Source organism: uncultured Fibrobacter sp., assembly GCF_947305105.1.
Classification (GTDB): domain Bacteria; phylum Fibrobacterota; class Fibrobacteria; order Fibrobacterales; family Fibrobacteraceae; genus Fibrobacter.
Window position 1 is genome coordinate 1 of the sequence record NZ_CAMZCS010000022.1, and the last position, 54,677, is coordinate 54,677.

General features: G+C 48.1%; 41 protein-coding genes and 1 pseudogene. 37 read left to right on the forward strand and 5 right to left on the reverse strand.

What is annotated here, in order from left to right:
* The first annotated feature begins 247 nt into the window (after nt 1-247).
* Nucleotides 248-1,090: an ABC transporter ATP-binding protein gene (locus Q0Y46_RS10290; RefSeq protein ID WP_297947168.1), complete on the forward strand. Its 843-nt coding sequence runs from the start codon at nt 248-250 to the stop codon at nt 1,088-1,090.
* Nucleotides 1,091-1,119: 29 nt separating this feature from the next.
* A complete protein-coding gene (locus tag Q0Y46_RS10295; RefSeq protein ID WP_297947170.1) occupies nt 1,120-1,818 on the forward strand; it encodes a hypothetical protein in 699 nt (232 codons plus the stop codon).
* Here the strand turns inward: Q0Y46_RS10295 and Q0Y46_RS10300 are convergent.
* Together Q0Y46_RS10300 and Q0Y46_RS10305 are read right to left on the reverse strand one after the other, a co-directional pair.
* A complete protein-coding gene (locus Q0Y46_RS10300) occupies nt 1,815-3,713 on the reverse strand; it encodes a BamA/TamA family outer membrane protein (protein ID WP_297947172.1) in 1,899 nt (632 codons plus the stop codon). The two genes, Q0Y46_RS10295 and Q0Y46_RS10300, sit on opposite strands and share 4 nt — an antisense overlap.
* Nucleotides 3,710-7,591 (reverse strand): hypothetical protein, encoded by a 3,882-nt coding sequence (locus Q0Y46_RS10305; RefSeq protein WP_297947174.1) that lies wholly within the window; start codon nt 7,589-7,591, stop codon nt 3,710-3,712. The genes Q0Y46_RS10300 and Q0Y46_RS10305 overlap by 4 nt, the downstream gene beginning before the upstream one ends.
* A gap of 200 nt (nt 7,592-7,791) precedes the next feature.
* On the opposite strand from Q0Y46_RS10305, the gene Q0Y46_RS10310 reads away from it, so the two are divergent.
* The 16 genes from Q0Y46_RS10310 (at nt 7,792) to Q0Y46_RS10385 (ending at nt 28,116) form a co-directional block, all read left to right on the forward strand.
* On the forward strand, nt 7,792-9,864 hold the full coding sequence (locus tag Q0Y46_RS10310; RefSeq protein WP_297947176.1) for a peptidyl-prolyl cis-trans isomerase: 2,073 nt from the start codon (nt 7,792-7,794) through the stop codon (nt 9,862-9,864).
* A 166-nt stretch (nt 9,865-10,030) separates the two neighbouring features.
* A complete protein-coding gene (ndk, locus tag Q0Y46_RS10315; protein WP_290958266.1) occupies nt 10,031-10,483 on the forward strand; it encodes a nucleoside-diphosphate kinase in 453 nt (150 codons plus the stop codon).
* A gap of 37 nt (nt 10,484-10,520) precedes the next feature.
* The gene (locus tag Q0Y46_RS10320; RefSeq protein WP_297947177.1) at nt 10,521-11,360 is read left to right on the forward strand and encodes a succinate dehydrogenase cytochrome b subunit; all 840 of its coding nucleotides are present in this window, start codon (nt 10,521-10,523) and stop codon (nt 11,358-11,360) included.
* A gap of 11 nt (nt 11,361-11,371) precedes the next feature.
* Complete coding sequence (locus tag Q0Y46_RS10325; RefSeq protein WP_295678095.1) at nt 11,372-13,285, forward strand: fumarate reductase/succinate dehydrogenase flavoprotein subunit; 1,914 nt, start codon at nt 11,372-11,374, stop codon at nt 13,283-13,285.
* A complete protein-coding gene (locus tag Q0Y46_RS10330) occupies nt 13,285-14,061 on the forward strand; it encodes a succinate dehydrogenase/fumarate reductase iron-sulfur subunit (RefSeq protein WP_297947179.1) in 777 nt (258 codons plus the stop codon). Before Q0Y46_RS10325 ends, Q0Y46_RS10330 begins: the two co-directional genes overlap by 1 nt.
* A 380-nt stretch (nt 14,062-14,441) precedes the next feature.
* Nucleotides 14,442-15,452 carry a DUF4332 domain-containing protein gene (locus tag Q0Y46_RS10335; protein WP_297947181.1) on the forward strand — a complete coding sequence of 337 codons (1,011 nt, stop codon included), beginning with the start codon at nt 14,442-14,444 and terminating at the stop codon, nt 15,450-15,452.
* Nucleotides 15,453-15,466: 14 nt separating this feature from the next.
* Nucleotides 15,467-16,078, forward strand: a complete 612-nt coding sequence (locus Q0Y46_RS10340) for a hypothetical protein (RefSeq protein WP_297947183.1) — start codon at nt 15,467-15,469, stop codon at nt 16,076-16,078.
* 191 nt (nt 16,079-16,269) lie between these two features.
* A complete protein-coding gene (locus Q0Y46_RS10345; RefSeq protein ID WP_297947185.1) occupies nt 16,270-16,872 on the forward strand; it encodes a hypothetical protein in 603 nt (200 codons plus the stop codon).
* A 72-nt stretch (nt 16,873-16,944) separates the two neighbouring features.
* Entirely contained in the window at nt 16,945-17,592 is a 648-nt protein-coding gene (locus Q0Y46_RS10350) for a hypothetical protein (RefSeq protein WP_297947187.1), read from the forward strand.
* A 117-nt stretch (nt 17,593-17,709) separates the two neighbouring features.
* Nucleotides 17,710-19,566, forward strand: coding sequence for a hypothetical protein (locus Q0Y46_RS10355; RefSeq protein WP_297947189.1), 1,857 nt, complete (start codon nt 17,710-17,712; stop codon nt 19,564-19,566).
* The gene (locus Q0Y46_RS10360) at nt 19,566-20,228 is read left to right on the forward strand and encodes a hypothetical protein (RefSeq protein WP_297947191.1); all 663 of its coding nucleotides are present in this window, start codon (nt 19,566-19,568) and stop codon (nt 20,226-20,228) included. The genes Q0Y46_RS10355 and Q0Y46_RS10360 overlap by 1 nt, the downstream gene beginning before the upstream one ends.
* Nucleotides 20,218-20,820 carry a hypothetical protein gene (locus Q0Y46_RS10365; RefSeq protein WP_297947193.1) on the forward strand — a complete coding sequence of 201 codons (603 nt, stop codon included), beginning with the start codon at nt 20,218-20,220 and terminating at the stop codon, nt 20,818-20,820. The genes Q0Y46_RS10360 and Q0Y46_RS10365 overlap by 11 nt, the downstream gene beginning before the upstream one ends.
* 20 nt (nt 20,821-20,840) lie before the next feature.
* The gene (locus Q0Y46_RS10370) at nt 20,841-22,736 is read left to right on the forward strand and encodes a DUF6765 family protein (protein ID WP_297947196.1); all 1,896 of its coding nucleotides are present in this window, start codon (nt 20,841-20,843) and stop codon (nt 22,734-22,736) included.
* 55 nt (nt 22,737-22,791) lie between these two features.
* A complete protein-coding gene (locus Q0Y46_RS10375; protein WP_297947198.1) occupies nt 22,792-25,530 on the forward strand; it encodes a hypothetical protein in 2,739 nt (912 codons plus the stop codon).
* A gap of 46 nt (nt 25,531-25,576) precedes the next feature.
* Nucleotides 25,577-27,388, forward strand: coding sequence for a hypothetical protein (locus Q0Y46_RS10380; protein ID WP_297947200.1), 1,812 nt, complete (start codon nt 25,577-25,579; stop codon nt 27,386-27,388).
* Nucleotides 27,389-27,399: 11 nt separating this feature from the next.
* Entirely contained in the window at nt 27,400-28,116 is a 717-nt protein-coding gene (locus Q0Y46_RS10385) for a BspA family leucine-rich repeat surface protein (protein ID WP_297947202.1), read from the forward strand.
* 65 nt (nt 28,117-28,181) lie between these two features.
* Here the strand turns inward: Q0Y46_RS10385 and Q0Y46_RS10390 are convergent, their stop codons facing one another.
* Nucleotides 28,182-29,306: a family 16 glycosylhydrolase gene (locus Q0Y46_RS10390; protein ID WP_366522521.1), complete on the reverse strand. Its 1,125-nt coding sequence runs from the start codon at nt 29,304-29,306 to the stop codon at nt 28,182-28,184.
* A 209-nt stretch (nt 29,307-29,515) separates the two neighbouring features.
* Here Q0Y46_RS10390 and Q0Y46_RS10395 point away from each other — a divergent pair, with 209 nt between their 5' ends.
* The 11 genes and pseudogenes from Q0Y46_RS10395 to Q0Y46_RS10445 all read left to right on the forward strand — a co-directional run bounded on the left by Q0Y46_RS10395 (nt 29,516) and on the right by Q0Y46_RS10445 (nt 40,962).
* Nucleotides 29,516-30,931, forward strand: a complete 1,416-nt coding sequence (locus Q0Y46_RS10395; protein ID WP_295678113.1) for an FISUMP domain-containing protein — start codon at nt 29,516-29,518, stop codon at nt 30,929-30,931.
* A 78-nt stretch (nt 30,932-31,009) separates the two neighbouring features.
* The gene (locus Q0Y46_RS10400; RefSeq protein WP_297947205.1) at nt 31,010-32,698 is read left to right on the forward strand and encodes a glycoside hydrolase family 9 protein; all 1,689 of its coding nucleotides are present in this window, start codon (nt 31,010-31,012) and stop codon (nt 32,696-32,698) included.
* A 53-nt stretch (nt 32,699-32,751) separates the two neighbouring features.
* Nucleotides 32,752-33,273, forward strand: a complete 522-nt coding sequence (locus Q0Y46_RS10405) for a nitroreductase family protein (protein WP_297947207.1) — start codon at nt 32,752-32,754, stop codon at nt 33,271-33,273.
* Between the two features lie 886 nt (nt 33,274-34,159).
* Nucleotides 34,160-35,131 carry a DNA (cytosine-5-)-methyltransferase gene (gene dcm / locus Q0Y46_RS10410; RefSeq protein ID WP_295678118.1) on the forward strand — a complete coding sequence of 324 codons (972 nt, stop codon included), beginning with the start codon at nt 34,160-34,162 and terminating at the stop codon, nt 35,129-35,131.
* Between the two features lies 1 nt (nt 35,132).
* Nucleotides 35,133-36,302: a type II restriction endonuclease gene (locus tag Q0Y46_RS10415; protein WP_297947210.1), complete on the forward strand. Its 1,170-nt coding sequence runs from the start codon at nt 35,133-35,135 to the stop codon at nt 36,300-36,302.
* Between the two features lie 325 nt (nt 36,303-36,627).
* Entirely contained in the window at nt 36,628-36,846 is a 219-nt protein-coding gene (locus Q0Y46_RS10420; protein ID WP_295678121.1) for a hypothetical protein, read from the forward strand.
* Nucleotides 36,847-36,961: 115 nt separating this feature from the next.
* Nucleotides 36,962-37,243, forward strand: coding sequence for a GIY-YIG nuclease family protein (locus Q0Y46_RS10425; RefSeq protein WP_366522522.1), 282 nt, complete (start codon nt 36,962-36,964; stop codon nt 37,241-37,243).
* Nucleotides 37,244-37,308: 65 nt separating this feature from the next.
* A pseudogene (locus Q0Y46_RS10430) lies at nt 37,309-37,440 on the forward strand (GNAT family N-acetyltransferase); the annotation flags it as partial.
* Between the two features lie 99 nt (nt 37,441-37,539).
* Nucleotides 37,540-38,982, forward strand: coding sequence for an adenylosuccinate lyase (gene purB / locus Q0Y46_RS10435; protein ID WP_297947216.1), 1,443 nt, complete (start codon nt 37,540-37,542; stop codon nt 38,980-38,982).
* Nucleotides 38,983-39,136: 154 nt separating this feature from the next.
* Nucleotides 39,137-39,817, forward strand: a complete 681-nt coding sequence (locus Q0Y46_RS10440; RefSeq protein WP_297947218.1) for a hypothetical protein — start codon at nt 39,137-39,139, stop codon at nt 39,815-39,817.
* Complete coding sequence (locus tag Q0Y46_RS10445; protein ID WP_297947220.1) at nt 39,817-40,962, forward strand: radical SAM protein; 1,146 nt, start codon at nt 39,817-39,819, stop codon at nt 40,960-40,962. The genes Q0Y46_RS10440 and Q0Y46_RS10445 overlap by 1 nt, the downstream gene beginning before the upstream one ends.
* Before the next feature lie 204 nt (nt 40,963-41,166).
* On the opposite strand, the gene Q0Y46_RS10450 is transcribed toward Q0Y46_RS10445, so the two are convergent.
* The gene (locus Q0Y46_RS10450; RefSeq protein WP_297947222.1) at nt 41,167-42,423 is read right to left on the reverse strand and encodes a glutamate-cysteine ligase family protein; all 1,257 of its coding nucleotides are present in this window, start codon (nt 42,421-42,423) and stop codon (nt 41,167-41,169) included.
* Between the two features lie 75 nt (nt 42,424-42,498).
* Nucleotides 42,499-43,989, reverse strand: a complete 1,491-nt coding sequence (locus tag Q0Y46_RS10455) for a RimK family protein (RefSeq protein ID WP_297947224.1) — start codon at nt 43,987-43,989, stop codon at nt 42,499-42,501.
* A 303-nt stretch (nt 43,990-44,292) separates the two neighbouring features.
* Between Q0Y46_RS10455 and lysS the strand changes: the two genes are divergently transcribed.
* The 8 genes from lysS (at nt 44,293) to hisD (ending at nt 54,588) form a co-directional block, all read left to right on the forward strand.
* A complete protein-coding gene (lysS, locus tag Q0Y46_RS10460; RefSeq protein WP_295678134.1) occupies nt 44,293-45,801 on the forward strand; it encodes a lysine--tRNA ligase in 1,509 nt (502 codons plus the stop codon).
* A 60-nt stretch (nt 45,802-45,861) separates the two neighbouring features.
* Entirely contained in the window at nt 45,862-46,233 is a 372-nt protein-coding gene (locus Q0Y46_RS10465; RefSeq protein ID WP_295678136.1) for a four helix bundle protein, read from the forward strand.
* Between the two features lie 36 nt (nt 46,234-46,269).
* The gene (locus tag Q0Y46_RS10470) at nt 46,270-47,514 is read left to right on the forward strand and encodes an FtsX-like permease family protein (protein WP_297947227.1); all 1,245 of its coding nucleotides are present in this window, start codon (nt 46,270-46,272) and stop codon (nt 47,512-47,514) included.
* Nucleotides 47,507-48,184: an ABC transporter ATP-binding protein gene (locus Q0Y46_RS10475; protein ID WP_297947229.1), complete on the forward strand. Its 678-nt coding sequence runs from the start codon at nt 47,507-47,509 to the stop codon at nt 48,182-48,184. Before Q0Y46_RS10470 ends, Q0Y46_RS10475 begins: the two co-directional genes overlap by 8 nt.
* Nucleotide 48,185: 1 nt before the next feature.
* Nucleotides 48,186-50,699 carry an ATP-dependent Clp protease ATP-binding subunit gene (locus Q0Y46_RS10480; RefSeq protein WP_297947231.1) on the forward strand — a complete coding sequence of 838 codons (2,514 nt, stop codon included), beginning with the start codon at nt 48,186-48,188 and terminating at the stop codon, nt 50,697-50,699.
* A gap of 54 nt (nt 50,700-50,753) precedes the next feature.
* Nucleotides 50,754-51,407: a nucleoside monophosphate kinase gene (locus Q0Y46_RS10485; RefSeq protein ID WP_297947233.1), complete on the forward strand. Its 654-nt coding sequence runs from the start codon at nt 50,754-50,756 to the stop codon at nt 51,405-51,407.
* Between the two features lie 149 nt (nt 51,408-51,556).
* Nucleotides 51,557-53,251 carry a citramalate synthase gene (cimA, locus tag Q0Y46_RS10490; RefSeq protein WP_297947235.1) on the forward strand — a complete coding sequence of 565 codons (1,695 nt, stop codon included), beginning with the start codon at nt 51,557-51,559 and terminating at the stop codon, nt 53,249-53,251.
* A gap of 47 nt (nt 53,252-53,298) precedes the next feature.
* Nucleotides 53,299-54,588: a histidinol dehydrogenase gene (gene hisD, locus Q0Y46_RS10495; RefSeq protein ID WP_297947237.1), complete on the forward strand. Its 1,290-nt coding sequence runs from the start codon at nt 53,299-53,301 to the stop codon at nt 54,586-54,588.
* Nucleotides 54,589-54,677 lie beyond the last annotated feature (89 nt).

Sequence of the window (54,677 nt, forward strand, 5' to 3'; positions counted from 1 at the left end):
CGGCCATGTTCAAGCAAGCTTGACCGCGGCGCTCGCCTTACGCATTTGTCCTACTGTCTACTTCCTACTTCCTACTGTCTACTTCCTACTTCCTACTGTCTACTTCCTACTACCTCATACCTCAAAGCGACCGAAGGTCGCGACCTCATACCTCACTCCTCAAAGGCGCGTCGCGCCGACCTCATACCTCATCGCTCAAAGCGACCGAAGGTCGCGACCTCATTGCTCACTTACTATATTTCCCCTCATGGCCGCAATCCTTTTGCAAGATGTTTCCTTCCGTTATCCGGGTGCCGGCGCGCAAGCGTTGTCTTCGGTGAATCTCGAGATTCCGGAGGGCTCCTTCTTTGCGCTCCTTGGCCCGAACGGGGCGGGGAAGACGACGTTGCTTCGACTTTTGTGCGGGCGTTTCGCGAATTTCGATGGCACTGTGGATGTGGCTGAACCATTGCGCTCCGACCGCGGTGTCCTCGACATGATGCGCTGTGGCGTGTTGCTCGAGAACCCGGGGATTTATCCGAAACTCTCCGTCGAGGAATACCTGAGCTACTTTGCCGGGTTCTACGGGATGGTCGAGGGGGCTTGCCTTCCGGGGGGCTCGTCGCGTGAACGTGCTGAAATGCTCGCTTCGCGGCTGGGCCTTGCAAACCTGAATTCCCGCATGGGGATGCTTTCGCTCGGGAACCGCCAGAAGGTGCAGGTGCTGCGTGCGCTCCTGCCGAACCCGAAACTACTGATTCTGGACGAACCGGTGGCGAACCTCGACCCGGTCTCGCGTGAATGTGTCTGGAAAATGATAGAGGACTGGCGCAACGAAGAGGGCGGCACGGCGATTGTCTGTTCGCATATTCTCGCCGAGATGGAAGAGTACGCCACGCATTATGCGATTATCGATGGCGGGCGCATCCTGAAAGCCGGGAAAGCCTTGCCGGACGATTCTTGCAATACCGATTTTACCGTGAGGTTGACCGCACCTGTCGATGTTTCCGCCGTGAACCGCGCCTTGGAGGCTGCGGGAATTTCTGTGAGCGATGTGTCGGCGCAAAAGGGCTCGCTTGCGTCGATCTACCGCGAAACCGTCCACAAATGATTATTTTTATCGTGAAATTTTGAGGATTTATGCAATCTTGGACCGAAATTAAGAAAATCGAGAACCCTACCGAAGAACAGCAGCTTGAAGCTGTCAAATTGAACTGGTATGCAATTAGTTTAATCCAGAATCCCACCGAAAATGTGCAGAAGGCTGCTTTTGAGCAGAATGTGCAGGCGATTCTTTATGTGAACGGCGGCCCCTGTGCGGTACTCGTTGAATCTTTCAATTCCATGGACGATGAATCGTTCGGCAAGGCGATTGCCGCCGAACCCAACTTGCTCAAGTTCGTGAACCGCCCGGAATTGCTCCGTGCCGCTATCCGTGCCGACTGGAAAATCATCCGCAAGATAGACAATGCGAGTGATGAACTTTGGGCCGAGGCGGTGCGCCAGAACATGGATGCTTTTAAGCTCGTCCGCCATCCCGGCGAGGCGACTTTGGTCGCGGCAATCGAGCACGACTGGCAGATTATCCAGGATGTGGAACGTCCGTCGGTCAAGATGCTTGTGGCTGCTGTCAAGCAGGACTACCACGCCTACGAATGCCTGAGTATCAAGTGCCGTACCGAAGAAATGCAGCTTGCCGCCGTCCGTGCCGACTGGCGCTGCATCGAACTGGTTTCTCGGCCGTCCGAGAACGTGCAGATGGAAGCCGTGAAGCAGAACAAGGTTGCTCTCCGCTTCATCAAGAACCCGGCCGAATCGGTCGTGGCTTACTGCAACTAGAACGTGTGTGAAAGGTCAAACGCGAAGCGGCCCCAGGCGAAGGGCTCGCTTAGGCTCATGTCCTGGAACTGTTTCTTGAACGCGTAGTCAAGCCTGAACGTGAGGAACTGCCACCTGTAGCGGAGGCCGAAACCGAAGCTCGCGTCTTCTTCTTCTTCGTACAGCCCGTCGTCGGCGTCGGTGACCTTGGCCCAGTCGAAGAACTGCACGATTTGCCATTTGCGCCAGCTCCTGACGGGGATTGTCCAGCGGATTTCCTGGTTGAGCCTGAGGTATTGCGGAGTCAGGCCCGTGTTGATGACCTCTTTTTCCTTGCCGTTCTTGTCGGTTTCGGTGCTGGTATAGCTTGCGTAGATACTGCGGAAACGGTAGCCACGCACAGACCTGGAACCACCTTGGTAGAACACGCGGGCGTCGTCTTCGATGGCCTCGTTGAAGAATCGGCCGCAGCTTCCGCTCAAGGCTCCGTAGAATGTCCAGAAGAGCGGGAAATAAAGGTTCGTGGTCGCTTCTGCGTAAGTATAGGGGTTGCCAATCATGTGCGGGGAATCGAGGCCTCCCTTCAAGTTGGTGCCAACGCCTGTTGTCGGGGCGAAGCGAATACCCTTGGTCGGGTTGAAGTAGTCGTCGGTGTAGTCAAAGGTGAGTGCCACTTCGGTCTTGAGCTTGAAGAGGCGTTCGTCGTTCTTGTCCACGTAACGGGTGTCGAACGTTCCGCGGAAACGGATGTGTTGCGTAATGCCGAAGGTGAGGTCTCCACGGTTGATGACTTCGTAACGCTCTTCGATGCTGTCCGGGTAGGCCGGGGGGTTGATTTTTTCGTGGTTGAACGTCAGTCGGTCTTCAAAGCGGATTGCCGTGGGAATCATCGTGAACGAGGTCCCGAACAGGAGCGGGTTTGCATAGCCTGCCGAAATTTCTTGCTTGTGCTGGGCTATCTGGAAGTTTGTCGAGAATTCGTTGAACCGCCCGAAGAAGTTCTTGTGTCGTGCGTAAGCCTGTGCGCCGAACCCGTAGATTTCTTCGAAGAAGAACCCGTAGCGGGCGTCTCCGGGGACGCGCTCCGTGACATTGAGGTGAACGTCGGAAAGTCCGTCTGTGCGCAGGGAGTCTTCGAGGCGGATTTGTGTAAACAGTTGGGTCGAGAAAAGTTTGTTCTTGAAGGAGTTGTACTGCTTACCGTCGATGGTCTCTCCCTTGGGGATTCTCCAGAGTGACGAGAGCCAGGCTGTGTCGGAGAGCCCTTCTTCGCTCTTTTCCCCTCTGTTGCCACGGTCTTGCACGCGAGCGGTTGTACTCCTGATGTTACCCATGATGACTTTGGCGCCCGGCCTTACGCTGATTTCCACGTAGATTTTCTTGTTGACCGTGTCGAGCATTTCCACCGACGAAACTTGCGTGTGCAGGAATCCTTCTTGCCTGTAAACGTCCATGATGGTTTGCATGTCTTTGGAAATGTCGTCTTGGGAATAATAGTTGTCTTTCGAGGTCTCTAGCGAGGTGGTCTTTATTTCGATGGCGTTCGTGTCGGGGGCGATGACCTTTGTCCCGCCAAAACGGTAACGCTCGCCTTCGTTGATGAAGATGATGTAGCCGCGCTGCACGCTGTCTTGCGAGATGTGTTCCCTGCGGATGTCCAGGCTCATTTCGAGGCTGAAATATCCGCGTGAGTAGTACAGCGCCTTGAGGTTCTCGATGGATAGGCGCATCAGAAAGTCTTGCTTGGTCGTGTCCAGCTGGCCGAACTCGTCGGGAATGTCGATTTGTTCTTCTATCTGGAAGTTGGAGAACACGTTGTTCCCACGGAATTCCATGTACCACGGATGCTTTATGCCTTCTTCGGCGAGGCATATCCCAATGAGGCAGGCGAGGAGGATGAGAATCTTATTCGTCATCTTTTCTCCTCCTGTTTGTAATCCGGTTCGATAGTTTCACAGTACCCCAGGTGCAACAGACATGGATTCCAGTAACGGTAAACATAGCCGAAACCGATGTTCTTTTCAATGCGGTTCTCGTTACCTTCGGTACCTGTGTTCGTCAAGTATTGCTTGGAAATCAGCATGCCGCTGAGGGAAAGGCTCGGATTGAGGTGGTTCTTGTGCGAATAATCCTTGTCCCTGAATACGGGCAAGGTGTAGTTGATGCCGAATTCCAGAGCCTGGTCGTAAGTCGGGGTTTCGCTCTGGTCTTGTGTGTAACCAAAGATGAGGCTCAGGTCTTTGACCCAGCGGTCCAGCGAGACAGGAATCTTGAAGTAGCTGGAATCTTTTTCGTTGGAGGCGTTGCTGTTGAACAGCATGACCTTCATGTCGATATCTCCGATGTAGTCGCCACCCAGCGTGCGGTTTGCGGTAGTGGTCAGGACTTTGCCGATAGCCTTGCCTGCAAGCTTGTTCCAGTCCGTCGCTTCGCCGTTGTCGTCTGCGATACACCCGAGGAAGATGTTGTAGTAAATGGCTGCCGAGGTGGCTTCGTTACCGCAGTTCGAACTGGGAATTGGTTGCGGGTTTGTGATGGTCCCTTGAATGTTCAAGCTGACAGGGCAGGTGTCCTCGTTGTCGTTATCGTCTGTTGCAGAGCAGTAGGGGAGTTCTTGCTGGCTTGAAACATCGACAACACCATGTTGCCACGGGACGTTGTTCCAGCTGATGTTGAAGGAATTCAGGTCGAACTGGTAGATGTCCTTGACTCCGATGAATCCGTTGTTCGAGTTGCCGACGTCGCCGCGCAACAGGGGCCTGTTTGTCGTGCCGAGGACCCAGATGTCGAACGTGAATGGGAATTGGGCGAACGGAGTGATGATTTCTACGGAATCTTTCTGGGTTTCTGTAACGTGGACGGCGAGGTTGATGGGGCTTGCCGTGGAAATCTTTGTTTCTTGGGCGTCTTTCTTGCGCAACTTGATAATGGCGTTGTTGAACATCGTGATGAACTTGTCTATCGAATTCGGGGTGATTTCGATGTCCAGTTCTTTGGTGTAGACAAGTTTGTCTACCAGCAGTTCCCCGTTCAGGGTCTTGTTCTGGATAATGCCGTCTTTGTTGTGGGGGATGTAGAGGTTGAATTTCCCGCTACCCATTGCGGTGGCATCGCCAAGGGTCTCGTCGTGGAACTGGTATTGGATTAAAGGGACTGTTGCCTTGATTGTCACGGAGTCATCCGAGTTTTCCAGAGAACCGTTGATGTCGTCTGCGACAAACACGTGACGGGCTGTTTGGAATGTGTACCGGTCGGAATGGAAACTGAATTCCTTGAGTCTCAGACTGTCCATGTCGAACTGGAGCTTGCCCGAAACGGTTTCGCCGCTGTCGTTGCGCGTCTCCATTTCGTAGATGTCCAGTAAGGCGTTTTCCATGTGCCCGCGAACCTTGATGGGGAACTGGTAGCTGAACTTGGGGGGCTGGTACAGCGTGGAGTCCATGCGGATGTCTGCCGTGATACCCTTGATGCCTTCGCGCAAGTTGGCCTTCGCTTCGATCTGCAAGTCGGTCCGACTGATTTCGCTGATGGAACCCGGAATGAACCAGGAACCGTTGGCGTTCAATTTTCCTGTAAACACCAGATTCGTGTCGATGAAACCTTCGGCCCAGAGGTTGCCGCCGTTGTCGCTGTTGTGCGTGAGGCTCACGTGCCTTTCGGGCTTGAATACGTTGTCCACGATGACTTGCGTGTTTCCTGTCCATCCGCCGCCGCCGATTCCGAGGTAGGCGCTCAGTTCAATTTTGCTTGCTTCGGCGAAAAGATTCATCTTGTGAATGCAGAAAAGCTGCGTGGGAATGTTGCTGAATTCGAGATCCCTGAAATCGATGTTGCCTACGAGCCCCTGCCCTTCGTTGTATGCGATGTCGCCAGTGATGAGGCCCGAGGAGAATGTCGTGTCGTTGAGGGGTTCAAGCAGGAGCGGAATGCCGAATTCGTGGGCCGACGCCCATGCGTGGATAACTTGCACCGGGAGTGTTCCCGTGGGTTCAAAGTCCGGGTTCGAATCGTTCGGCAAGATGAACGAAGCCTCGGCCTCGACCTTGTTGTGGTTGTGGATGGCTTCGAACTTGTCAATGAATATGGAATCCCCGTTTTGCCTGGCCCGAGTGTTCATCTGCAACTTGAACGGCTTGTATTCTCCGTCGACAGCGACATCGAGGCTTGCAATGTTTGTGTCGAAGTTCTTGTTGAAAAATCCCGTGACGTTGCCGCTCAGGTTCTCGTTGAACTTGAAACGGGCGAAGGGAATCGTCTCGAAGGCCACGTTGTCAGCCTTGCTCTGAATGGCTGTGGAGTCGATGATGTAGATGTATGCCTGGCCGACGCCCCCGTGGCGCTGGGTGATTTTCCATGATGTGTGCGGATCCTTGTTGGCCCAGACAACATCGCCCACGAAGTCGAAGGTCTCCTTGGGCGTGTAGATGATGCCGTCGGAGAATACGATGCTGTCTTTGTACAGGTCGAGCGTGGTCTCCATGGAATCGGCCGTCATGTGGTAGGCGAAGGGGATGGTGTCGAACTTGACCAGGGCGTGCATGTGGGAGTCTTTGAACGAACCGTACACCTTGGTCGTCTTGCCCAGTACGAGGTTTCCTTTGCTCCAGTCAATGGCCCATGGTTCGTATGGGGAAATGTCGCCGACGTAGGTGATGTTGAAATCTTTTTCGAAGTTTATGTTTGCGTCGATGTTGGAACCCTGTCTCGTTTCCACGATGGCATGGATTTTCTTGCCACGGAGCTCGGCTGAGTGGATGGTGAGGTCGAGGGGCATTGTCTGCGGCCCGAACTGGGCATTCATGTTTTTGACGTTGCCGTAAAGGTCTATGTTGCCGTTTCTCCAGATATCGGCATCCAGCTCGATGGAGCCTCCTTCTCTGTTCTTGAGTTTCGCGTTGATGTGGATGTCCTTGTCGTTTCCATCGAACTCGATGGCAGCGTCTAGGGCGAGAAGCGGGTAGATTTCGCTTGCGTGGGCTTTTGCCGTTCCCTCGTAGGAAATTTCTCCTGAACTGATATTTGTCTTGACGTTCGCCTTGACATGGATGCCGGTTATTTGCGGTGCCTTTTGGGGCCAATCGAAGGGGAGCCACTCCTCCAGGTTGTCGACATCGGTTTCTACGCTGGAGGCGATGTCCAGCATGTTGTCTTTTGGAGCCATCACGACGAGGTCAAGGGAGTCGCCCTGCGAGTAGAGTTTGCCGTGGACTTTTAGATTGCTCGAACTGAAGTCTACGTTGATTTTTGTCCCTGCCGGGTGCGGGATTTGCGAGCCCTGGACGTTGCTTACTGCAAGGGCGGCTGATTGTTTCCCTTTGCTGTTGAGGGAGAATTTCTCGAAACTCCAGCTGTTGCCGTTGGATAGGGCGACGTTTCCCTTTCCGATATTCAGCTTGACCGGGATGTAGAATTTTGCCTTTTCAGGAAATTCCGGGGATTCCAGGGTGGTTTCTTTTGTGCTGTCTTCGGGAGGGACTTCGATTTTTGCATCCAGTTCGCCGAGGTTGAGGGCTACGCCGCGGGATTGCGGATTCAGGAGGGTCAAGTCCAGGGACACGTTCCTGAGTATGACCGTCGTCGATCCGTTTACAACTTTGACGGAGTCCCAAGACGGATTGAGGAGTGAACCCTCGTGGTAGCCGTAGGGGATAATCGTCGTGTCCCCGAAGGTATGCTCGTTCGACAAATAGTATGGGACTATATAATCAACAAACCAGGCGCATGCGGATATAGCGCCCACAACGATCATCGGGAAAAGGATGATCCTGAGGAATGTCGTAGCTACTTTTTTCAAGTGCGTCAAGAATATAGAAAAAAAAGAGCCTGTTTTTTCGTAACTTGTTGTTTTATAATCACTTATGGAGGCCTTTCTTGGGGGGCTTCTGGTATGTCGCCTATCTGTACGCTTGGCGTAACCATTTCGCAACGAACTTTTTTTATATTGGGCTTATCGGAACATTTTCCAGCCGTTTGGCTCATATGATGAGGACAGCAATGAAAAAGAAGTTTTTGGCGCTCCTCGCGCTAGGTGCGTTATTGTTTACGGGGTGCAATTCCATTGGCGATAAAGACACCATAATTGGCCGCGTGAACGGCGAGTCAATCTATCAGGAAGACATCGATTTGATGGTTCGCCTGCATGGAGAAAGCAGCAAGTCGGAACACGTGAAGTCATCAATTGCATCGCTGTTCAGCCGTAATGCCATCTATTCCGACGCCTTGACTCGTTTCCCCGAACTTAAGGACTCCTTGAAAAATCGCAGCCGGACGGTAGACAACTATCTTTTGACTTTTGCTTTCCAGCGCTTTTATGCGATGGACCGTCTGATGTTCAGTGATAGCGAACTCAAGGCTTATTTCGATGCCCATCGTTCCCTCTTTGGCGATACGACTGAGTACATGGTTGTCCGTGACCAGGTCGCAGAAAAGCTCTTCCTCGAGCGAAATGCGGATTCTTTGGCGGCATTCATCAAGAAAAAAGTAGCCGAAGGCGGAAATGTCGACACGTCCAGCGAGCAGTTGAGCGCCCAGTTCATACGCGACTTTCGTGAAAGATTGGTCAATACGATGGGGGATTCCTTGGAAAAGGTCTACAACTTGGTTTTGGTGCCAATCGTTCCGCCGACCCCCGAGGAATATTACCAGAAACACAAGGACTGGTTCATGACAGAACCGGGATTTGAAGTTTACCACGTCGAAATGGCGGATTCTGTGGCTCTTGCTGCGTTGTTCTATACCGACAGCATGGATATCGAGGAATTCAAGAAGATTGCTCGCGATAATAGCATCAACAAGGAAACGGCGGCAAATGACGGTTATGTGGGGAAGGTCCTCGAAAAGCATGTGCTGCCTTATGGTATTGGCGACATGTCGCCGATGTTCGGACAGTTCAAAGATAAGCCGATAGGTACTGTTTCCAAGCCGATTCGCACGTTCATGGGCGAAACGTTCCATGTGTTCTATCTTGCTGCGGTGGTCCCGTCCCGCCAGAAGACTCTTGAACAGGTGCGTGTTGCCATCGATAACGAAATCAAGAACGGCATCAGTTACGACCTGGATTCTACGTATGTGCTGGTTACCTTGAATGGGGAACCTGTAGTCCGCGAAAGCGATGTCAATGACGTGTATGCCGCAAATATTAGCATACCGAAAAATCGCAGGACCCATGACAACATTGTCAATTCGTTGATGCAGAATATTGCTTTTGCTCACGAGGCTCGCAAGCGCAAGGTGGACCATTCTTGGGAATACAGGGCTCTGGTCCGCAATAGCGCTCTGGAGTTTGTGTGTAATTTGTTTGAATACAGAATTAGGCACGCTGTGGATTATCCTGAGGATACGCTCAAGGCTGTGTTCGATAAAATCGGAAATCCGGCGCACCCGAACTTGGGTTATGATGCTTCCCGTGAGGATATCTCTATTTGGCTCGAAATGCCGCGTTCCCTCATGAAGCGTACCTATTACTACCGCTTGGAAGATTTCCTGCCGGACGATTACGAAACATCCGTGAATCGTTTGTTCTCCGAGACGATTGTTCCGTACCGCAATGCCAAGTGGGAGCGTGTCACGACAGATGCTTGGAGCAAAGCCAAGGTCTCCCTCTATGTGGATTCTATCAACCTTTTGCCGCAAGAACGTTCGCTTGATTCTGCCGTTTTGGCCTTGGATTCGCTCTATCATGCGCAGCAACTGGAAAAAGTCATTGTCGGTTGGGAAGGGCTGCGCAACCGTTATCCCGAGAACGACACGCTCGTGAAGAAAGCGACTTATGAGATTGCTCATGTGAAGAGCGAAACGAATGATTTTGATCGTTCTCAGCGCGAGTACCGGTCGTACTACATGCTTTGGCCCGATGATCCTAATGCCGAGAAGGCCATGTTCAGCCGTGGGTTCATCCTCACCGAGAACATGCACAAGGATTCGCTTGCTCTCGAAGTCCTCGAAGAATTCAAGACGAAGTATCCCAAGAGCGAGCTGACCGAGTCGGCCGACTGGCTCATCGAGAACATCCGGTCCGGCGGAAAACTCGCCGACGATCTGATGAAGAAAATCGAAGCGGAAGAGTAGGGGTTAGGATCTAGGATTTAGAGGCTAGGGAATATAGTCGCGGCTACGCCGCCCAATGGGACGTACGAAGTACGTGATTATTTCCACTAGATTCTAGTCTCTAGTCTCTAGTCTCTCGTCTAAAATCTTATATTTGACTCACTCACAATAAAAGGTGGTATACCCAATGGAAATGACATTCGCCATGATTAAGCCCAACGCCGTCAAGTCCGGCTTGGTGGGCCGTATTATTGACCGTTACATCAGTGCAGGCCTCTCTGTCTGCGCCGTGAAGATGCACCAGATGACTTCTGAAGATGCTCGCGGCTTCTATGCCGAGCACGTCGAGAAGCCCTTCTTCCCGGAACTCGAAGCCTACATGACCAAGGGCCCGTCCGTGATGCTCGCCCTCGGTGGCGAAAACGCCATTGCCAAGGTCCGCGCCATCAACGGTGCTACCAATCCGGCCAAGGCGGAACCCGGTACGCTCCGCTACGATTTTGCCCCGTCCATGACCGAAAACGTCGTTCACAGCTCCGACAGCCCCGAGTCTGCTGCCCGCGAGCTCGACTTCTGGTTCAAGGCCGACGAACGCTACGCCTACGAGATGCCTTCTCTCAAGGCTTGCTGCGTCCTCTAAGTTTCAAAAATAACCCCTCTCAAGGAGACACAACTCAATGCAATGGATCGTCAAGTATCTTACCTCGTCCATCGGTAAGAAGCAGATCATGGGATGCACGGGAGCTCTGCTCGCTGCGTTCGTTTTTGGACACATGGTTGGAAATATCCAGCTGCTTAATCCGGACCCGGCTGCGGCTCAGGCTTCGTACAACTCGTACTGCCAGTTGCTGACGGGCTACAAGCCGTTCATCTATGGCGTCGAACTCGTCATGATTTGCGCTGCTGCCCTGCACATTTTCCTCGCTGTGACCCTGAAAATCGAAAACAAGGTCGCTCGCGGTTCTGTCGGTTATGATGTCAACGCCCGCAAGGGTACGAAGTCCTTTGCTTCGTTCACCATGATTTGGACGGGTATCATCGTTGCCGCGTTCCTCGTTTGGCACTTGATGACCCTCAAGTTCGGCGAATACTACCTGTACTCCAACCCGGACGTGTGGGATGGCAAGATTGTCCGTGACATGTGGCTCACGACCATCATGGCTTTCTCCAAGCCGTGGCTCTCCGCCCTCTACGTGGTCGCCATGTTCGCTCTCGGCATGCACCTCTTCCACGCTATTGCCTCTGCGTTCCAGACGCTCGGCATTGCTCACCAGAAGTGGACTCCGCTTATCGAAAAGTTCGGCCTCGTCTATAGCGTCGTTGTCGCTCTCGGTTTCGCCGTTCTCGCTGCCGGTGCTTTCTACCTGTCTGGCAAGCCCGAAACGCAGGCCCTCATCGAAAAGTCCCGCGCCCTCCAGCCGCAGTATGAACAGCAGAAGGCCAACGAAGCCCAGAAGGCTAGCTTCGTGATTCCTTCTGTCGGTGAAGTTCAAGTTTCTCTCAACGCTGAATTTTAAGGAGACCACTAATGATTCTTGATTCTAAAATCCCCGGTGGTTCCATCGAAGAAAAGTGGACCAAGCATAAGTTCGAACTCAAGCTCGTGAACCCTGCCAACAAGCGTAAGTTCACGGTGATCGTGGTGGGTACTGGCCTTGCCGGTTCTTCTGCCGCTGCTTCTCTTGCCGAACTCGGATACAACGTCAAGTCTTTCTGCATCCAGGATAGCCCCCGTCGTGCGCACTCCATTGCTGCCCAGGGTGGTATCAACGCAGCCAAGAACTACAAGAACGACGGCGACTCCGTTTACCGTCTGTTCTACGATACCGTGAAGGGCGGTGACTTCCGCGCTCGCGAAGCCAACGTGCACCGTCTGGCCGAAAACTCCAACCTCATCATCGACCAGTGCGTCGCTCAGGGCGTTCCGTTCGGTCGTGAATACGGTGGCCTCCTCGACAACCGTTCCTTCGGTGGTACGCAGGTTTCCCGTACGTTCTACGCTCGTGGCCAGACGGGTCAGCAGCTCCTCCTCGGTGCCTACCAGGCCCTCATGCGCCAGGTTGCTGCCGGTAAGGTCAAGATGTTCCCGCGTCGCGAAATGATGGACCTCGTCGTTATCGACGGCAAGGCTCGCGGTATCATCGTCCGTAACCTCATCACTGGCGAACTCGAAAGCCACGTGGGTGACGCTGTGTGCCTTTGCACCGGTGGTTACGGTAACGTCTACTACCTTTCTACCAACGCCCAGGGTTCCAACGTGACGGCTGCCTTCCGTGCCTACAAGCGCGGCGCTCTGTTCGCTAACCCCTGCTACACGCAGATTCACCCGACTTGCATTCCTCGCCACGGCGACCTGCAGTCCAAGCTCACCTTGATGAGCGAATCTCTCCGTAACGACGGTCGTATCTGGGTCCCGCGCAAGGCGGGCGATACCCGTAGCCCGGACCAGATTCCTGAAGAAGACCGTTACTACTACCTCGAAGAGAAGTACCCGAGCTTCGGTAACCTCGTCCCGCGTGACGTGGCTTCCCGTAACGCCAAGCAGGTTTGCGACGCCGGTCTCGGCGTGGGCAACACCAAGCAGGCCGTTTACCTCGACTTCGCCGACGCTATCCAGCGCATGGGCGTTGCCGGTGTGTCTGCCAAGTACGGCAACCTCTTCCAGATGTACGAGAAGATCACCGACGAAGACCCGTACAAGGTCCCGATGCGCATCTTCCCGGCTATCCACTACACCATGGGTGGTCTCTGGGTCGACTATGATTTGATGTCCACCATCCCGGGCTGCTTCGTTCTCGGTGAAGCCAACTTCTCCGACCACGGTGCAAACCGCCTCGGTGCTTCTGCTCTTATGCAGGGCCTCTCCGACGGTTACTTCGTGATTCCGTTCACCATCGGCGGTTACTTTGCCGGCACCAAGCTCGAAAAGGTTTCCGAATCCGATGCCGCGTTCGAAGACTGCAAGAAGCAGACCGAAGAACGCATCCACAAGCTCCTTTCCATCAAGGGTCACCGCACGGTCAACGATATCCATCGTGAACTCGGTAACATCATGTGGGAATATGTGGGCATGGCCCGTAACAAGAAGGGCTTGGAAACTGCTCTCGAAAAGATTCCGGCTCTCCGCGAAGAATTCTGGCAGAACGTCAACGTGCTCGGTTCCGAAGGTTCCTTCAACCAGAACCTCGAACGTGCCGGCCGTGTGGCTGACTTCCTCGAATTCGCCGAAGTGCTTACGCTCGACGCTCTGCACCGCGAAGAATCTTGCGGCGGTCACTTCCGTGAAGAAAGCCAGACCGAAGAAGGCGAAGCCAAGCGCGACGACGAACACTTCTGCTACGTGGGCGCCTGGGAATACAAGGGCGACGGCGTGAAGCCGGAACTCTCCAAGGAACCCCTTACCTTTGATAACGTCCACCTTGTTACTAGGAGCTACAAATAATGAGCGGACTCAATTTGACTTTGAAGATTTGGCGCCAGAAGGATGCCAACACCAAGGGACAGTTCGAAACTGTCAAGATCAACGATGTTTCTCCGGACATGTCCTTCTTGGAAATGCTCGACATTGTGAACGAAGAACAGATGAAGCAGGGCAAGGAAGGCTTCGCCTTCGACCACGACTGCCGCGAAGGTATCTGTGGTATGTGCTCTCTCGTCATCAACGGTATGCCGCACGGCCCCGACCATGCGACCACCACCTGCCAGCTTCACATGCGCAAGTTCAAGGATGGCGACACCATCGTGATCGAACCGTGGCGCGCCGCCGCATTCCCGGTTATCCGTGACTGCGTTGTCGACCGTACCGCTTTCGACCGCATCATCCAGGCTGGCGGCTTCGTTTCCGTCAACACCGGTGCCGCTCCTGAAGCATCCGTGATTCCGGTTCCCAAGGCTGATGCCGACCGCGCCTTCGACGCTGCTGCCTGTATCGGTTGCGGTGCCTGCGTGGCTGCCTGTAAGAACGCTTCTGCAATGCTCTTCGTCTCTGCGAAGGTCTCTCACCTCAGCTTCTTGCCGCAAGGCAAGGTCGAGGCCAAGAAGCGCGTTTTGGCCATGGTCGCCCAGATGGACAAGGAAGGCTTCGGCAACTGCACGAACCTTTACGAATGCCAGGCTGCATGCCCGAAGGGTATCACCGTCGATTACATCGCCAAGATGAACCGCGAATACCTCGGCGCTACCGTGACCTACGCCGAAAAGGTTTATGGTAAGGATTAGTAAACAGTGGTTAGTGGTTGGTGATTAGGAATAATTGCCTCCACTACTTCTTGTCATTGCGAACCCCGAATAGGGGTGAAGCAATCTCAATCCGGCATTAACAAAGGACCGCAGCGATGCGGCCTTTTTTTTTGCATTCTTGAAAATAAATTAGAAGTCAGTTTTGAAAATAAATTAGAAGTCAACTGCTTGCGGAGTAGGGGGCTTTTTTTATGTGTATGTTATGTTGTGCGTCATTGTAATACGTTGTTCTGTTATATTATTACTTCGTTTGTAAAATAAAAATTACTTTGTTGCTTATCACGCTTTTTTGTCATGGATAGCTTATATTGAAACATACAATAATGTTATTTTAAACTTTTAAAAAAGAGAAAAATGATATGTCTGGTACACTAATTAGTATTGCTGGCGTTGACAACAAAATGGAAAATATTTTAGCGTCAAGAGCCGATATTAAAAGTCTAAGGCGTTTTTGTGATGCTACTCGTACGCCCGAAGAAAGAGCTGAGTTGGCGGAAAAAACAAAACTTCCTGTAGCCACTATTACTCATTGGGCTGTTCAAGCTGAATTGCTTCGTATGGAGACAATGTCCTATGACATGGCGTACGAATTTGTTGAAGCCGGTATTTATTCTGTAAAAGAAATACAAAACACAAGTACTTCTGTAATTCTGGAAAAATTAAAGGAAGCAAATCCTCGTACAAATATCACGGAAGCTGTTATTCTGAAATTACAGAAGGCTAAAGTTGATTCTGCAAGGGATTTTGTTTGTGAAAAGCCTGTTTTAAAAGAAAAAATCATTACGGAAAATACGACCCCTAGCATTTATTCTGATTTGTCAAGTGTTATTACGGAACTGGGTAGGGGAGTTGCGCGCGCTCAACATGAATTGGATCTGAATTCATTGGATATCCAAAATGAAATTTTGAAAGATGACCGCTTGTATGGTATGGGACTACAGGCTACATGGTATGTGATGCCAGAAGTTGAATTTACCATGAAAATGGATTATTCGGTTTACGAAGAAAAAAGAGAAGATGGAACTATTAGTAAAACTGATATTAGCGTATTACCTAGTAACGCGACATATTCAAACTTGTTCAAATCTTCAAAGAAAGAAGAGAGCTCTGTCAGGCTTAGAATAGTTCCGATTCCTGCGAATGATAAGTTTGTGACAAGGCGTTATATGTCGGATTTGAGCGCTGTTACGACCATGGAAGACTTGAAATCTGAATTTGAAAAGATGAGTATTTCAACCTATAAAATTACGCCAGAAGATGCCGTTGATTGGGACGATTCTACGAAGATAAAAGTGGTTGATCAGTATCCTTTGAAGAATACCCTTTTGAACCTGGGTGTTGTTCCTGAAGTTGAAGTGAAGAAAATTTAACCTGGAGAAAAATTATGGCTGATGAAAAGAAAGAATTTGCGCATCAAATTGCTGTTGAAGGTAGACTTGTTAAAAGGGTGTTTGCAGCGCAAGATTTGATAACTCAATTAAATACATTGGTTTTAACTAAAGATGATGATAAAAAAATATTAAGCAATGTTTTCAATGATTTGGACAAAGCTAAAAAAGAATATGATGCGATGAATGATGCTTTGGAAAAAAAATCATCTGAATTGGCCCAAAAACAGGTCCAGCTTGATTCTACAATGATTGAAGCTGAGAACCAAAAGGCTGCTTATGTCAAAGCTCATAATGATTATTTGCAAATGAAGGAAAAATATGAAAATCTAGTAAAAAGTAACACTGTTACTTATTCGACAAATGATATATCAATATTTTTGAATGAAACAATAAAAAAATTTAATGATGAACATTCGTCTGATAATAAACTCGCTCAATATGTCATTAACAGTATGGATGTTGATTTGAAGGTACGTGTGTTTGACGATAGTCAAAATGATAAAGAAAATCCTATCAAATTCGTTGCTCCTAGTGCCAACGAGACGTCTGAAGATAGTTTAAGTAGCATTAAAATTTCAATTCAGGCGGTGCCAATAACAAAATAGTTATTTGACATAATAAAGGTTCATTTTCATTCAGGAGGTTTGCCAAAAAGAGTGTAATGACCAAAATGGATTTCAGCAATGTGTTTGCTGAACGGTTTTGGGTTGCATTCAAAAAAGGAATATAGTCGGATAAAAAAATAGTCTGAACAGGATGTTCGAAAAAGATATGCTTCTTTGGAAAAATCTTCTGTTTGCAAATTATTAATCAAAAAGGAATAATCAATATGGCGTCAATCGGACAAGAACTTTTGAATGTTCCGTTCGGGGATATGGTCATGCAGTTGGCAAATGCTATTGCTGAAGGTCAGTTCAAAATGGACATGACCAGTTGCAAGATTGCTAAACTGATGGGCGACAAAGAGACGTGCGGAATTGAAATTCCTAATTTCGGTGATTCTTTGGAAGGTTCGGAAACAGTGTCCTTAATTGGAGCTGGATTTATGCCGACTTTTTATCAGTTTACTGATACAATCATTGAAGTTAAAATTTCCATTTCGATGTGTACTTCTGTTGAAGCCTCTGCATCGGCTAGCTTTACCTGCGCATGTGCATCTGTGAGTGCGTCCTTTTCGGCAAAGTATTCTTACTCTGCGGAAGGTTCTAGCTTGATTAGGACGAAAATCACACCTGTTCCTCCCAACACGTTCATGCAGAAACTGCTGGATTTGAAGGCTCAGTTGGAACAGAAAAAATTCGAGAAAACTTTTAAGTTAATCGAAGAAAAAGTTGCGAAGGAAGAAACTGCTAGTGATAGCCCTGCTCCTGCAACTGAAACGAGTTCGGATTCTTCGTAAGAAAACGATTCGGTTACCTAAACAAATAAACAATTAACAACAAACAACAACTAACAAAAAAGGAAAAATAATATGAGTATTGGACAACAATTACTGGATGTGCCGTTCGGCGATATGGTGGCTAGCCTGGGTATGGCAATTGCTGAGGCTCAGTGTGCCTTGGATCACAATTCCATCGAAATTTTAAAATTGATGGGTGAAGCGGATACGGTTGAACTGCCTATGGTTACCATGTCTTATCGGAGTGGTCAAAATAATCGAGACAAAAATTATGGCATAGAAATTGTCGATACCCCGTACAAAACATCGATGATTGGAGCCGGTTTCCAGCCGACATTCTATCAGTTTGCTGAAACGGTAATCGAAGTGAAAATGGCAATTTCCATGAGCTATGAATCTTCTTCGGAACGTAATGTCAAAACGGAAACTAAAACCAACAAGAAAAACTTCTGGAGAAATAAGTCTACAGCAAGAACGACTACGGTAGATGCAACTTATTCTAGCAAGTATAATTACAGTGCAGAAGGCTCAAGCTTGCTGAGAACTCGTTTGGTTCCTGTTCCGCCTAATACGATTATTGCGCAAGTGATTGATATGAGAAATCAGGCAATGAACAAGATTTTTGAACTTGAATCTCAGCGTGTAACTGCTGAAATTGAAGCTGCTACTAAGAAGCTGGAAGAAGAGCAAACCTCTCCAACCTCTTCAACTAACGAATAAAAATTCTAATGATTTGATACCGATTGTGTCGAATCTTTAGCTTGTTAAAATGAGCATTTTTGATGAAAAAATCATTGAAAGTGCTCATTTACAAATTTTTCCCTTCGATAAAAAAATATGAATGAAAATGAAATTATAGATGAATCGTTATTAGAAAATATCGAAGGCTTATTGTTTTCGGAAGAATATGCTGATTCCGAAGACAACTCGTCAATTATATCCGAAATAGCCGATGCGGATATTCCTGCAGAAGAAGAAAATTCCAATGGGGATGGCGAAGATGCCTCGGCGAAGGGTTCTGGCAAGAATGATTCTCAAAAAGCAAATGTTAAAGAAAATGTCTTAAACATTGATTTTTCTGAGGATTTTTTTGAAAATGGATTTGGTTCTCTTGCTATAGAAAAAATACGGGATTCCATAAGAGGTAATAGAGGCTCAAAACGTTTTTTTATAGAAAAAAACTCTATAAAAAAAGATGGATTGATAACGAATTTTCCTGTATGGACTTATGATGATTCTGAAAGGTCTTCTTTTGATTCTTGTATGAAGGCTGGTCTTGGCATCAAGTCCTTGCGTGAATCTGTAGAAAATTTAAAAATTATTAATGCTCCAGTTGTTGATTTGGAAAAGTCTGTTTTTCCTGTGGAAAATGTCTCTACGGCGGGGGGTTCGCGTTATTCTGTGGGGACAAGCAAAGAAGTTGAAAGTCCTTCTGTATGTACGGAAAAATCTAAGGCTCCTATAGAAAAAAGTAGACCGATGATTGCCGCACCTATTAAGGAGCCTGATGTTTCTAAAAAAACAGAGCCATTTGCAAATCGAAAAAAGACAAAACTTCCCGCAAGAGAGGTTCTTGGCGTAGAAAAGCCGAACAAGGTCGAAACCAGCAAAGATGCAAAATTCAGCGCCATAAGTACGGGACCATCTAAGGCTTCTAGAGATTCTGAAAAAACGAGTGCGATGTCGAATTTCGAAAAGCCGAAATTCGTCGCAAGAGAAGTACTTGGCGTAGAAAAGCCGAGTAAGGCAGAATCCAGTAAAGACGCAAAATTCAGCGCCATAAGTACGGAATCGTTAAAGGCTTCTAGAGATTCTGAAAAGACAAATGTGATGGCGGATTTCGAGAAACCGAAAACCGTCGCCAGAGAGGTTCTTGGCGTAGAAAAGCCGAACAAGGCCGAAACCAACAAAGATGCAAAGTTCAGCGCCATAAATCCGGAACTGTCTAAAGCTTCTAGAAATTCTGAAAAGACAAGCGCGATGCCGGATTTCGATAAACCGAAAACCGTCGCCAGAGAGGTTCTTGGCGTAGAAAAGCCGAGTAAGGCAGAATCCAGTAAAGACGCAAAATTCAGCGCCATAAGTACGGAATCGTTAAAGGCTTCTAGAGATTCTGAAAAGACAAATGTGATGGCGGATTTCGAGAAACCGAGATTCGTCGCAAGTGAAGTGCTAGGCGTAGAGAAACCGAGTAAACCAGAAACCGGTAAAGAATCGAAATTCAACTCTATAAATACAGAACCTCCCAAGGCTTCTTCTATTAATCCTGAAAAATCAAGGGATTCTATAAATTCGGAAAAAGTAAAGCCCGCGCCCCAAAAAGATTTCGCTGAAATAAAGAGTGATTATAAAAACATTGCTTCGAATAGCGCTATTTCTATTACAGGTGATAGAAGTCTTAATATGACGTCATCTTGTTCTCAAAAACAAGATGAAATGTTTTTTGATACCGATAATAACGGTAAAAGAAATGCTTTTGAAAACGGGTCTTTTAATGTATTAAGAAAAGGTATTTTCAAATATATGGTTCAAAAAAGAACATCTTTCTTTTCTTTGACGGAACGATCTTTGACTAAAAAGAATATCGATAATGCTTTCGAAAAAAAATCAAGGATTTCGATGTTTAGTGAAAAAAGAATTTCTGCTTATGATTGTATGAAGAATGATTTTAAACGTAAAAAGGAACTATTTTAATGGTAACAGTAGGATTTGATGAACAGATTGAATTAATTGTTAAACAATTAATTGAAAAAATTAATACTGCAATATCTTTTGCTTTAGATGAATCTAAAAGCTTTGAACAAGCTGAGTTGATTTTCAATGAAGCGATTACAGTATTGGTGTATTATCAATGTGGCGATACCGCTGCGGAGCAACTTATAAATTTTTCAAAGATTGCCTATTTTAGGAAAGAATGTCGAAAAGCTTTGTTGTTTGCGTCTGATGCAGTCGAAAAAAGTACATCGGAGGAAATGCGAAATAAAGCTTTAGACAATATTCATAATATGGCTTTTAAATTATTGGAGTATATTCTGATCAATGAGAATAGTAAGGAATGTATAACTTTTGAAGATGTACAAGGCTTTATTATGCCTCAGGATTATTGCTTGGCGTTGCAAAATGCTTATGATGCGAAGACCCGTATTAAAACTAAAGAAGACCAAACTTTTCTTACGGGCGTATTGACCAAGCTTTCTTTAGAAATGCTGAGACAAGGCCTGAGACAAGAAAAAAACAAGAATTATGTGGATGCATTATTACTGTTGAGAACGGTTCTTCCTTTTTTGAATCCCAAAAGAGCGGAACTCGTAAGTAAAGAAATCGAAAAATTGGAGAAACTGAATCATGAAAACTAATCCGTTGCAAAACATTGCCGATACCCTTCTTAAAATGGATAAAAAAGCGGCGCTATTTTTGGCTGATCAAAACTATGATGAAGCGCTTAATGCTTATGAAGAAATATTAAAGGCGCAAGAACAACTGAAATTGGAAAAACTTTGCGGCCAGACTTTGTTGAATATTGCCAACATATACATGGTTCTAAATGATTATGATAAAGCCTTTGAATGTATAAATAAAGCCGCTTCGTTAAAAACAATGCAAACGAATAATAATGATAGGGGTAATCTTAAACTTTGTTATGCCAATTGCTTGTTTAAGTTGGGTAAGGCGAAAGAAGCTGAATCAGAATTGAAAAAAGAACTGGTGAAAAATTACAGCAAAACATTGTATGGTAAAATGGAATTGATGCTGTTTTCATATTATATGGAAATCAATAACAAGGCCGCCGCAAGGACGAGTGTTGATAAAGCGATAAATCATTTTAAACTGGACAAAAATACCAATGAATTGTTACGTGCTTTGCATGCCCGTGTCAATTATTTTAAATCAGTTGGCCAAGAACACTATGCCCGTTATGATGAAATTGAAATTGAAAGATTAATGTAAAATTAAAAGGAGAATAATAAATGAACTTAGACAGTCATTATTATGGAACGTATTTTATCGCAAGACAAGCAGGATGGAGTAATGAAGATGCTTGCAAAATCGCTTGGGCGGCAGAAACGGTTGATCAAGCATATTTAACGGAGTTGTCGAAATTATATAAAACAAAAAATTCAGATGCAGAAAAGAAGAATGTAGCACGAGTAACAACAATTCTGGATCCTTGGGATGATATGCGGAAAACCAAAACCTTTACGTATGCGTATAGGTATTGGATTATGTTCTCGTGGATGCCATTTCATTTCTTGCCCGAAATTCCCTCGAAGACACTAGATATTCCTGAGTTAGAATCAAATGTTGAATTTAAAAAATTAAATGACTCAGAAAGAGCACACGCCAAATTAAGTGAAAATATTTATAAAGAAGATTTTTTGCAAATATGCAAAACATCAACGAATTTGTGTAAAGAAATGATTGAAAAGGCTAAGAGTGTTTATAATGAGATTATGAACTATATTAAGCAGAATCTTCAATCGACTAATGATGAATATACCCCAGATGCTAATCAAATACAAGCGTATTGCGAAAGAAAGAGAGATGAAGCTTTGTTTAGAATAGGAATCTGCATGCATGTTTTGGCTGACACATGGTCTCATCAAGGGTTTTGCGGTAATGGTGATGTTTTTATAAACAATGTTAATGTTACAAAGAAAAATGAATATACTGATGAAGATGGAACAAAGATGTGGTTGGGGGATGCTTTTGCTGTAAGTGACTGTCATGTTTTTTCCACTTATTGGGCAGGGCATGGTACGGCATTGCATAATCCCGATATTCCAGCAATGGATTATAAGTATAAACATCCATACTCAAATATTGAGATACATGCAAACAATGTAGATCGTTTTTTAAAAGCGTTCTATCAAATGTATGTATCGCTTCGCTATATTTGCAATGATGAAAATAATTTTACGTTAGACGAAAATAGTGATAAGTTAAAGAACATAAAGCTTCAACAAAAAAACGAAAATTTATATAATATTTTAGAAAAAATTTTCAAAAACAGCAAAAAATATGAGGACAAAGACGAGGAAAATAAATGCACGGAATGGAAGAATGTGCTTCGCGAAATGTATGGAGAAAATAATTACTGTCCCAAATACTGTTTAACAGAATCAAACTCTTACAAAAAACTAGAAATTTTTTTGCATCCTGCGGAAGATCATCGAAATTTCATCATGGAAAAGATGGGATATGAAAACAAAATCCCAGTAATAACGAAAATTATAGATAGCCTTGTTAATGGATCCTCAATAAATGATATCAAAATGGATTCTGATGGAAATGAACTTAAAAATGCGGATGAAAATAATGTTATTAGAGTTGACGTAACAGATTTTGATGATAAGTTAACATCGTATTTTGCAAAAGAGATGAAGAAGTTCGACGCAGTTAAAGTTGATGTAACAGATTTCAATGGTATATCAACATCATATTTTGCAAAAGAGATGAAGAAGTCCGACGCAGTTAAAGTTGATATAACAGATTTCAATGGTATATCAACATCATATTTTGCCAAAAAAGTAAATACAAAAGAAACGAATGCACAAGTTTATTATTTGGCAAGCGCTGACGATATTCCCGACACTGATTCAAATCCATCGTCAAGTCCCTCAACGGAGGCCTCTGCTGTAGCCTTAAATGATGGATCTTCAACCGATTCAAATCCTTCAAATGGAGGTAGTTCGACGGTTGCGTCAAATGGAGAAGCGAATTCAAGTTCTAATGGTAGTAATAATGGGGGTAATGTTACTATAGCTTCAAATAGTTATAATTCCGGTGTTTACGATTATAATCCAATTGGTGATTTCCATTATAATTTAGGCCCAAATTGTAAGGGCGATTCGAGAAATGCATAATTGTTTGTGAAAAAAATAATGGCTATTTGGCTTTTGAAAAGGTTGTTGTCTAATTATGAACAAAATTTATTACAATCAAATTGAGCTTCTTGAATGGAATCAATTGTGTGTTTCGGTGAAGGATATGCCTGAGAACATACTTGCGGAAGCTTCGGGAAATGTTGTATTTCTTGCAAGAAAATTTTTTAATAGTGTGCTTAAGAGAAATGTATCAGTTCGTTTTTTTTTGCAGGTATTACTACATGAGTTTGTTCATATTTACCAACAAGCAATTTTATCTTCTAAAATGCAAAGAGCAGAATTTGATGCTTTTATAGAAGAAAATCAGAATCAATTGGAATACGAAGCGTCTATAATTGCGCAAAGACTTGTTTTGACTGGAGAATGGAAAAAAATTTTAGGCATGTTTTTTTCAAAAAAAAATGCTGGGCGGCTTGGTCTTTGTTGCTATAGAAATGTGAAACCGCTTACATGGGCTGTTGATGGGTATGCTTCGGCTTATATTAAAAATGGTAGCAAACATGTTGATCAATATAAAAAAACTATAGAGACGCTTTCTAAGGATTATCCAGATGATTTGACAAAAATGTATTTGGATGTACAAACTGATTGTAAGGTTACTGGAATTCATGAAACATTTACTGTGGACGCTTTGGGGAAATTGCTGGATGATTTGTCCGCTTCTGTTCGTTTTAAAACAGCATTTGATGATGGGATAATAGAACGACATAACAATCTTGTTCGTCAAATTAATAAATGTAATGATCAGATTAAAGCGTTGAAAATGTGGCATGATGAACTACTAAAAGAATCTTCTGAAAATGATATGACTCTTTTGTTGCAAGTGGATAAAGAAATTGAAGACTGTGAAGATCAAATAAAAAAATATAAGGATCTAATAAAAATTAATCCAAATCAGCCTGTTGAATGGAATGAAAAATCTTATGTGGTGAAGACAGATGTACATGCTTTTCGTGGAAATGGAAAGTGTACTGCTGTTGAATTTAATGCAATTGCTGATTCTGTTAGAACAGGAATTCGCGAAACTACATACATAAAACGTTTAAAAGATGAAGATGTATATGTTCTTATAAAACAAAAAAGTTCTTTTGCTGATGAACCTGTATTAAGAAAGTTAGATATGTCGTCTGTTATTTTGGGCTCTAGTGTAAATGACAGATTTCATTATGGCAATGTTGCGTTTGGAATACATTATATTGCGGAAGATGATTCGTTCTTAAATTCAAGTCATCATGGATTTATGCAATTTCTGCATTCAATGGATTGCAGTGGTGGCAATCGTCAATTAAATAGAAAAAAAATATTACGTTGGATGGAATTTTGTATAGATGTTTTCTATAATATTGAGGTTGAACCCATCAATATTGATAGTGGTAAAAGAAAAAAAATTCAAGAATTGTCTTTTATTGATTATTTGACATTGATTGATGAAAAGGATGTTTTTTGGGCTATGATTGGAGAGATGCTCAAAAGTTCTGATAAAAATTTCCCTGTACAATATAAACCAAATACACAAAAAACTGAAGATGATCAAATTGAATTTGGACATAAAATTGTCGATTTTTTGAAAGAGCATGCAACATATCTTGTCGATGAATGGTATTGTGATGAAATTTGTATCAATTTCAAAGTTGAAAAGAAATCAATGAGTTCTTTTGCTCAAATGACTATTGGAGAATTTTTTGGAAATAATTCCAAATTAGATGCGGGATCGGTTGCTTTAGGAATGGCTGTTCATATAATCCAAGATAGCTTTGTTCCTTCGCATTCGAAAAGGTGTTTTAATCCATTTCAAGTCTTTCCATATGACGATTCGTTTGAGGTTGATGTTAAAAGTGAAGAAGATAATATTTCTATTAATATTGATGTTTTCAACATTGAGGAGTTTAAGGTATATGAAAAAAATTATGAGAAGAAAACGGATGGTATTGAAAAACAAAAAAAATTTCGCGATTATTTGACATTGATGGCGCCTCCCATAATTTTGTTTGCAGATTATAGTGAACAAGATGATAAAAAACATCAGCATGCAGATGTTTTTATAAGGCCCTATCTTGTGGCTAATGGAAATGTTCAAAATAACTATGTAAATCCAAATGCAAAGTCTGGTAATAACCATACAGAATTTTATAAACATACATTAAATGCTGACATGGCGAGAGATTGCTCGGAAGCATTTTTATATATGGCTGTTGTTGGATATAGTAAAAAAGATATTATTGCTTTTGTGAAAGGTCTTTATAAATTGGCAGATCGTAACAAAATATTAAACAATACTCGTTCTGGTTTTCAGTATCAAAAAGAAGGAATTAAGGAGAGTGAGCAACTTTTGTGTTATAACACAAAGCAAACATTAGTTATTCGTTCGATTATATATAAAAAAATGATTCAGAATATAAACGAAATGATATTAGACGTGGTCAAATCGTTTCCTTTCGATTTTATTAGAAATAAGGGAAAGAAAATCGAAGGGTATTTAAAAAAAATAGATTTGATTAATAAATCATTTAGTGAAATATTAGATGACTGTATTTATATAAACAAGGAAATATGTTCTAAAGATGGTGATCCGTTGAAAAATCAAATGCGAAGTGGTGGGAAAGTCGTATTAAAACAGTTGTATGAAGAAATGATAAAATGTTGCAATAGTTGCGAACGCGTATTGGATTATTATGTGGGATGGAATAAATATAAAAATGACATGATAAAAAAAAGAATAAGTGCCTTTATTCAAGTAAGTTCGTTGGTGAATAACCTGAAAAAAGAATTATAAATGAAATTATATGCACACATCCTCTTCCCCAAAAAGGAATTATATAATGGCAAATAACAATATCTTTGATGGTTGTCCGGATCCCTTTAGTGTTGCTGAACTGATCAAGGGCGAACGAATCAATTGGTCTGAAAAAAAAGACGAGTATGATACTATCGCAGAATGCTTAGGCATAACTAAAAAGGGGTTTATGCAAAATGCTTCAACCCTTTTGAATCCGCAAATCTCAACAAATGCAAAAGGCAATTTTGTTGTTATTTCAGAAGAAGATGCCGAGATAAGGCTTGATTCGCTACTGAAAAAGTTTGCGAGGCCGCAATCTAAAAAAAGTACAAAAATATCAAATCTTGAACAACGTCGCAAGGATGTTGTCAAATTCCTATTGCATAAGCAAGTCTCGGATGAAGCCAAAAAGAAGGTTCTCTATGATGACGATCTTTCTAGCCCTACAAGTGAAGATGATTTTTATTTGCCTGTAGGCTTAAAATGGAGAGATAAAGGGTATTTTTTCAATGAAACCGTTCATTGGCGTGATGTTTGCCAAAATGGCATTGGGGACTGTTATTTTCTATCCGCTTTGTGCTCTATAGCTTTTGTCAATCCGTTTTTGATTAAGAATGTAACTGCGCTTAGGGGAAAATGGGGTAAAAAAACTGGAAGAATAGCAAAATATGCCCCTTGGCATGCAATTGATTTTTATGTCCCCAATAGTAGCCAATACGAATCTTCTCAAGCTTGGAGCGACAAGAAAAAAACGGTACAGACAATTGTTGTGTCTGAAGATGTACTTGTAGATAAAGACGGTCTTAATTATGGTGCGAGTGGCCCTAAAGAGAAGTCGTATCGTATAAATGGGGGAAAGCTTCCAAGTAAAAAATCGAGCAAAGATCCGTGCTGGCCTGCGGTTTATGAAAAAGCTTACGCAAAATTTCTAGAAAAATGTACTTCTGATTATCCCTATATGCTGTCTAGGAATGCAGCGAATAATTGTGGTGTACGAGTTCCTCTTATAAATGGAGGGAAAGCTGCTGCGGCAATGAAGGAATTGCTACATACAGAAAAGGTGACTGTCAAGGATTTGTCTTCTTTGGATTGTGATGCAATCTATGAAATTGCTGAAAAAGCACATTTTCGACCATCTTGTGCGGCTATTCATCGTAAAACAAAAGTGATTAATGGGGAGAAAATCAGTTGTGGAAAAGATGGAACTGAAGAAGACTATTTGAATATAGGTCTTCATATTGGTCATTCGTATTCGCTTTTATTTGCAATCACAAAAAACTCGAAAAAGTATGTAGTGCTTCGTAATCCACATGGTCGCAATCCTAAGCAGCTAAAGAAGAATCCAAAGGTTTATCATAAATCGTGGTTCATAAGAAGCGGTTTTAATCTGATGAATTCATATAGTGGGTGGATGGATGTTTTTATGGAGCTTGAGGGCAGTAACGATCCCTACAACTCAGATGGATTGTTCCTGCTAGAAGTTGACGAGTTTAAGCGCCTATTTCATGATGTGACATTTTACTCCGGTCCAGATTTGAGTTATGGATCTACAAATCTTGTGCCTGAAGATCCTGTTTTAAAAGTAAAGTTTAAAAACGATTATGTAAAACCTGTGAAAGTAAGAATTCAAAGTCAGGACCCCAAAACGGGGAATATTTCTACAAAGACAATCACTTGGGCTTTGGGCTATAAAGAAAGCATTATGATAGATTTGTCTGAAAAAGGTATCAAGGATCGTTCTAAAGTGAGAATTGTTGTTCTTGTGAATAATGAAACGAATTATTCTAGGTATTTCTATTACCATTCTAAAGCGTCCAGGACAATCAATTTTAATTACTGTCCTGAGACTCGTTAAAGGAATTGTTTATGTCTATTCTAAGTAAAAAAATCGTTGCTCTTAATCGAGAACATCTTGAACAACTTATTGAAGAATGTATTAAAAAAGAGGGTTTAAATTGCGACCTTAATTCCATTGATGTCTCTAAAGTGACCGATATGAGCGGCTTGTTCTATTGCTCTTCTTTCAATGGTGATATCAGTAAATGGAAAGTGAAAAATGTTACTGACATGAGCGAGATGTTCTGCGGTTCTGAATTTAATGGCGATATCAGCAAGTGGAAGGTGTCAAATGTTACTAATATGAACTGCATGTTCTTTAAATCGCAATTCAACGGCGATATCAGCAAATGGGATGTGTCGAATGTAACTGATATGAACGGCATGTTCTGTAGGTCTAAATTTAATGGTAACATAAGCAAGTGGAAAGTTTCGAAAGTCACCGATATGAGTGGCATGTTCCTTAATTCGCAATTCAACGGCAATATTAGCAAATGGGATGTATCGAACGTGACTGATATGAATTGCATGTTTCAATTTGCCGATTTTAATGGCGATATTAGCAAGTGGAATGTGTCAAAAGTAGACAATATGGTTTTGATGTTTTATCATTCCAAATTTAATGGCGATATTAGTAAATGGAATGTGTCTAAAGAGGCCGATATAAGCAGGATGTTCTTTTTTTCGGCTCTAGAAGATTCTGACAAAATACCTGATTGGTACAAAACTCGGCTATGGACATTGTAAAAAAACCTGTGTGGCACGTGTCCACACAGGCTGGTTGTTTGGGGGTGGGATTCTTTATGTGTATGTTATTTGGAGAAAACCTTGATGTGTTGGCTGTTGTCCTTCTTCACCGGGACACCCTTGGCATTGAAGTAGCGCAGGTCGATGTTGTAGGCTTCGTGGGTGCGCGGAGCCTTGGGTATGGCCTGCTGTATGCTGCTGGATGATGCCGGATTTGGCGGGTTGTCCTGCTGCTGTGCGCTGCTAGAGGATGCCGGAGTCGGCGGGTTCTGTTGCTGTGCGCTGCTGGACGATGCCGGAGATGGCGGGTTATCCTGCTGTGCGCTGCTGGACGATGCCGGAGTCGGCGGGTTCTGCTGGCTCTTCAGGTCTCCTTCGGGATCGGTGGGCATCTGGCCGTTGAAGCCTTCCTGGCCCTTCTTAGTGAGGGCGATGATGACCATGCCGTCCTTGGTAAAGATGTTGCTCGGGCTGATATCGACTCGGTTGCCGTCAAATGTCCAGTCGCCTTTCAGCCAACGGGTACTGTTGAATGTATCGAAGTCGTCGCTCCAGTCCAGGGTAAAGTCGCTGCCGTTTTCACCTGCGCCCGGGGTGTACTTGTAGACCTTGACCCAGTTGATGAACTGGTAAACTGGCAGGATATTGTCGTTCCAGGCACCGACCCAGCCGGCGTCTTCGTGGGACCAGAGGTTGAAGCGGAGGCCTTGTTCCTTCTTGCCAAGGTCTTCCACTTGGTTGTTGTCTCCCTGTCCCTTGACTGTCTTGCGGATGACCTTGCCGTCGAGAATCCAGGCCACATAATCCGGAGTCCATTCCATGCCGTAAGTATGGAAGGATTCGTTGGATGCGGGGTTGATGGCGTGGTGGTCTTCGCTAGTCACCTTGCGGTCCGGCTGTCCGTTTCCGGGGCCGAAGCCTGTAATGATGTTGGACTGGAAACTGTTGGGGTTCTTGCCCAGAATTTCGATATCCACTTCGACCCAGGGCTCGTTTCCGCCCAGGTAGGAATCGTTGTGGTAGAGGAACATGGAACTGACGGTTCCCGAACCGGCTGCCATTTTCATGCGCGCTTCGAACTTGCCGTACATCCAGGTTTCGCTGGTATAAAGTTCTGCACCTGAATAGTCTTTTGCGCTCACAGCAGTTACCGCCAATAGTCCAAATATTAAAGTCTTTTTCAATGTCATATAGCCCCCTGCAAACCCATACACACCCTAATTTTACTTTCTGGGAGGGGGCAAAACAAGACTTTCAACTGAAATAGGGGTAAATTCTGTATCAACTGTATCGTTTTTTGTCCAAAATGACGGCATTTTTGGATTAAGTTGTTCCTTTGTCTAATTTATTTTGAAGTATAAGCTATATTTCCAAAAAACTAGTTTGTCAAAGGAGAACTATGAAAAAATTAGTGCGTTCTTTCGGTTTGTCTGCTGCGGCTATGGCGTTTTTCGCTTGCAGTGGCGATGATGTTACAAAGGTTTACGAAACCACCACACCGACTGTCGGTATGGATCTTGTCGCTGCCGGCGATGAAAGGCCTGATTGCGATGACGACCACGATGGGAAGCTCATTTACGTGGCTGATTCCAGCATGGCTTTTTTCTGCTCCAACAAGGAATGGTTGCCGTTTGGTGGCGAAACCATGAGGGGCCCGACAGGCGAACCTGGTGAAAAAGGCGAAACCGGTGAAAAGGGCGACAAGGGTGAAAAGGGTGCCAAGGGCAGCAAGGGTGATAAGGGTGATGCCGGTGACGGTTGTACCTTGAGCGAAATCGAAGGCGGTGTCGTGGTCACTTGTGGTTCCGATGTCGATACTCTTTATAATGGCAAGGCCGGAGTCGGACAGAAGGGCGAACAGGGCGATGCTTGTTCCTTGAAGTCGTTGGATGGTGTCGGTGTTGAAATCACTTGCGGATCCGACGTGGACACCCTTTACGACGGAAAGGCTGGTTCGTCGACGGTTTCTGTTGAGGGCGGATGTACGCTCGTTAGCGATGAAAATGGTGTCGTGACGTTCGCTTGCGAAGGTGGCGATGTTGTATTGAGCAAGGCTCTTTGTGGTTCTGCCGCATACGATCCGGCCGAAAGCTTCTGCCTCCTGGGCAAGGTGACCGCGTTGAGCGCAACTTGCGCTGGTGAAACAATTGACCAGCGTAAGCAGTTCTGCGACCCGCGCGAGGGTGGGCATGCGTATGACTACGTTGTTCTCGAATTTGGTGGCGTGACTCAGGTCTGGATGGCTCAGAATTTGAGCTATGGCACCGATTTGGAAGGTGAATCTATTTGCAGCAACGGCACAGAAACTTGCGATGAGGCCGGACGCCTTTATGACTGGTGGTCTGCTGCCAATGTTGCAACATCGGAATCGAATACCAAGCAGAAGATGAACCAATCCTATTACCAGGGTATTTGTCCCGATGGCTGGCATATGCCGAACGAAACGGAACTTTATAATTTGCTCAACTATAATGGCAAGAATGCAAATGGCATGAGCTCTATGACTATGGGCAAGGCTCTCAAGTCCACGACTGGATGGGCAGAAGTGTCTACTGATGTGGATGGCAACGGAGAAGATTTGCTGGGCCTGAATATTGTGCCGTCTGGAAGTTTCTCTCCTGTTGAAGGTGATGCAGAAATCAGTGTTATTCAAGGTGAAGAATTGGCTGTTTTCTGGATTGCTTCCGAAGAGAAGGATAATAACGCATACACGAAGGCTTATACACTTGTGTTTGCAAACTATGCGGACAATACGATGTATAATCCGTCTCCGAAGGGCATCGGCGCTTCTGTCCGTTGCTTGATGGACCTCTAATTTTTCGAGATGCGAATTTGTGGCCGCCTGCGGGCGGCCTTTTTTTATGAGTTGTTTGAAAAATTCTATCCTTGTCACATGGATTTTAAAGGCCTGACCGCATACCTCCGTTACAATCATGTCGGCTACGCATGCCGCGCTCCCAAGCATTTTTTTGTCGCCATTAACGAGGGCGAACCGCTGGAAATTGCTGCGGGCAACCATGCACTTGCCGAGGGATATTTCACCTTTTCGGCCGAGGATATCGACGTTGTCTCGGGGCCCAAGTTCCAGATCGTTTCAGAAGCGGGCGAGGTCGCCTTGGAAGGGAATCTCGCGTATCGCGGCCCCTGCGAGTACAGTGGGGAAGTCTTGCTTGTCGGCGATTTCTCTGCGTTGACAGCGCCGGGCCGATACAAGATTTGCTGCGGAACGGAATCGCATTTTTTTGAAATCTCGGACCGCTGGTTGCTGTCCCAGTTGGACGCGAACATCAAGTCTTTCTATTTCCAGCGCAGCGGCGTGGAACTGAAACCGGATACGGCGGGTAAGTGGGCGCGCCCCTTGGCGCATCTCGATTGCCAGATTGGTTTCCACCCTTCCATGAACCGCGAAGGGACGTGGAATGCGCATGGTGGCTGGTACGATGCCGGCGACTATGGCAAGTATATCGTGAATGGTGGCGTGAGCGTCGCGACGTTGATGCTTGCCTTGGAACTCGGTTCGGCTAAAGTTGCGCCCTCGCTTTCGGCTTTGCGCGACGAAATCCGTTTTGAACTGGAATTCTTTTTGCGCATGCAAGACAACGATGGCGGCGTGTTTTTCAAGGTCTCTCCGGAACACTGGGACACCTTTGTAACGCCTACTGTTTCGGACCACAGCCAAAAGCGCGTTGTGCTGGGCAAGTCTACGACTTCGACGCTTAACTTTGCGGCGGCTTTGGCGCAGGCGCATCGAGTGTTTGCCAAGACCGATCCCGATTTTGCGAAGGTTTGCCTTTCGGCTGCGGTCAAGGCTTATCGTTGGGCCGAGGAAAATTTCGATGTGGGGTTCCCTCCGTACACCGAAGGGAGTGGCCCGTACGGCGATGCACGGTATAGCGACGAGTTTTTCTGGGCCCGTGCGATGCTGTTCCGCGAGATGGGCGACATGCCTCTTGAGGATTGCATCCAGGTCCACGACCAACTTTACCAAGACATGGCCGACATGCCGGCGCGGCCGGATATCAACTGGCACGACACCGAGAACCTGGCCTACATTGCGCTTGCCTTGCAAGACAGCGATTTGGAACTCCGCGATAGAGCTCGCGAGGCTTTGGAGCACGAGGCCGACAAGATTGTTGCCTTGGCTACAGAAGATGCTTATGGCGTTGCATTGCGTTATTTCCCGTGGGGGAGTAACGGCGTGCTCGCTAACTACGCGCTGACATTGCTCGTGGTGAAGTCGTGGAAAGACAAGCCGGAATATCTCAACGCCGCTTTTGCACAAGTCGACTTCATCTATGGCCGCAATCCGGTGAACGTGAGCTTTGTGACCGGTTCGGCCTGGAGTTCGCCGATGTTCCCGCACCACCGTCTTTCGGGTGCGGACGGAATCGTTGACCCGATTCCGGGTCTTGTTGTCGGCGGCATCAACGCCGACCGCCAAGACAAACATCGCGAACCGCATTATCCTAGCGCTTTGCCGGGATTCGGTTATACGGACGAACAAGTTTCGTTTGCGAGTAACGAAGTTGCCATCAACTGGAGCGCCCCGCTTACGACCGTGCTTGCGTTGCTTTGCGTCTAGTACAAAGTTTTGCCGAGCCAAAAATTATATTGGGAGAAAACAAAGGAGCCTATATGTCGTTCATGGATCTTGCCAAAAACCGTTACAGCTGCCGTGCCTTTACCGACAAGGCGGTAGAACCCGAAAAACTCGCCCAGGTGCTCGAAGCGGGCCGACTTTCCCCGACGGCGGTGAATGCGCAGCCCGTGATTGTGAAGGTCATCAAGTCGCCCGAGGCTTTGGAAAAGATTCGCGCCATTACCCGCATGGCTTACAATGCTCCCGTGGTTTTGATGGTCTGCTACGATGAACCCAACTGCTACACCGCCGAAAAGTACGACGACAAGTTCAATAGCGGCGTGATGGATGCAAGCATTGTCACCACGTCGATGATGATGCAGGCGACTGATCTTGGGCTTGCGACCCTCTGGGCTCGCGGCTTCAACGCGGCAAGCATCGAAAGCGCTTTTGAATTCCCGGATAACTTGAAACTCGCTTGCCTCCTGGATGTCGGCTATGCCGACCCCGAAAAAGGAGGCCCCTCGCCGCGCCACCCCGTGCGCAAGAGCATGGAAGAATTCGCGAGCGAAATTTAAATAGTTCTTTGATAAGAATCAATTTGCCTTCTTCAAGCGTGTAGATAGGCCTGCTGTTGTGTTCGGCATGGTACGAGCTTCTTCTTTCACCTCAACAAATGTCGGTTCCAAGGTTTTGGTACAGGCTTTCTAGAGGTGGTTGTCATCTTTTGCCATTCCAATAATCTATATTTCAAGGTGAAAATAGGGTTTTCTCTTGTTCTCTACTTGAAACTTCGACAATTTCATACACAGAGGATAAGACGAACGCTCACGTCTGCGACCGGCAAGTGCCAGCCGCATCGTTTTGCTACATGGTCTATTGTTTAATAGCAGTTTGCCTGTACGCAAGCGGCCTTTGGACGCCTTTGGCGTCAGCTGTTGCGGTTTATGCATATCAGAATGTGAAACATTCTGCTGCGTATAAACCTAGCAAGCTTTTGGGGCGTGAGTTGTTTGCGTTTATTTGTGTAGGGCAGTCGAAGGCCTCAGGTAGGTAAATGCATTCAACTCCACGCCTTTTTTGTTTCCGAAAAAGACTGGATAAGTGCAGAACAAGGGTAAACTCGCTGAGTTTTGCTCTTGTCCTCTACTTGAAACTTCGACAATTTCATACACAAGGAATAAGACAATAACTCGCCTTCGCCTGTGGGTTGCATGGGCGTAGTGTACCCTGGGCGTATTGTACGCTTAGGGTGGTGTGCCTTTGTAAGGTCCCTGAGCATGTTGAAGGGCCGAACAATTGCACATGTTGCGAGCTATTGTATTCTTTTGAAAATGTCGCGCTTTTAGGCGAGGAGTGAGTCGGCTCCCCGCCGTTTCTTTTTGCCCGCACCCCGGCCAAGCGAACCGGCCAGAACCGCTCCCGCGAGAGTGAACTCGTTCACTTTCTGAATGGAGCGACACGATGACAATAAGTTCCAAGAGCGGCAAGTTCACTTTTATTGACTTGTTTGCAGGAATTGGTGGAATGCGAATAGCATTTGAATCCGCAGGTGGAAAGTGCGTTTACACAAACGAATGGAATAAGTTTAGCCAAAAAACATACTTTGACAATTTCGGTGATATGCCAGATGGAGATATTACTAAGGTTGACGCACAAACAATTCCAGATCATGATGTACTGGTGGCTGGCTTTCCGTGTCAGCCTTTTTCTATTGCCGGAGTTTCCAAGAAAAATAGTTTAGGAAGGGCAACAGGTTTTGAAGACAAAACGCAGGGAACATTGTTCTTTGATGTTTGCCGTATTATCAAGGCGAAACGTCCGAAAGCGTTTATGCTTGAAAATGTCAAGAATCTTTGCAGTCACGATAAAGGCAATACGTTCAAGGTGATTCAAGAATCATTAGATGAACTAGATTACGAAATTTTTTATAAGGTCTTGGATGGTCAGAATTTTGTTCCACAACATCGCGAACGTATTCTCATTGTCGGTTTTGATAGGCAGAGGTTCGATACCCCAATAGATTTTAAGTTTGAAATAACTCCGGTAGAGCCGAAACCAACTATAAAAGATATTCTTGAGAAAAAACCTGATTCGAAATACACCCTTTCTGACAAGTTATGGTGCTATTTACAAGCGTATGCAGCAAAACATAAGGCTGCAGGAAACGGCTTCGGCTATGGAATTGCTCCGCTAAATGGTGTGTCGCGTACCTTAAGTGCAAGATACTATAAAGATGGCTCGGAAATTCTCATTGCACAACGAAATAAAAATCCGAGAAGACTGACTCCACGCGAATGTGCAAGATTGCAGGGCTTTCCGGACTCTTTCAAAATAACCGTTTCTGATGGGCAGGCATATAAGCAATTTGGAAATTCGGTTGTCGTTCCGTTGATGGCGAATGTTGCGAGATTAATTGCAGAGAGGTTGAAATAAAATGCAAAATAATGCCCCCGACGCTATTAAGGTGGCTACATTGGGACAGAAAACATTTTGCAAGTTCTTATCTGCGAATGATACTGATCCCATGCAAAGCCATCAAGCGGGAATCTATATTCCGCACAACAGTTCATCGATTTTATTCAATTCTCCTGGAGTAAAAGGAGATAATAAAGATAGATTCGTTTCTGTCTATTGGCATTTTGATGAAGATTTCGTTTCAGATGAAGTTAGGTTCATTTATTATGGGCGAAGCACAAAAAACGAATACAGAATTACGCATACACCTTTTTTCAAACCGGAATATACGGGTGCCTTATTTGTGTTTACCCAATGCGACGAAGACAATTATCAAGCATTTATTTTAAATACAGATGACGAAATAAATCAATTCTTGGATGCGTTTGGCCTTTCTCCTCATGAAACAAATTGCTTGATTGATGGTTGTAAGCCAACAAGTAATAATGATTTGATAAAGGCTTTTATTCAAGATATAGATGATAAAGGGATTGATTTCCCCGATTCAAAAAGAATGTCTGCCGCAGCAAGAGATATTTGTGATAGGACAATTTCTTCTCAATCACTGATACTAACAAATCCAGATAAGAAAATATTGGACTGGACTGATATGGAATACAATATTTTCAAAGCAGTAGAGTATTCTCGCTATGGAAATGTTGTTTCAAAGGGCTTCCTTTCAGTTGATGATTTTGTTGACATGGCAAACCAAGTCCTAAATCGGAGAAAAAGTCGTGCAGGAAAAAGTCTAGAACATCATCTCGCAGCAATATTTGACGGAAACCATTTGCCTTTTGAAGAACAGGTAGTGACCGAAGGAAATAAAAGACCTGATTTCATATTTCCATCTAAAAAAGCATATCATGATTTGGCATATCCTACAAACAAACTGATTTCGCTTGCAGCAAAAACAACATGTAAAGATCGCTGGCGTCAGGTCATCAATGAAGCAGATCGACTGAAAGACGATTATAAATATCTGTGCACATTGCAACAAGGTATTTCTGTTGCTCAATTAAATGAAATGCAAGCAGAGAAGGTGAGGCTGATTGTCCCTAAACCATATATCAAGACTTATCCTGAAGAACGTCGCAATGATATTTGGCCGTTAGATAAGTTTATCGCATATGTGCGGGAATTGTTTGCTTGAGTTTTTTTGAAAAGTGAAGTGCGGCGTGTTTCTTTGCTTAATGGAAAAATGCATCTTTTTTTCACGCAGGAGCGTATAAATCAACTTATACGCCCCTCAATCAAAAAATAGGCAAAGAACCGCTTTTCGGTTATGTTTCGCCAGCCATTTTACTGCTCATTGCTCATAGCTCACTGCTCACGGCTATTTCTCGTGCCTCGTGCCTCGAACCCCGAGCCTCTATTGCATTCCCAATAACCTTTTGGTATATTTACACCATGTAACCGAACGGTTGCCGCCTGGCGTTATGCCAGCATTCTTTTATGGACATAACAAAAGAGGAAAAATGGCTCGCGAAATTCGAGAGACCCCGATTTTGTACGGCGAGGATGCTCGCCGGTTTCTAGCCCGTATGGAAGAGCGGCACCCGGAACCTCCGGAAGTTCGTGCCCAGCGCCTGCGGGATTACGAATTCATGAAAAAGGCTTACAAGCTGGGGATGGCCGAGAAGCGTGCCCGCGAAGCAGCCAACGGAGGTATCGACCCGTGCTTCGACAATGTGTAGATAGTTCCAATTACAGTTTTATTCGGCTGGAACCGAGTAATGCGATAAAAAATTTCAGGTCTATTTGTCATTGCGAGGGGTGGAACACCCCGAAGCAATCTCTGTCATGCATGTTATGAAACCGGCGGTATATATACTTTTCAATAAACCGCGCGGTGTTCTCTATACAGGTGTTACCAATGACTTGCCTAAAAGAATGGTTGAACATAAGCAAAGGCTTCATGGATTTACGGCCAAGTACAATGTGACGAAATTAGGACATTGCGAGTATTTTCAAGATATAAGGGATGCCATATTGCGTGAAAAGCAGATAAAGGCAGGCAATCGGAAAAAGAAAATAGAGCTAATTGAGTCGCAAAATCCCGAATGGAAGGATTTGTTTGAGAATGAATTTTGAATTTAGATTGGGATTGCTTCGCCTCTACGAGGCTCGCAATGACAATCCGGGAGCACGCCAACTTCCGTTTCCTTACTGTCGATGCCTACTTGAATGCAGTCCCGTTCTACGAGAAGAATGGTTTCCGCTTCATGAACGCCGTGGATAACGACCCGCATACGCGCCTCATGTACTACGACCTGATGAATCTTGTGTAGCGGTTGGTGGTTAATAGGCCCGAGCCTTGAGCGTGGAACCCCGAGCTCCGTGCCTTTTTTCTACATTTGCTCCTGTAAAACTTAAAAAAGGACAAAAATATGCGCGATCAGTTCGAAAGCCCGCTTATCAAGCGTTACGCCAGCAAGGAAATGAGTTTCATCTTCAGCCCGCAGTACAAGTTCCAGACTTGGCGCAAGCTGTGGATTTACCTCGCCGAATCCGAAATGGAACTCGGCCTCCCGATTACGCAGGAGCAGGTGGACGAACTGAAGGCCCACGAAAAGGACATCAACTTCGAAGTCGCCGAAGAAGAAGAAAAACGCCGCCGTCACGACGTGATGAGCCATGTTTACGCTTACGGCGTGCAGTGCCCGAAGGCCAAGGGCATCATCCATCTCGGTGCAACGTCTGCATTCGTGGGTGACAACACTGACCTTATCCAGATGCAGCAGGCGATGATTCTCGTGCGCAAGCGCCTTTGCCGCGTGATGGACAAGCTTTCCAAGTTTGCGATGGAATACAAGGACATGGCCCAGCTCGGTGCAACGCATTTCCAGGCCGCCCAGCTCACGACCGTGGGTAAGCGCGCTTGCCTCTGGCTCCAGGACATGCTCATCGACCTCGAAGAACTCAACTTCCTCATCGAAGTGCTTCCGTTCCGCGGAGTGAAGGGCACGACCGGTACGCAGGCCAGCTTCATGGATCTGTTCAACGGCGACGAAGAAAAGATTATGGAACTCGACCGCCGCGTGACTGCCAAGGCTGGCTTCAAGCGCGTGCTCACCATCACCGGTCAAACCTACACCCGTAAGTGGGACAACCGCGTGAACCAGGTGCTCAGCTCCATCGCTCAGAGCTTGCACAAGTTCGCTACCGACATGCGCCTCATGCAGGGCGTCAAGGAAGTGGAAGAACCGTTTGAAAAGACCCAGATCGGTTCCTCTGCCATGGCTTACAAGCGTAACCCGATGCGCAGCGAACGTATTTGCTCCCTCGCTCGTTTCGTGATGGCCCAGGTCAACAGCACCGCCTTCACTCAGGCGACGCAGTGGTTCGAACGTACGCTTGACGACAGTGCGAACAAGCGCTTGGCAATTCCTGAAGCATTCCTCGCTATGGATGCTATGCTCATTATCGCAGAAAACGTGACCAACGGCCTCGTCGTTTATCCGAAGGTCATCGAAAAGCGCATCATGGCGGAACTCCCGTTCATGGCTACCGAAAACATCATCATGGAAGGCGTGAAGAATGGCGGCGACCGTCAGGAACTCCACGAAGAAATCCGCGTGATGTCCATGGAAGCGGGCAAGGTCGTGAAGGAACAGGGCAAGGACAACGACTTGCTCGAACGCGTCTTGAAGAACGAAAAGTTCCAGAAGCTCGGCATCACCGAAGAAAAGCTCAAGGAAATCCTTGACCTCCGCAAGTTCGTGGGCCGCGCTCCTGGTCAGGTTGTGAAGTTTGTTTCTGAGGAAGTGCGTCCCGCTATCGAGGCTGTTCCGGATTGGAGCAATATCGACGCCGGTGAATTGAAAGTGTAATTTGACGTACAACTTAGTACGCCTTGCTATATGATACAAAAGCCCTTTTTTAGGGCTTTTTTCGTGCATTGAATCACTCGGTATCGTTTTCTTTAAGCCCTTTTGACCCGCTTTGCGCAGATATACTTATATTGAGCGTATAAGGAGAATGATTATGGACATCCGGAAAAGCAAGGTCGAAAAGAATCGCGAATGGTCGGCCAATACACAAAAGGTGTTGGCTTCGTTTTTGGGGGTATCAGCGATTTCGATGTTTGCTGCGTGTGATTTGGCGACCTCTGGCGATGTTACTGCTCCAGATTCATCGGATAGCACTTATGTGCCATCTGGTGATGTCGCCGATCCGGATGAAATAAGGCTGTCTTCTTCATCTCCATCTCCGGAGTCTTCATCTTCGTCTCCATCTTCGGTGTCTTCTTCTCAGCCCCGTTCTTCGTCGAGCCTCGGACCTGTCGGCGTTTCGTCAAGCAGTTTCTATCCGCCCTTGGCGGGGATTGTGATGCCTGAATCGTCGTCTAGCAGTTATCCCGTGGATACGCTTGAAATTACCTCCGGCGAAATCGTTCCACCGATGGAATCATCTTCGTCTTCATTGCCGTATTACGCCAACTCTTCCAGTGGTATCCTGGTGGAACTCTCTTCTAGCAGTTTCGTAACTCCTCCGCAATCTTCCAGCAGCGAAGAACCAGGGCCTTTGGCCGGTATCCCGGAATTGTCCTCCAGTAGCAGCGAGCCCGAACCTTTGCCTGGCGACCCGATTGAACCACCGGAGCCGCTGAGTGGCGACGTTGCTGATCCGGATCCTGTAATTCGCATTGACGACCCGAAAGACTGATGAATCTCGTTCTTTCCCTCACGGAGCGGTGTAACCTGCGCTGCACCTACTGCTATTACAAGGTGAGCCACGAGGCCCGTTCTTTGGTGATGTCCAATGAAATTATGGAGGCCGCCATCAGGCTCGCTTTTGAACGGACGTTGTTTCTTGGGCAGCGTTTTTTGAACATCACGTTTTTTGGCGGAGAACCGCTTCTTTGCATGGATTCTGTCCGTAGGGGAGTGGAGTTCGCCAAGAGTCTTGTCGCCGGGCGTTTCGGGGATGAATTCGTTGTGGGCGTGGGTGCCGCTGAAAAATCCTCGCCTAAGTTTCGCCTGCGTTTTGCGGTGAACACGAACGGTACATTGTTAGACGATTCCATCATTGAATATCTGAAACGCGAAAATTTCCGCATATACCTTTCGCTTGATGGCCCTGAAGCACATCATAATATTTGCCGCAAGCAGGTGGGCGGGGCGGGCTCCTTCAAGCTTATTGAACCGCACATTCCCGCATTGCGCAAACTCGACACGGTCGTGCTTTCGGTGGTGACCCGCGAGAATATGCGTTCGCTTTCGGATGCGGTGCGCTGGATACAGGCTCAGGGTTTAAGGAACATGACCGCCGCCGTGGATTTTGACGGCAAGTGGACAGGGGAGGAATTCGACGTTCTTGCGGCTGAATATGTGAAAATGGCCGGATTCTGGATGGAACTCAAACGCAAAAAAGTGCCATTTTACCTGGGGACGATTCAGGATAAGCTGAAATTCCGCCTGACGGGGCAACGTCACCGTACATCGAGTTGCCATGTGGCCGAAGGCATTGTCGCCTGTGCTGCGAATGGTAACCTTTTCCCCTGTACGCGGTTTATCTCCAGCAAAAAAGATGCTCCCTATATCATGGGCAACGTTTACGACGATCCGGCGAAAATTTTTGGCGGGGCCGTCGCCCAAGACGTCCGCGATTTCTTTGACCGCGACAAGGAAGACTGCAAGGGTTGCGCCCTGCGGTTCCGTTGCCATGCACACGAATGTGCCTGTACTTCGTTCTACTCCACGGGCAATATTCACGAGGTTTCCCCCGAGGTTTGCACACACGAACGTATGCTCGCCGCGATATGCGACGATGCCGTGTCAGAACTTACAGATGTTTCAGGAAATAATTAATTTCCACCCAATCCAATCCGATTCAATTTTATGGCTTGAACGGCGGGATGTAATCATCATCGTCTTTTTTATTTTCTGTCTTTGCCATAAGACACTCCTTTTTCACATACACAACAGAAATATAGATTCTTTGGTATGCCTTGGGGCGTGATTTACAGCGTCGTGTGATTTTGTTCACACGTTGTCGAAATGGAGCTAAAATGGCTAATTTAGGCCATAAAGGCGATTGTGGGCGAGGCAAACAGCGAGTTTCCCGTATTCTCGGACGAAATCTTCACGGGAAGGTGTGTCGCCGAGCGCTCTATAGAGCGCGCTCGAAAGCGTGCCGCGGGCAAGCATCTGTTCCATGATGTTGCGGGAGACTTCGGTGAGGTCGCCTTTCACTGCATCGAAGACATGCTTCCAGAGCTCACCGGCGGTGCATGAGCCTTCCATGCCGAACACGGCCAGAAATTCGGACCAGTCAATGACGGTGTCTTCGGCGTCGCGGGAAGTTTGCGTCAACATTTCCGAGAGTCTTGCCGTATCAAAGTCACGCAAGAATTCCCGGTATTCCTTCATGGTGTGCGGCGCTTTTCCGTTTGCGAGTTTGCCGCTCGCGATGGCCTTGAGCGTCGCGATTTCAAGTTCCACGATGGCGATGTCTGCGTTCGGGCATTCCTGAATGTCCACAAGCCGGATTTCGATGGCACCGCGGTCAAAACGCGCGATGGCGCCCCGGCTGTTCAAGAAGAAATGGTTCAGCAGGTGCTCGGGGTCGTAGGGCGCAATGGCCTTCTTGACCTTGTCGAAAATCTGCGTATTGTACTCGTCGTAGGTGTACGCCTTTTCGGGAATTACGAGGCCTGCAATTTCGGGAACCTTGTCCTGGTTATGGCGGTAAACCTCGATTCGTGCGTCCTTGAAGCCCGTGTATTTGCTGTCGAGGTAGGGACTGCTCGCCGCGATGGCGGGGATGAGCGGCAACAATAGGCGGATGGCCGCATGGAGCTCGCCGAATTCGTCGTCGCCATCAAAAGAGAGATTTAGGTGCGTGCTCTGCAGGTTCGCCCAGCCGTGGCCCTTGCAGTTGAAGATGCGGTCGTACGTTTGGTAGATGTCGAGGCAATCGTACGGCCAGAGCTGCATTTCGGCCGGGTCCATGAAGGGGTGCGCGGCGCTGGGCAGCAGCATGGCGCCAATTTTCTCGAGTTTCTTGTTCGCGCGGCGAATCTCGTGGAAGAACCGCTTGCCGAGCCCGTCGAAGGTGGACTTGGGGTGCGCGCACTTGAATTCGAGCACGTGGCTCACGAGTTCGTTCGAAAGGCCGATATCGTCGTATTCCACGTCGGAAAGCTGGTTGCCGTCCTTGTCCTTGCCGAGCGGGATGTCGGCGCGGGGCAGCACCTGCAGCGTTTCGCGGTCCACGATCATGAATTCCATTTCGACGCCGAAGCGTTCCCAAATCTTGTAGTTAGTCATAATAGTAGGAAGTAGACAGTAGGAAGTGGTTAGTGATTAGTGGTTGGTGGTTAGGGCGTAGTGGCGTTCTCTCGTCTAATCCTCATGCTGATGTATCTTGTGTTGTGCGGCGTGCATGCGTTCCTCGATACGGCGACGCAGGCTCCTCATGATGGTAAGGTAGATTTTTTTCTTGCCGACCAAATCCTCGATACCGTGGTCGATACTCGGGTTGTCGTTCACCTCGATCACGACCGGGTGTCCGTGGATTTCCTTGAGGTCTACGCCGTAGAGCCCGTTACCGATAAGGCTTGCTACGCGGAGCGCCGTCTTCACGATGCCATGGGGCACGCTCTCGATGGGCAGGCAGTCCCACTTGCCGCAGGTGCCCTGCTTGTTTTTGCTGTCCCAGTTGTAGATTTGCCAATGGTTCTTGGCCATGTAGTACTTGCAGGCGTAAAGCGGCTTGCCGTCGAGGATTCCGATTCGCCAGTCAAAATCGGTGGGGGTAAATTCCTGCGCGATGAGCAAATCGCTGTGCTCGAACATCGTGTCAAGAATTTCTTCGAGTTCTTCCTTGTTGTTCGCTTTCTTGACGCCGAGGCTGAAACTCGAATCGGGCGTCTTGATGACCATGGGGAAGCCGAGCTCCTTTGCGAGCGTGTGGCGGTTCTCGCTATGCACGATAATCGTCTTGGGCGCGGGAATCTTGCCTACGGTCATGAGTTCTTGCAAATAAACTTTATTTGAACAACGCAAAATGCTGTCGGGGTCGTCGATGACGGCGATGCCTTCGCTCTGGGCGCGGCGCGCGAACGCGTAAGTGTGGTGGTTCACGTTCGTCGTCTCGCGGATGAATATGGCGTCGAATTCGCCTACGCGGTGGTAGTCCTTCTTGGTGATGAGCTCCACGCGGAATCCCGTATCTTGCGCAGCCTCGATGAAGTTATGGATGGCCTGCTTGTTGCTCGGCGGTTCCACTTCGTCGGGGTTCACGAGGATGCCGAGGTCGTACACGTAGTCTTCGCTCTTGGCGGAGGTGTAGCGCGTCTTCTCGAAGTACTCGATAGCGAACTGGTCCACCATCTCCTTGTGCGTCTCGGGAATTTCGTCGACGCTGATGGGGCGGATGCTCTGGATGAACCATTTTTGCTTGAACACGAACTTGGCGCGGAGCAGCGGGGCCTGGAAAATGCGGTAGAGTTCCTGCGAGAGCTCCAGGTATTGGGCGCTCACGTTCTGGCCGAAGTAGATGGAGAGCACGAATTCGGTGCCGGTCAGTTTGTGCAGGCTCTTCTGGATGAGTTCGTCGATGTCGTCGCTGATGATTTTCACGACGGCTGGGGCCTTGAAGTCGCGGATGTTCTTGACGTTTGGGATGACCTTGTGGCCGCGCGCTTCGGCAAGCAGGCTCACGTAGTAGCCCTTGCTCTGGTAGCTGTAGTCGCGGCACAGGTTAAAAACGCGCACGCTCCTTTGCGTGGTGAACTCCGGATTGGTGAGGTAGTCTTTCGCCGATACGATTTCGGCTTCGGGAATGTGGAATTTCCAGTGTTTTGGATTGTTTACGACAATTATTTTTTTCATGATGGTGCGCGTGTGGCGTGCCCGAGTGGGGTTGCGTCGCGCGTGCTATAACCTCTTTGGTTTATGCACGATAAAATTACGAAATAAAATCCCCCGTGGCTATATGAAACTGTGTTTTTTTAGCAATACCCAAAGACAAGAGTATTTCATTACTCCTTCACGATATCGTGTAGCAAGCGGGAAATTCATTCAGTCATTGAGAATGGATGTTGTCGTTGTGAGAATAGGAACTCCAAAAACGCCTTTTTTCTATCTTTTTCCCTGTTCAAATATACAAGTGATTCCATCACAGGATTATTAATTATGGCAATGCAAGACATGAATGATCAGGTGCAGGCTCGCCTCGCGAAGCTTGCGAAGTTCAAGGAAATGGGCATCGAGGCCTATCCGCACAAGTTCAACCGCACGCACGATTCCAAGACTCTCAAGGAAAACAAGGAAGCCCTGATGGCCAGCGGCGAGGAAGTCGCTTTTGCCGGCCGCGTGGTTCGTTTCAACCGCAAGGGAAAGATGTGCTTTATGCACCTGAAGGACCGCTATGGCCGCCTCCAGGTGGTTTGCGCCCGCGACGAGGTGGGCGAGGAGAACTACGAAATCGTCAAGATGACCGACCTCGGTGACTTTATCGGCGTGAACGGCTTCATGTTCGAGACGCAGACGGGCGAGTACTCCGTGCATGTGAAGAAGGTGACGATGCTCTCCAAGGCCGTGCGCCCGCTCCCGGTCGCCAAAGAAAAGGTTGACGAGAACGGCAACAAGGTCGTGTTCAACGAATTTGCCGACGTGGATACCCGCTACCGCCAGCGCTACATCGACATGGCGCTGAACGACGACGTGAAGGACGTGTTCATCAAACGCTTCAAGATTCTGCAGGCTATCCGCGAATACCTGATCGAGAAGGGCTTTATCGAGGTCGAGACCCCGACGCTCCAGCCGATTTACGGCGGCGCGAACGCCCGCCCGTTCACCACGCACCACAACGCCTGCGACATGACGCTCTATCTGCGCGTGGCTCCGGAACTCTACCTCAAGCGCTGCATTGTGGGCGGCATGGAAAAGGTGTTCGAGTTCAGCAAGAACTTCCGTAACGAAGGCATGGACCGCACGCACAGCCCGGAATTCACCGGCCTCGAGTTCTACGAAGCCTACGCCGACTACAACGACATGATGGTCCACTTCGAGAACATCTACGAACGCGCCTGCATTGCGGCGAACGGCACCACCAAGATTGACTACCAGGGGAAGGAAATCGACTTCAAGGCCCCGTGGCCCCGCTACAGCATGATCGAGGCCATCGAGAAGTTCGGCGGACTCAAGGTGAACGAGATGAGCGACGACGACATCAAGAACAAGATGGAAGAACTCGGCGGCCACCTCGACGGCGAATTCAGCCGCGGCCGCGGTATCCTCGAACTGTTCGAGCTCACCGTGGAAGACAAGCTCATCCAGCCGACCTTCATCAAGGACATGCCCACCGAAAGCACTCCGCTCTGCAAGAAGCACCGCACCATCGAAGGGCTCATCGAACAGTTCGAGCCGTACGCTAACGGATGGGAACTGGGTAACGCTTATACCGAACTTAACGACCCCATCCGTCAGCGTGAGCTCCTGGAAGACCAGGTGCGCCGCGGCCGCGGTGGCGAAGGCGAAACGCACCCGATGGACGAAAACTTCATGCACGCGATCGAATCCGGCCTGCCGCCTACCGGTGGCGTGGGCTTCGGCATCGACCGCATGGTCATGCTCCTCACGAACCAGCAGACCATCCGCGATGTGCAGTTGTTCCCGCTCATGAAACCGGAGAGCTGCTAGGCGAAGCCTAGCTGCTCTCAGTAGGAAGTAGACAGTAGACGGTAGGAAGTAAAAGCTTTTATGACTAATGGGTATAAAGATTTAGTTGTATGGCAACGGGCAATGGATGTTGCCGTTGAAGCCTATCGTCTTACTGGAAATTTTCCCAAAGAAGAGATGTATGGATTATCTTCTCAAATTCGTAGAGCTGCAGTGTCCATTGCTAGCAATATTGCGGAAGGAGAAGGTCGAAAGACAAATAAAGAGTTCTATCATTTTCTCGGTATAGCTCTTGGGTCTAAATCGGAACTTGAAACACAAATTATTTTGAGTGAACGAGTAAATCTTTTAAAAGAACCAGAAACAGTTTCGATAAAAAAGAATTTGGACAACATTGGAAAAATGATCACTGCTCTTAGGAGAAAATTGAAAAAAGTGGGTGTGGAATCGTAGATACTTCCTACTTCCTACTTCCTACTTCCTACTATTATGAAACTCGAACTTCTCATCGCCTGGCGCTACTTAGGGGCTCAACGTAAGAGTCTCTTCGTTTCGCTTATTGGCATTTTCAGTATGCTTGGGGTATCCATCGGTGTGTTTGCGCTGGTGGTGGCTCTTGCTGCGGTTAACGGTTTCGAAGAAGAGGTCACGGCCCAGATGATTGGGAAGGACGCTCACTTCGAACTGATGTCTTACAATGCGCAACCGATTGTCGCTTACGATAGCTTGATTAACGAAGTGCGAACCCGCGATTCTAGCGTGATTGCGTCTTCTCCGTTTATCATCTACAAGGTGGGCATCAGCTCCAAGAGGGTGAACGACGGCATTGTGATTTATGGTATCGATGCCGAGACCGCGAAGGGCGTGACCGACATTTACAAGTACATCAAGTTCGGCAATTATTCTGTGGACAGCCTCGAAGACCTGAACGGCACGAAGCGTCCTGGGATTATCCTCGGTTCTGGCTTGGCGAACCGCCTCCGCGTGGTGGTGGGTGACAAACTTGTTTTGCAGACGTTCCAGAGCCCGGACGAGATGATTGGCTCGGCTGGCCCGAAGATGATGATGTGCGTGGTGAGCGGCATTTTCGAGACGGGCACTTACGAGTACGACGGAAATCTCGCTTATGTGGGCATCCCTGAATTGCAGCGCCTTTTGAACATGGGCGATGCCGTGACGGGAATCCAGTTCCGCATAAAGAACCACTGGCTTGCCGAGACTGCGGTGGACAGTGTGTCAAATTGGCTCACGTACCCGTACTACGCGATGGACTGGAAGTCTAAGAATATCACGCTCCTCAAGTGGATGAATTACGAAAAGTTCATTGTGGCAGCGGTAATCTGCCTGATTATCTTGGTGGCGGCTTTCAACATCATCAGTTCCCTTATCATGGTGGTGATTGACAAGACAAAAGAAATCGGCATTCTCCGTAGCATGGGCTTCAGCAAGGCTGGCATCATGCGCGTGTTCATGCTCATGGGCAGTTTTATCGGCGTGGGCGGCACGGTTGTGGGCGGTTCTATCGGGCTAATCCTGTGCAAGTTGCAGGAGGCTTACCACTTTATCAAGTTGCCGGGCGATGTTTACGTGATTCCCTATTTCCCGATTTCTGTGCACCTGATAGACGTTGTCCTTATATTTGTAATAGGTATCGCGCTTTGCGTGTTAGCGACAATCCTGCCCGCATGGAAGGCGAGCCGGCTTGATCCGGTGGGGGCGATTAGACATGAGTAGCTTGTTACAAACAATTGACCTTCGCCGCGTGTTCTCCGAAACGGGGGAGCAGCTCGAAATTTTGAAGGGCGTGAATTTCTCGATGGATGCGGGGGAGCTTGTGGCACTTACGGGTTCCTCGGGTTCGGGCAAGTCCACGTTCCTCAATTTGGTCGGGATGCTCGATACTCCGACTTCGGGCGAAATTTATTTCAAAGGCAAACCCCTTTCGAAGTTCAGTGGCGAAGAACGCGACATGTACCATCGCGTGCAGGTGGGCTTCGTATTCCAGTTCCATCATTTGTTGAGTGAATTTTCGGCTCTTGAAAATGTCTGCGTGCCGGGCCGCATTTTGGGCACGAGTTCGCATGAATGCCGGGAACGCGCCGAGATGTTGTTGGAAACGGTGGGACTCAAGGACCGCCTCAAACATCTGCCGCGTGAACTTTCGGGTGGCGAGCGCCAGCGTGTGGCGATTGCCCGTGCATTGATGAACCATCCGGACCTCGTTTTTGCCGATGAACCTAGTGGCAACCTGGACGAGGCGAATTCGGATTTGCTTAACCAGCTCTTTTGGGACTTGAATCAAAAATTCAACCAGGCTTTCCTTATCGTGACCCATGACGAAAAGTTGGCGTCTTTTGCGAAACGTCGTGTTGTCATGCATAATGGATTGATTCAGGAGGCGTAAAATGTCCGATATCAACGGTATTTTTTCGGCTAAGGCTAAGGCCGTGTTGCAAGCGGCCCGCATGGCCGCCCATAACCTGAGCAGCGACAGTATTACAGTTGAACACTTGCTGCTCGGCCTTGTGCGAGAAGAATCGGGATATGCTGCCGAGACGCTCCGTGCGCTCAAGGTGAACCTGAGTGATTTGGGTGAAACTATCCAGCGGTCGCTCTCCACGAATGGTGGGTTGATGACCATTGGTGGTGATAAGCGTGGGGGCCTCCTCTCTTTTACGGCCCGCACCAAGGCCATTTTGTTCAATGCGGCCAAACTGGCGAAAAACGAGGGCGATCAGTATATTGGCCCGGAACATTTGATGCTCGCCATTCTCCAGCAAACCGATACTCCGGCTGCTGCGACGCTTTCTACGTACAACGTTACGTTTGACAATTATCTGGAAATGCTCCAGCAAATCAAGAGCAAGAATATCGACCCGTCTGGGATGGATATAGATAGGAATGTTCCGCCCATGATGCGCAATGAACCGCGTCCGGCTGCGGCGTCCAAGTCCAAGACTCCGATTCTTGAACATTTCGGTCGCGACCTTACTGCTATGGCGCGCGCGGGCAAACTGGACCCGATTATCGGCCGCGAAGCCGAAATTGAACGCCTGATCCAGATTCTTTGTCGCCGCAAGAAGAACAATCCGGCGCTTATTGGTGAACCGGGCGTGGGCAAGACTGCAATTATCGAGGGCCTTGCGCAGAAGATTGTACAGAAGAAAATTCCCGACCTGCTGGCGAACAAGCGCGTCGTGACGCTCGATGTGGCGGCTATGGTGGCTGGCACCAAGTACCGCGGCCAGTTCGAAGAACGCGTGAAGGGGCTGATTATGGAACTCCAGCGCGTTGGCAATTCGGTGATTCTTTTCATTGACGAATTGCATACGATTGTGGGGGCGGGCGGCTCCGAAGGCAGCCTGGATGCTTCCAATATCTTTAAACCGGCGCTTGCCCGTGGCGAACTCCAGTGCATCGGTGCGACGACGATTGATGAATACCGCAAGTACATCGAGAAAGATGCCGCTCTGGAACGCCGTTTCCAGACGATTATCGTGAATCCGCCCAATTCCGAGGATTCTATACAAATTCTTGAAGGCCTGCGTACAAAGTACGAACAGCACCACAACGTACACTACACCCCAGATGCGATTCGTGCTGCGGTTCTCCTTGCCGAACGCTATATTAGCGAAAGGTTCTTGCCGGATAAGGCCATCGACGTTTTGGACGAAGCCGGTGCCCGTGTTCGTCTCAATTCCATCAAGGTTCCCGACGACCTGAAACAGATGGAAGAAGACTTGGTCAAGACGAACCAGCTGAAAGACGAATGTATTGCGAACCAGCTTTACGAAGAAGCGGCAAAACACCGCGACCATGCCGAAGAACTTGAAAAAAACATCGCTGAACGCAAGAATTCCATAGCCGAAGACGCAAAGGCCAATACGCCTGTGGTCGACGAAAATGTTATTCGCGATGTCATCAGCAATATGACGGGGATTCCCGTGAGCCGGCTTGCCGGTGAAGAAGCGCAAAAACTCCTGCACTTGGGCGAAGAAATCAAGCAACGCGTGATTGGCCAGGACCAGGCCGTCGATGCGATTGTCAAGTCTATCCGTCGTACGCGTGCGGGTATCCGCAGCAGCAAACGCCCCATGGGCAGTTTCCTCTTCCTCGGGCCGACTGGCGTGGGCAAGACGGAACTTGCGAAGGTGCTGAGCCTTACGCTTTTCGGAAGCGAAGATTCCATGATTCGCATCGACATGAGCGAGTACATGGAAAAGCATAGTGTTTCTCGCCTTATCGGTGCGCCTCCGGGATACGTTGGCTTTGAAGAAGGTGGTGGACAGCTCACCGAGAAGGTGCGCAAACACCCGTATTCTGTGGTCTTGCTCGACGAAATCGAGAAGGCTCATCCGGACATCTACAACATTTTGCTCCAGATTCTCGACGACGGTATCCTTACCGACAGTTACGGCCGCAAAATCAACTTCAAGAACACCATCATCATCATGACGAGTAACGCTGGTGCTCGCGAAGTGCGCCATAGCAGCGGTATGGGATTCACCAAGATGGGGGAGACCGACGACTACGACCGCATGGAAGCGGCTATCAGGGACGAAGTCAAGCGCGTATTCTCGCCGGAATTCCTGAACCGTATCGACGAGCAGATTGTGTTCCGCCCGCTTTCGAAGAAGGACTTGGTCTCGGTGGTGGATATCCAGATGGGATTCTTGCAGAAGAATATCTCCGATCGAGGAATCCTGCTAGAAATCAGCCAGGAAGCGAAGGAATTTATCGTGAATCACAACTACGATTCGGCTCTGGGCGCACGTCCCATTCGCCGTTCTATCCAGAACCTCGTGGAAGATGCCATCGCCGAAGGCCTCCTGCTTGGGGACCTCCATGACTTCACGACAATATCCATCGGCGTCGAAGACGGTAAACTCAAGTTCACCTCCGAGGCATTGCCCAGCTAGTTTTTTTCTATCTTTGTTCCCGAATTTCAACAATCAAACCCAAGAGGTCTAACAATGGCTAAAATTCCTGCAGTCCTTATCTTTGGCGCTCCCGGTTCCGGCAAGGGTACCGTCGGTGCAAAGCTCGCTGCTACCACTTCCCTCAAGCACATTTCCACGGGCGACATCTTCCGTGGTATTGCCCCGTCCAGCGAATCCGGCAAGCTCCTCGCTTCTTACTCCAGCAAGGGCCTGCTCGTCCCGGACGAAGCCACTGTCGAAATCTTCGGCCGCTTCATCGAAGGCCTCATCAATACGAATAAGGTAAACCCGGATAAGGATACCCTTCTCCTCGATGGTATTCCTCGCACGGTTGCTCAGGTCAAGCTCATCGAATCCGTTGTCGACGTGAAGCACATCTTCGTGCTCGACATCAAGGACGAGAAGACCATCGTGGCCCGCCTCCTGAACCGCGCCAAGATCGAAGGCCGTAAGGACGACGCCGACGAAGCCGTGATCAAGAACCGCCTCAAGGTGTACAAGGAATCCACCGCCAAGGTGCTCGGCAAGTACAGCAAGTCCATCATCAGCCGCATCAACGGCGACAACACCCCGGACGAAGTGTTCTGCGACACTCTCGCCGCCTACGTGAAGTTCTGCAAGAGCGCTTGCAAGAAAGCCCCTGCTAAGAAGGCCGCCTGCAAGAAGGCTTGCAAGAAAGCTAAGTAAGGCGAGTGTCGCGCAGGCATGCTTGCATGCCTGCATGACCGAGCCGATTGGCTAGCGCTACGAAGTAGCGCCAGTAATTCTTCAACTGGAATTGCAATAATGTCCCGGCCCCCTGCGGGTCGGGCTTTTATTTTTCTATCTTTACGCCCATGAAAGTTTTTTTATACGACACGACCCTCCGCGACGGTAACCAAGACCGTAAGATAAGCCTTTCTCTAGCCGACAAGTTGCAGATTGCGCGAATTCTTGACCATTTCGGTTTTGACTACATCGAAGGGGGCTGGCCCAATCCGAGCAACCCGACCGACGAGGAATTCTTCCAGAAGATCAAGGAAGTCAAGCTGAAGCATGCGAAGATTGCTGCATTCGGTTCCACTCGCCGCCCGAAGGTGCTGCCCGAGAAGGACCCGTTGCTGCAGGCGCTCGTGAAGTCGGGCGCTCCGGTCAAGACGATTTTTGGAAAGAGCTGGGATTTGCACGTTACGGACGTTATCCGCACGACGCTCGAGGAGAACCTCGACATGATCGAGTCATCCGTCGACTACCTCAAGGACCATTCCGAAGAGGTGATTTACGATGCGGAACATTTCTTTGACGGTTACAAGGCGAACCCGGAATACGCTCTCGAGACGCTGAAGGCGGCTGAACGCGGCCGCGCGGACTTTATCGTGCTTTGCGACACGAACGGCGGCACGATGCCGTGGGAACTCGAGAAGATTGTGAAGGACGTGAAGAAGGTCGTCTCGACGCCTATCGGTATCCACGTGCATAACGATGCGGGCTTGGGCGTGTGCAACAGCCTGTTTGCCGTGAAGAGCGGCGCTACCATGGTGCAGGGCGTGGTGAACGGTTACGGCGAGCGTTGCGGTAACGCGAACCTCACGACTATCGCTGCAGACCTCCATTTCAAGATGGGCGCGAAGTTCTTTGCCGCGAAAAAGATTGCAAGGTTGCGCCAGCTGAGCAGCAACGTGGACCAGATTGTGAACCTGCCGAGCGACGTGCATGCCCCGTACGTGGGCGATGCGGCGTTCGCGCACAAGGGCGGTGCCCATATCGACGGCGTGATGAAGGTCAGCCGTAGTTTCGAGCATATCGACCCGCACGAAGTCGGCAACGACCGCGTGTTTGTCACGAGCGATCAGGCGGGCGGTTCCCTTGTGGTGGAAAAGCTCAAGGCCATCAAGCCGGGCATCGACAAGAAGGACCCGGTGGTGGGCAAGCTCCTCACGCTCATCAAGGAACGCGAGAATGCCGGCTGGCATTTTGACAGCGCCGAGGCGAGTTTCAAGCTGCTCGTGTATCGCCACCTGGGCATGGTGCAGGAGCCGTTCAAGGTTCTTGGCTACCGCGTGATTGAAGACAAGACTCCGCAGGGCGTGTCCGTTTCGCAGGCGACCGTCAAGCTCCAGATTGGTGACAAGATCAGCCATCAGGTGAGTGAAGGTGACGGCCCGGTGAACGCGCTCGATGCGGCGCTGCGCAAGGCGTTGCTCCCGTTCTTCCCGAACATGGCGAAGGTCAAGCTCGACGACTACAAGGTGCGTGTGCTCGGTTCCAAGGTGGCATCCGACGCGACGGTGCGCGTGTGGACGACGTTTGGCGACGAGAAGGGCTACTGGAACGTGGTCGGCGTCTCGAGCAACATCATCGAGGCGAGCTGGATGGCGTTCGTGGACGGGCTCACGTACAAGATTCTCGTGGACAACAAGGTCATCGAGAGCGCGTACAAGCATATCGACGTGAAGCCGGTGGCCACGAAGGCTGCCGAGAAGGAAGAACCCGCACCGGTGAAAACGAAAAAATTGACAAAACGCCAAGTGAAGAGAGTTGCTGGCATCTAATGCCCATGACCTAACCACCAACCACTAACCACTGTCTACTTCCTACTATGAAAATTGTAAAGGTTACTCCGAAATCTGCTGAAATCGAACGCATTTGCGGGCGCGAAGTCGCCCCGAGCAAGGAAATTCACGACAAGGTGATGCAGATCCTTGCCGACATCAAGAAGGGCGGCATCGCAAAGGCGACCGAATACGCCCAGAAGTTTGACGGCCTCACGGGCAAGAACCTCCGCGTGTCGGCTTCCGCTATAGCGAAGTCTGCCACCAAGTGCCCGAAGGAACTCCAGAAGGCCCTGAAGCAAGCCATCAAGAATGTGCGCGATTTCCACCAGAACCAGATGGAAGAATCCTGGCTCATGGAAGGGAAGGACGGCGTGGTTCTTGGCCAGCGTATCCGCCCGATGAAGCGCGTAGGCCTCTATGTGCCGGGCGGCGCGGGCATCTACCCGAGCACCGTCATCATGAACGCGGTCCCTGCTCTCGTTGCCGGCGTGGAAGACATCGTGGTCGTCACTCCCATCAAGGGCGAAATCAACCGCGCTGTCGCATTCGTGCTCCAGGAACTCGGCATTACAGAAGTCTACCACATCGGTGGCGCTCAGGCTATCGGTCTGCTTGCCTACGGTGCGAAGGATGCGAAGGGCAAAACCGTCGTGGAACGCGTCGACAAGATTGTGGGCCCGGGCAACGTGTTTGCCGCTATCGCCAAGAAGGAAGTCTTTGGCGTAGTGGATATCGACATGGTGGCGGGACCCTCCGAAGTGCTCGTGATGGCAGACAACACCTGCGATCCGGACTTTGTCGCTGCTGACTTGCTCTCCCAGGCGGAACACGGTTCCGGCTTCGAGGCGGCCATCTGCATTACCGACAACATGGAAACCGCCCAGATGATTAGCGCCTGCGTGGATATCCAGGTCGAAAATTCCCCGAAGCGTGAACTCCTCGAGAAGGTGCTCGGAAACTTCGGGCGCATCCTCGTGGTGAAGGACTGGTTCGACGGCGTGGAAATCGCGAACCGCATCGCTCCGGAACATCTGGAAGTGATGACCAGCGAAGCCGAATCCATGGCGGCGCAGATTGAGAATGCGGGTGCCGTGTTTATCGGCCCGTGGTCCTCTGAGCCGGTGGGCGACTACTTTGCGGGCCCGAACCACGTGCTGCCTACCAACGGCACGGGCCGCTTCTTCAGCCCGCTCGGCGTGTACGACTTCCTCAAGCGCATGAGCATCATCCGCTACAGCGAGAAGGCCATCAAGAAAAACGCGAAGGCCATTGCCGCCGTCGCGAACGAAGAGGGCTTTATCCACCACGCCGCCGCGGTACTCAAGAGACTGTAGTTAGGCACGAGGCTCGAGAATAGAGACTAGAGATTACCTTTGACCACTTAGTGCTTTAGCACTTATGTGGGCATGGCCACCTTTAGGTG

Excerpts from the sequence above, each read along its gene's own strand:
- purB (WP_297947216.1), top strand. The coding sequence starts at position 37,540 with ATGCGCGATCAGTTCGAAAGCCCGCTTATCAAGCGTTACGCCAGCAAG.
- Q0Y46_RS10365 (WP_297947193.1), top strand. The coding sequence starts at position 20,218 with ATGAAAACTAATCCGTTGCAAAACATTGCCGATACCCTTCTTAAAATG.
- Q0Y46_RS10355 (WP_297947189.1), top strand. The coding sequence starts at position 17,710 with ATGAATGAAAATGAAATTATAGATGAATCGTTATTAGAAAATATCGAA.
- Q0Y46_RS10455 (WP_297947224.1), bottom strand. The coding sequence starts at position 43,989 with ATGAAAAAAATAATTGTCGTAAACAATCCAAAACACTGGAAATTCCAC.
- Q0Y46_RS10375 (WP_297947198.1), top strand. The coding sequence starts at position 22,792 with ATGAACAAAATTTATTACAATCAAATTGAGCTTCTTGAATGGAATCAA.
- Q0Y46_RS10290 (WP_297947168.1), top strand. The coding sequence starts at position 248 with ATGGCCGCAATCCTTTTGCAAGATGTTTCCTTCCGTTATCCGGGTGCC.
- Q0Y46_RS10370 (WP_297947196.1), top strand. The coding sequence starts at position 20,841 with ATGAACTTAGACAGTCATTATTATGGAACGTATTTTATCGCAAGACAA.
- Q0Y46_RS10480 (WP_297947231.1), top strand. The coding sequence starts at position 48,186 with ATGTCCGATATCAACGGTATTTTTTCGGCTAAGGCTAAGGCCGTGTTG.
- Q0Y46_RS10325 (WP_295678095.1), top strand. The coding sequence starts at position 11,372 with ATGATTCTTGATTCTAAAATCCCCGGTGGTTCCATCGAAGAAAAGTGG.
- Q0Y46_RS10380 (WP_297947200.1), top strand. The coding sequence starts at position 25,577 with ATGGCAAATAACAATATCTTTGATGGTTGTCCGGATCCCTTTAGTGTT.
- Q0Y46_RS10425 (WP_366522522.1), top strand. The coding sequence starts at position 36,962 with ATGAAACCGGCGGTATATATACTTTTCAATAAACCGCGCGGTGTTCTC.
- hisD (WP_297947237.1), top strand. The coding sequence starts at position 53,299 with ATGAAAATTGTAAAGGTTACTCCGAAATCTGCTGAAATCGAACGCATT.
- Q0Y46_RS10390 (WP_366522521.1), bottom strand. The coding sequence starts at position 29,306 with ATGACATTGAAAAAGACTTTAATATTTGGACTATTGGCGGTAACTGCT.
- Q0Y46_RS10470 (WP_297947227.1), top strand. The coding sequence starts at position 46,270 with ATGAAACTCGAACTTCTCATCGCCTGGCGCTACTTAGGGGCTCAACGT.
- Q0Y46_RS10310 (WP_297947176.1), top strand. The coding sequence starts at position 7,792 with ATGAAAAAGAAGTTTTTGGCGCTCCTCGCGCTAGGTGCGTTATTGTTT.
- Q0Y46_RS10420 (WP_295678121.1), top strand. The coding sequence starts at position 36,628 with ATGGCTCGCGAAATTCGAGAGACCCCGATTTTGTACGGCGAGGATGCT.
- cimA (WP_297947235.1), top strand. The coding sequence starts at position 51,557 with ATGAAAGTTTTTTTATACGACACGACCCTCCGCGACGGTAACCAAGAC.
- Q0Y46_RS10395 (WP_295678113.1), top strand. The coding sequence starts at position 29,516 with ATGAAAAAATTAGTGCGTTCTTTCGGTTTGTCTGCTGCGGCTATGGCG.
- Q0Y46_RS10415 (WP_297947210.1), top strand. The coding sequence starts at position 35,133 with ATGCAAAATAATGCCCCCGACGCTATTAAGGTGGCTACATTGGGACAG.
- Q0Y46_RS10485 (WP_297947233.1), top strand. The coding sequence starts at position 50,754 with ATGGCTAAAATTCCTGCAGTCCTTATCTTTGGCGCTCCCGGTTCCGGC.
- dcm (WP_295678118.1), top strand. The coding sequence starts at position 34,160 with ATGACAATAAGTTCCAAGAGCGGCAAGTTCACTTTTATTGACTTGTTT.
- Q0Y46_RS10330 (WP_297947179.1), top strand. The coding sequence starts at position 13,285 with ATGAGCGGACTCAATTTGACTTTGAAGATTTGGCGCCAGAAGGATGCC.
- Q0Y46_RS10405 (WP_297947207.1), top strand. The coding sequence starts at position 32,752 with ATGTCGTTCATGGATCTTGCCAAAAACCGTTACAGCTGCCGTGCCTTT.
- Q0Y46_RS10340 (WP_297947183.1), top strand. The coding sequence starts at position 15,467 with ATGGCTGATGAAAAGAAAGAATTTGCGCATCAAATTGCTGTTGAAGGT.
- Q0Y46_RS10350 (WP_297947187.1), top strand. The coding sequence starts at position 16,945 with ATGAGTATTGGACAACAATTACTGGATGTGCCGTTCGGCGATATGGTG.
- Q0Y46_RS10440 (WP_297947218.1), top strand. The coding sequence starts at position 39,137 with ATGGACATCCGGAAAAGCAAGGTCGAAAAGAATCGCGAATGGTCGGCC.
- Q0Y46_RS10450 (WP_297947222.1), bottom strand. The coding sequence starts at position 42,423 with ATGACTAACTACAAGATTTGGGAACGCTTCGGCGTCGAAATGGAATTC.
- Q0Y46_RS10400 (WP_297947205.1), top strand. The coding sequence starts at position 31,010 with ATGGATTTTAAAGGCCTGACCGCATACCTCCGTTACAATCATGTCGGC.
- Q0Y46_RS10335 (WP_297947181.1), top strand. The coding sequence starts at position 14,442 with ATGTCTGGTACACTAATTAGTATTGCTGGCGTTGACAACAAAATGGAA.
- Q0Y46_RS10300 (WP_297947172.1), bottom strand. The coding sequence starts at position 3,713 with ATGACGAATAAGATTCTCATCCTCCTCGCCTGCCTCATTGGGATATGC.
- Q0Y46_RS10445 (WP_297947220.1), top strand. The coding sequence starts at position 39,817 with ATGAATCTCGTTCTTTCCCTCACGGAGCGGTGTAACCTGCGCTGCACC.
- Q0Y46_RS10475 (WP_297947229.1), top strand. The coding sequence starts at position 47,507 with ATGAGTAGCTTGTTACAAACAATTGACCTTCGCCGCGTGTTCTCCGAA.
- Q0Y46_RS10295 (WP_297947170.1), top strand. The coding sequence starts at position 1,120 with ATGCAATCTTGGACCGAAATTAAGAAAATCGAGAACCCTACCGAAGAA.
- Q0Y46_RS10385 (WP_297947202.1), top strand. The coding sequence starts at position 27,400 with ATGTCTATTCTAAGTAAAAAAATCGTTGCTCTTAATCGAGAACATCTT.
- ndk (WP_290958266.1), top strand. The coding sequence starts at position 10,031 with ATGGAAATGACATTCGCCATGATTAAGCCCAACGCCGTCAAGTCCGGC.
- lysS (WP_295678134.1), top strand. The coding sequence starts at position 44,293 with ATGGCAATGCAAGACATGAATGATCAGGTGCAGGCTCGCCTCGCGAAG.
- Q0Y46_RS10360 (WP_297947191.1), top strand. The coding sequence starts at position 19,566 with ATGGTAACAGTAGGATTTGATGAACAGATTGAATTAATTGTTAAACAA.
- Q0Y46_RS10465 (WP_295678136.1), top strand. The coding sequence starts at position 45,862 with ATGACTAATGGGTATAAAGATTTAGTTGTATGGCAACGGGCAATGGAT.
- Q0Y46_RS10320 (WP_297947177.1), top strand. The coding sequence starts at position 10,521 with ATGCAATGGATCGTCAAGTATCTTACCTCGTCCATCGGTAAGAAGCAG.